Raw genomic sequence first — 57671 nt, 5'->3', positions numbered from 1 at the left:
GCTGGATGAGCAGCGGCGTGCCGCGGTCGTAGGAGTTGTCGAAGACCTTCGCGGTGTCCCAGATCTGGCCGAGGTAGTGGGCCTGCACGAAGTCGTTCTCCGCGACCGTGCGGCCGCTGCCGGCGATGACCGTGCGGACCGCGAGGTTCTTGGAGGGGTCGCCGCTGCCCTTTGCCACGGTGGGCTTCTCGCCGAACTTCTTGCCCGCGGTGATGGCCGGGAGCGGTCCGTCCACGATCTTCGGCGGCGGCGCGGCGGAGGTGGCCGACGCGGAGGGCGAGGGACTGTCACCGGTCTTGCTGCCGGACGAGTCGTCGCCGCAGCCGGCGAGCGTGACCAGCCCCGCGGGCAGGGTGGCGAGAAGGAGGGAGCGTCGGCGCACTGTGGGTGCCTCAATCGATCGGTCTTGCGACGGCTTCACCGGCGGTGGGGCCGGGTGCCACGGACGGAAGTGCGCGCAACTCTACGGCGTGAGAAGGGCGCCGCACGGTTAACGTGCGACGCCCGTGTGGCGTTCCGGGACCGGGGTCCCGGAGTGCCCTTTCTCACCCGGCCGAACTCGCCGGGCCTCGCCGGAACTCGTCGGCTCTCACATGCCGGCGATCAGTTTCTCCACCCGGTCGTCCACCGAACGGAACGGGTCCTTGCACAACACCGTGCGCTGTGCCTGGTCGTTGAGCTTGAGATGCACCCAGTCGACGGTGAAGTCGCGGCGCTGTTCCTGGGCCCGCCGGATGAAGTCGCCGCGCAGCCGCGCCCGAGTGGTCTGCGGGGGGACCGACTTGCCTTCGAAGATCTTCAAGTCGTTGGCGATCCGGGTGGCTTGGCCCTTCTTCTCCAGCAGGTAGTACAGACCACGACGACGGTGGATGTCGTGGTAGGCGAGGTCTATCTGGGCGACCCGCGGGTGCGACATCGTCATGTTGTGCTTGGCCCGGTACCGCTCGATGAGCTTGTACTTCATGACCCAGTCGATCTCGGTGCCGATGCGGTCCAGGTCCTCGGACTCGATGGCGTCCAGGGTGCGGCCCCAGAGCTCCAGCACCTGTTCGACGGTGCCGGTGCGGATGCCGCGGCGCTCGCAGAAGTCGAGCGCCTTCTCGTAGTACTCGCGCTGCACCTCCAGGGCGGAGGCCTCGCGGCCGCTGGCCAGGCGCACCTTGCGGCGGCCCGTGATGTCGTGGCTGACCTCGCGGATCGCCCGGATGGGGTTCTCCAGGGTGAGGTCGCGCATCACCGTGCCCGCCTCGATCATGCGCAGGACGAGGTCGGTGGCGCCGACCTTGAGCAGCATCGTCGTCTCGGACATGTTCGAGTCGCCCACGATGACGTGCAGCCGGCGGTAGCGCTCCGCGTCCGCGTGCGGTTCGTCACGCGTGTTGATGATGGGCCGGGACCGCGTCGTCGCGGAGGAGACGCCCTCCCAGATGTGCTCGGCACGCTGGCTGACGCAGTACACCGCGCCCCTGGGGGTTTGCAGCACCTTGCCGGCGCCGCACAGCAGCTGCCGTGTGACGAGGAACGGAATGAGGATGTCCGCGAGCCGCGAGAACTCCCCGTGCCGGGCCACCAGGTAGTTCTCGTGGCAGCCGTAGGAGTTTCCGGCGGAGTCGGTGTTGTTCTTGAAGAGATAGACGTCGCCCGCGATTCCCTCCTCGTGCAGGCGGCGTTCGGCGTCGACCAGCAGCCCTTCGAGAATGCGCTCGCCGGCCTTGTCGTGAGTGACCAGTTCGGTCACGTTGTCACATTCGGGTGTCGCGTATTCCGGGTGGGAACCGACGTCCAGGTACAGACGGGCTCCGTTCCGCAGAAACACATTGCTGCTGCGGCCCCATGACACGACACGGCGGAAGAGGTACCGCGCCACCTCGTCAGGCGACAGACGGCGCTGTCCCCTGAACGTGCACGTGACGCCGTACTCGTTCTCCAGCCCGAAAATGCGGCGGTCCATGACTGAACATTACGCCCGATCACCCGAACTGAAACGGGGTTCGGCAGCACGGTTTGGATCATTTTCCGGTGAACACGCAACCACCGCTCCCGGCGCGGGAGCGGCGAGGACCCGTGTGGTGGCGAGGAGCACCAGCAGGGAGACGGCCCCCGCCGCCCCCGGCACCGCGAAACCGGCCGCCGCGCCGCCCGACTGGACGACGGGTCCGGCGAGGCCGGTGCCGACGGAGGAGCCCACGGTGAACGTCGTCACGAGCCAGGAGAACGCCTCGGTGACCGTACCGGCCGGCGCGTGCCGGTCGACGAGGACGAACGCGCAGGCGATGCAGGGCGCCAGGAACACGCCGGAGACCGCGCTGAGCGCCACCATGCCCGGCGCGCCCGGCATCAGCATCAGGGGGAGGTAACAGACCGCCAGCAGGGCCACCAGGATCCGCAGTCGCCGCTCCGGCGCGCCGCTCCACTGCCGCGCCCCGTAGACCGCGCCGCCCATGAGGGCGCCGAGGCCCAGGGCGGCCATCAGCCACCCGTAGACGGCGTCACCGCCGTGGTCGTCGGCGTAGGACACCGCGGCCACGGTGATGGAGCCGAGGGCGACGCCGACGAACAGGAAGGCGCCGAGCAGGGCGAGCAGCCCGGGCGAGCGCAGGGCGCCGAGCCAGTGCGCCTCCCGGGGCGCCGAGCGCCACGCGCGCGAGGGCGGCGAGGCGACCACCCAGAGGGCGCCGAGGACGCCCACGGCGTTCAGCACGAGCAGCGCGGCCCGCTCCGACCACAGCGACACGCACAGGGTCACCAGGAGCGGTCCGACGGTGAACATGACCTCCTGGGCGACGGCGTCCATGGCGTACGCCGTGGGGACCTGCTCCTCGCGGCGCAGGACGGAGGACCACAGGGCACGCAGGCCGCCCTCCAGGGGCGGGGTGAACAGTCCGGCGGCCGCGACGGCGGCGTAGGCGAGCGGCAGCGGTTCGGTGCCGGAGAGCGCCAGGACGGTCATGGCGAGGGCGGAGGCGAGCGCGGCGGGGAGCTGGACGCGCGGCTGTCCGCGCAGGTCGACGAGGCGGCCGAGCAGCGGCTGTCCCACGGCGTTGGCGACGCCGTACACGGCGGCCAGCGCGCCGGCGAGGCCGTAGCCGCCGCCCTGGGCGCGGACGAACAGCACGAGGGCGATGGCGGCGGTCGCGTTGGGCAGCCGCCCGGTCAGGGTGCCGGCCAGCAGCCGCGCCGCGTGCTTCGTACGGAGGATCTCCAGGTACCCCGCGGCCATGCCCGCCCCTCTCTCGCTGCGTGCCAGTGTCACGTAGGCCCACGTAGACCAGTGTTACGTATAATGTTCCCCCGCATACGTACCATGTGCGCTGTTCACTGGTCCAGACGAAGGAGCGGCCCCGCGGTGGCAGCCAACAGCACGCGCCCGACCAGCCGGGACGTGGCCCGGGCCGCCGGGGTGTCGCAGGCGGCGGTCTCCCTGGTGTTCGGCGACAAGTGGCGCGGCCGGGTCTCCGAGCCCACCGCCGAGCGGGTCCGCGCCGCCGCCCGCCGGCTCGGTTACCGGCCCAACCTCGCCGCCCGCAACCTCCGCCTCGGCCGCACCCGCACGGTGCTGCTCGTGGTGCCGGCGCTGACCACCGAGTTCTTCGGCGGTGTCTACACCGGCGCCGCCCGCGTCGCCGCCGACCACGGCTTCGGCCTGGTCCTCTACCCCTCCCCCGAGGGCGTCGGCCCCGCCCGCGACCCGTTCCCCTCCGCCCGGGCGGCCCTGGACGGCGTCATCGCCTCCTCCATGGCCGCCGACGCCCTCACCGCACTGCGCGGCGACGAGCTGCCGCTGGTCATGCTGGACAGCGACCCCGACGGCAGCCCGGGCGCCGCCACGGTCAACCTGGACATCGCCGACGGCATGCGCCGGGTCGCCGACCACCTGCTGGGCCTCGGCCACCGGCGGTTCCTGCATCTGGCGGCGGACGTGCCGTCCTGGACCTTCGAGGTGCGCGCACGGGAGCTGGCCGCACGCCTCGACGGGATCCCGGGCACCGAACTGCGCACCGCGCGCGCCCCCATCTCGATCGAGGGCGCGGTGGCCGCCGCCCGGGCCGCCCTGGCCAGGCCGGGACCCCGGCCGACCGCACTGGTGTGCGACGACGACATGCTCGCCGCGGGCGCCTACAAGGCCGCCCGCCGGCTCGGCCTGCGGGTCCCCGACGACCTCTCGGTCACCGGGGTGGACGACCTCGGACTCGCCGCGGCCCTCGATCCCGAGCTGACGACCGTGCGCCTGGACGCCGAGCGCTTCGGCGAGCGCGGTATGCACGCCCTCCTGGCCGTCCTGGAGGGCCGCCCGGCGGAGGTGGGCGACATCCCGGTGGAGCTGGTCGTCCGCGGCTCCACGGCGCCCCCTGGCCCGCCGCAGGACGGGGCCGGCGCCGCCCGGCGCGCCGACGCGTCGCTCTGAGACGCGCCGGTGCCCCGGCCGCGTGACCGCGGGCCGGGGCACCGGAAGGCGGGGCGTCGGGCGGTCAGTCCGCCTCGGGGTCGGTCTTCTCGATGCCGTCCGCGGCGTCGTCGTCGGTGTCGGCGCTCCCGGCCGGCCCGGCGTCGCCCGCCAGCAGCCGCGACAGCCGGTTGCCGACGATCCGCTTGAACTTGCGCTGCTGCGGCCGCGTACGGTCCAGGACGGCCACCTCCAGGCGCTCGGCGGGGATCTCCCGCTCGCTGCCGTTGGTGTCCCGTGAGAGCGCCTGCACGGCCAGCTTCAGCGCCTCCGCCAGCGTCATGCCGTCGCGGTGCCGCTGGTCCAGGAAGGAGCTGATCTGCTCCGCGTTGCCGCCGACCGCGACCGAGCCGTGCTCGTCCACGATCGAACCGTCGTGCGGCAGCCGGTAGATCTGGTCGCCCTCGGGGGTCTCCCCCACCTCAGCGACGACCAGCTCCACCTCGTAGGGCTTCTCGGCCGCGCTGGAGAAGATCGTGCCCAGCGTCTGCGCGTAGACGTTGGCCAGGCCCCGGGCGGTGACGTCGTCCCGGTCGTAGGTGTAGCCCCGCAGGTCGGCGTAGCGCACGCCGCCGATCCGCAGGTTCTCGTACTCGTTGTACTTGCCGGCCGCGGCGAAGCCGATCCGGTCGTAGATCTCGCTGAACTTGTGCAGCGCGCGGGACGGGTTCTCACCGACGAAGACGATGCCGTCGGCGTATTGCAGCACCACCAGGCTACGGCCGCGGGCGATGCCCTTGCGGGCGTACTCCGCCCGGTCCGCCATCGCCTGCTGAGGAGAAACATAGAACGGCGTCGACACCGGTTATCCGTCCCTTTCTGTGGAAGTCACTCGAACACCTCGAACAAGACCGGGCGCCGTCAGAGCAGCGAGGCCCGGGGGCCGTCGGGCTGCTCCAGCCGCCGCTGGAGGATCGAGCGGGCGATCTCGGAGGACTCCTCCTCCGTCAGCCGGCGGAAGCCGTCCTCGGTGATCACGGTGACGATCGGATAGATCCGGCGTGCGACATCGGGACCGCCGGTCGCCGAGTCGTCGTCCGCCGCGTCGTACAGGGCCTGGACCACGAGCGTCGTGGCCTGCTCCTCGGTCAGGTCCTCGCGGTAGAGCTTCTTCATGGCGCCCCGGGCGAAGACCGAGCCGGAGCCCGTGGCCGCGTAGTTGGTCTCCTCGGAGCGGCCGCCCGTGACGTCGTAGGAGAAGATCCGGCCCTTGTCGCGGTTCACGTCGTACCCCGCGAAGAGCGGGACCACGGCCAGGCCCTGCATCGCCATGCCGAGGTTGGAGCGGATCATCGTGGACAGGCGGTTGGCCTTGCCCTCCAGGGAGAGCTGGGCGCCCTCCACCTTCTCGAAGTGCTCCAGTTCCAGTTGGAACAGCTTCACCATCTCCACGGCCAGGCCCGCCGTGCCGGCGATGCCCACCGCGGAGTACTCGTCGGCGGGGAACACCTTTTCGATATCCCGCTGCGCGATGACATTGCCCATGGTGGCTCGCCGGTCACCGGCGAGCACCACGCCGCCGGGGAAGGTGACGGCCACGATCGTCGTGCCGTGCGGGGCCTCGAGGACTCCCTGGGTGGGGGGCAACTGCCGCTTGCCGGGCAGCATCTCCGGCTGGTGCGCGGAGAGGAAGTCCATGAAGGACGAGGACCCTGGCGTCAGGAAGGCAGCCGGCAGACGCCCGGTGCTACGAGTGTTGGCTTCCACGCGTTTCCTTCCACGTAAGGCTGCGGCCCCGCCGGGAACAGCCGAGCCGATCATCAAATCCGTGCACGGACCCTACCCGCACCGGGGCCGGTCATCCGTCCCGGTACCGGGACGGTGCCGGCGTGCCCGCCGGGGGCCGGCACCGGGCGTGCGCCCTGGCACCGGCCCCCGGCCTCGCACGGGGCCGGGGGCTACTCGCCGCCCTTTTGCACGAAGGACCGCACGAAGTCCTCGGCGTTGGACTCCAGGACGTCGTCGATCTCGTCCAGGACGTCGTCCACATCGTCGCTCAGCTTCTCGTGGCGCTCCTTGAGGTCCTCCGAGCCCTGCGCGTCCTGCGCCTGCTCCTCGACCTCCTCCGTGGAGCGCGTCGCCTTCTGCTGGCCGCCGCCGGTGTCCTTGGTCGCCATTACCCTCACCCCGCTCAGTTCGGTTCGCCCGACATGGTCGGCATTCCTGCCGATCGGTGATGATCAGACCCTACTCGCCGGGTCCGACATCGGCCCCGTGATCGGATCATTCCCCCGCACCGCGGTTTCCACCCCGCCCGGCCGGATCGGCCGGGCGGGCCGCTCAGCCGCCCGACAACACCCTGACCAGGTCCTCGGCGGTGCGGCAGCGGTCGAGCAGCTCCTTGACGTGATTACGCGTTCCGCGAAGCGGCTCCAGCGTGGGTACCCGCTGGAGGGAGTCCCGACCCGGCAGATCGAAGATCACCGAGTCCCATGAGGCCGCGGCCACGTCGTCGGCGTACTGCTCCAGACACCGGCCGCGGAAGTAGGCGCGGGTGTCCTCCGGGGGCTGCGTACGGGCCCGCTCGACCTCGTCCTCGTCCAGCAGCCGTTTGATCCGCCCGCGGGCCGCCAGGCGGTTGTACAGGCCCTTCTCGGCGCGCACGTCGGCGTACTGGAGGTCGACGAGGTGCAGCCGGGCGGCGTCCCAGTCCAGGCCGTCACGGCGCCGGTAGCCCTCCATGAGCTCCCGCTTGGCGACCCAGTCGAGTTCGCCGGCCAGGCTCATCGGGTCGTTCTCCAGCCGGTTGAGCGTGTCCTCCCAGCGGGTGAGGACGTCCTTGGTCTGCTCGTCCGCGTCGGCGCCGTAGCGCTCCTCGACGTACTTGCGGGCGAGCTCGAAGTACTCCATCTGGAGCTGCACGGCGGTGAGCGTGCGGCCGCTGCGGAGGGTGACCAGATGCTGGAGCGTGGGGTCGTGGGAGACCTGGTGGAGGGTGCGTACGGGCTGGTCGACGGCGAGGTCGACGGCGATGAAGCCGTCCTCGATCATGGAGAGCACCAGGGCCGTGGTGCCCAGCTTGAGGTACGTCGAGATCTCCGACAGGTTCGCGTCGCCGATGATCACGTGCAGCCGGCGGTACTTCTCGGCGTCGGCGTGGGGCTCGTCGCGGGTGTTGATGAGGGGGCGCTTGAGCGTCGTCTCCAGGCCCACCTCCACCTCGAAGTAGTCCGCGCGCTGGCTGAGCTGGAAGCCGTGCTCGTGGCCGTCCTGGCCGATGCCGACGCGGCCGGCGCCGGTGACGACCTGGCGGGAGACGAAGAAGGGCGTCAGATGGCGCACGATGTCCGAGAAGGGGGTCTCCCGCTTCATCAGGTAGTTCTCGTGCGTGCCGTAGGAGGCGCCCTTGTTGTCGGTGTTGTTCTTGTAGAGGTGGATCGGCTGGGCGCCGGGGAGCTGGGCGGCCCGCTCGGCCGCCTCGGCCATGATCCGTTCGCCGGCCTTGTCCCACAGCACGGCGTCCCGCGGGTTGGTGACCTCGGGGGCGCTGTACTCGGGGTGGGCGTGGTCGACGTAGAGGCGCGCCCCGTTGGTGAGGATCACATTGGCCAGGCCGATGTCCTCGTCGGTGAGCTGGGTGGAGTCGGCGGCCTCACGGGCGAGGTCGAAGCCCCGCGCGTCCCGCAGCGGGTTCTCCTCCTCGAAGTCCCAGCGGGCCCGGCGGGCCCGGTGCATCGCCGCCGCGTAGGCGTTGACGATCTGGGACGAGGTGAGCATGGCATTGGCGTTGGGGTGGCCGGGGACGGAGATCCCGTACTCCGTCTCGATGCCCATTACTCGCCGTACGGTCATGCGGCCCTCCTTGCCCGGCGGCGTCCCCGGTCGGGGGCGGCGCTCAGATACCGCTGGTGCTCCGGTGCGCGTGCGGTGCCCGTCCCCGCACGGCGCGACGCGGCGGTATGAAAGAGCCTAGAACGCCTCTGCGCTGGTGGGGAGATCATTTGCGTCATTGGTGGTCCGGCGGTGGCCGGTAAAGCAGTCGGCTGCGGGTACCCGTCGTGGGCACCCGCAGCCTCCCTTTGCGCTACAGGTACTGCCCGGTGTTGGCCACGGTGTCGATGGAGCGCCCGGTGTCCGAACCCTGCTTTCCGGTGATGAGCGTACGGATGTAGACGATCCGCTCGCCCTTCTTTCCGGAGATGCGGGCCCAGTCGTCCGGGTTGGTGGTGTTGGGCAGGTCCTCGTTCTCCTTGAACTCGTCCACGCATGCCTGGAGCAGGTGGGAGACGCGGAGACCCTTCTGGTTCTTCTCCAGGAAGTCCTTGATCGCCATTTTCTTGGCGCGCCCGACGATGTTCTCGATCATGGCGCCGGAGTTGAAGTCCTTGAAGTACAGGACTTCCTTGTCGCCATTGGCGTAGGTGACTTCCAGGAAGCGGTTTTCCTCGGATTCGGCGTACATGTGCTCGACCGCGGTCTGGATCATTCCCTGGACCGTGGACGCCTTGTCGCCACTGTGTTCGGTGAGGTCGTCGGCGTGCAGCGGGAGGCGCTCGGTGAGGTACTTGCCGAAGATGTCCTTGGCCGCCTCGGCGTCCGGACGTTCGATCTTGATCTTCACGTCGAGCCGGCCGGGGCGCAGGATCGCGGGGTCGATCATGTCCTCACGGTTGGAGGCGCCGATCACCACCACGTTCTGAAGGCCCTCCACACCGTCGATCTCGGCGAGCAGCTGCGGGACGATGGTGTTCTCCACGTCCGAGCTGACGCCGGAGCCGCGGGTGCGGAAGAGGGACTCCATCTCGTCGAAGAAGACGATGACGGGCGTGCCCTCGGACGCCTTCTCACGGGCCCGCTGGAAGACCAGGCGGATCTGCCGCTCGGTCTCGCCGACGTACTTGTTGAGGAGCTCGGGGCCCTTGATGTTGAGGAAGAAGCTCTTGCCGGCGGCCTGGCCGGTGACCTCGGCGACCTTCTTGGCCAGCGAGTTGGCGACGGCCTTGGCGATGAGCGTCTTACCGCATCCGGGGGGCCCGTAGAGCAGCACGCCCTTGGGCGGCCGCAGTTCGTGCTCCTTGAAGAGGTCGGGGTAGAGGTACGGCAGTTCGACCGCGTCCCGGATGGCCTCGATCTGGCCGCCGAGACCGCCGATCTGCTCGTAACCGATGTCGGGGACCTCTTCGAGGACGAGTTCCTCGACCTCGCTCTTGGGGACCACCTCGTAGACGTAGCCGGAGCGGGGCTCCATCAGCAGGGCGTCGCCGGGGCGGATGGTGATGTCGAGCAGCGGCTCGGCGAGCCGCACCACCCGCTCCTCGTCGGTGTGCCCGATGACCAGGGCGCGTTCGCCGTCCTCGAGGATCTCCTTGAGGGTGACGATGTCCCCGACGCTCTCGAACTCCATGGCGTCGACCACGTTGAGAGCTTCGTTGAGCATCACTTCCTGGCCGCGCCTGAGTTCGTCGAGCTCCACGGAGGGGCTGACGTTGACGCGGAGTTTGCGGCCGCCGGTGAAGATGTCGGCGGTGCCGTCCTCATTGGCCTGTAGGAAGACTCCGAAGCCGGCCGGCGGCTGGGCCAGCCGGTCGACCTCCTCCTTGAGGGCGACGATCTGGTCGCGGGCCTCGCGGAGCGTGCCGGCGAGTCGTTCGTTCTGGGCGGACACGCCGGCCAGGTTGGTCTGAAGCTCGACGATCCGCTCTTCGAGAATCCTCGTGTGTCGCGGAGAGTCGGCGAGCTTGCGTCGCAGGACGGCGATCTCCTGCTCAAGATAGGCGATCTGCCCGGCCGGGTCGTCGGACCCGCGTCCCGGGCGGATGCCGCGGTTCATGTCGTCGTCGTGGGCTGCCACGGTCCTCACCTCCTCCAAGGGGAGCTGGACGCTTCCAGACCCTACCTGGGTGGGTGTCGATTGAAACCCCTAGATCACAAAGACGGTCGGGGTGTGTCCGATCTTCACCCTTGCGCTCTCCCTCACGCCAGGGGAATACCCACCGAACGCGATTGAAAAGCCGCCCCGGGTAGGGTCGAACTGTTCAACACCCGCCGGAGCTGGCCGGATTCCCGTCCGGCCCGGCACAGAAAGGGCAGGAGAGATGACCGTGCAGCAGGAGCCGACCGGCGCGGGCGAGGCGCTGGAGGTGTGGATCGACCAGGATCTGTGCACCGGCGACGGGATCTGCGCCCAGTACGCCCCGGAGGTCTTCGAGCTGGACATCGACGGCCTGGCCTACGTCAAGGGCGGCGACGACGAGCTGTTGCAGGCCAGGGGCGCGACGACGCCCGTGCCGCTGCCGTTGCTGACGGACGTGGTGGACTCGGCGCGGGAGTGCCCGGGCGAGTGCATCCATGTGCGGCGGGTCTCGGACAGCGTGGAGGTGTACGGCCCGGACGCCGTGGAGGCCGCGGACGCCGGGTGACCCGCCGGATGCGGTACGTCACTTCTGTCTGTTTTCTCACATTCGCCCGGCCGTGAAGCGGACCTTCAGGCGCGGCCGTGCCTTCAGACGCGCCGGGCCGGGGCCGGAGTGGAACGCTCGAACACGCCGTTCTTCCACTGCCACTTGGCGTGCTCGGTGACGTCGGGGCAGCAACTGGGCACGTCGGCCGTGGAGTAGCCGAGCAGAGTGGCGGTGACGGTGCCGTCGGCGACCGTGAACTCCGTGACGGTGTCGCGGTCCTTGGGGGCGACCAGGGTGGCGACCACGCGCGGCTTCTTGTCGCCGGCGGCCTGGGTGAGGACGTAGACGCCGTCGGGCGGGGTACCCATGCCCGACTCGCAGTGGACGACGGCGGCCGTCTCGGGGCGGCCGTCGCCGTCGAGATCGCCCTCGGCCTTCTTCTGGACGACGAGCTTGCTGCGGCCGCAGTCGAGAGGGAAGGCGGCCTTGGCGGGGTCGGGCGCCGGGGCGGTGACGGGGGCGGCCTTCGCGGCGGTGTGCGCGGGCTGGGCGGCCGTCGCGTGGCCGGGCTGCATCACGGCGGAGAGGGCGATCACGCCGGCGAGGGCCGTGGCCGTGGCGACCCAGTGGATCGGGCGGGTGGTGGCGTGGGCCAGTTCCGGGACGGCGGATTGCTGCACGAGGACGGCGTCTCCTGTGAGGGCTGAGCCGGCGGGGGTGCTCGGCATCGTGCCACACGTCACAGTCCCGGGGAACGGCGGGGTCCGGATTTCCTGCGCACCGCCGGGCAGGACGCCGTCAACGGCGAAGGGCCGTGGCCGAGTTCCCCGGTGTGTCGGGGAACTCGGCCACGGCCCTTGAGCGTTGTACGCGGCACCGGGCCGCCGCGCGGGGGCCCGGTGGGGTCAGCGGCCTGCGGTGCCTCCGTCGGCGTTGGGGCCGGCGTAGTCCTCGCCGTAGGCGCCCTTCGCGGGGCGACGGCGGCGCATGGGCGGTTCGACGCCGTCGGCGAGGCGGCGGGCGGTGAGCAGGAACCCGGTGTGGCCGATCATGCGGTGGTCCGGGCGGACGGCGAGGCCCTCGATGTGCCAGTTGCGGATCATCGTCTCCCAGGCGGTCGGCTCGTTGAAGCAGCCGATCTCGCGGATGGACTCCACGGTCCGCGCGAGCTGGGTGGTGGTGGCGACGTAGGCGCACAGGATGCCGCCGGGCACGAGCGCCTTGGAGACGGCCTCCAGGCACTCCCAGGGGGCGAGCATGTCGAGGATGACGCGGTCGACGTCGGTGTCGGAGAGGTTGTCCTGGAGGTCGCCGACGGTGAGCTGCCAGGCGGGGTGCGGGCCGCCGAAGTAGCGCTCGACGTTGCCCTGGGCGATCTCGGCGAAGTCCGCGCGGCGCTCGTAGCTGTGCAGCATGCCCTGGTCGCCGATGGCGCGCAGCAGGAAACTGCTGAGCGAGCCGGAGCCGACGCCGGCCTCCACGACGCGGGCGCCGGGGAAGATGTCGGCGAAGGCCAGGATCTGCCCCGCGTCCTTGGGGTAGACGACGGCGGCCCCGCGGGGCATGGACAGGACGTAGTCGGGGAGCAGGGGGCGCAGCGCGAGGTAGGCGACGTTCCCGGTGGTACGGACGACGCTCCCCTCGGGGGCGCCGATCAGTTCGTCGTGCGGGAAGGAACCCTTGTGGGTGTGGAAGTTCTTCCCGGCTTCGAGCGTGAACGTGTAGTGGCGACCCTTGGGGTCGGTCAGCTGTACCTGGTCCCCGACCTTGAAGGGCCCGCGACGGCGGGCGGCACCGGTCGGTTCGGACATGTGCCCAGCGTAGCCCCTGCCGGGGGCTGGTCGTGACGGGGCCGCCGTCGGGCCGGGTGCGCGGTCAGGCCGGCCGGGCCATCGCCCGGACGAAGGCGCGTTCCACGTCGGCCGCCGACAGGACGCCGTAGATTTCGCCGGTCTCCTCCACGACGAGGTATTCCGTGGCGGGGGTGGCGCGCAGGACGTCGAGGAGTTCCTCGCCGGAGAGTTCCGCGGAGACGCGCATGCCCTCGGTGAGGTCCTGGGCGAGCCCGCTGACCGCGACCCAGGGGCGACGGTGCTCGGGCACCCCGACGATGGCCGCCTCGCGGACCAGGGAGAGCGGCTCCCCCTGGGGGTCGACGACGACCAGGGCGCGGGCGCCGACCTCGTTGGCGCGGCGCAGCGCCTCGGAGAGCGGGGTGTCGGTCTCCACGGGGACGGCACGCCGGGTGAGCGCACGGGCGCGCAGTTCGGGCAGGTGTTCCCGCAGCCGGGCCATGCGCAGGCTGTTGCCGGCGCCGGTCCAGATGATCGCGGCGAGGATGGCGGCGAGCAGCGCGTCGGTGACGGTGTCCATGCCGCTGATGTCCTCGGGGTCGCCGCCCAGGGCGCCGGTCTGGGTGAGCAGCGGCAGCCCGATCAGGACGGCGACGGCGAGCGCGCGGCCGACCCAGGCGGCGGCGACGGTGCCGCTCATCGGAGTGCCGGTGATCTTCCAGACGACGGCACGGAGCATGCGACCGCCGTCGAGCGGGAGGCCGGGCAGCAGGTTGAAGACGGCGACGATCAGGTTGGAGATCATCAGCCCGGCGAGCAGGACCCCGGGGACCGTGCCGGGGTCGACGGGGCCCATGGCGAGGTAGAAGACACCGGCCAGGACCAGGGAGAGCAGCGGGCCGACGAAGGCGAGGACGAACTCCCGGCCGGGGGTCTCGGCCTCCTTCTCGATCTCGGAGACGCCGCCGAAGAACTGGAGCTGGATGCGGCGGACCGGCAGCTTGAAGCGGAGGGCGGCCACGGTGTGCGCGAGTTCGTGGACGAGGACGGAGGCGTAGAAGGCGACCGCGAAGAAGAGGGAGACGAGATAGCGGGCGGCGCCGAGCTCGGGCAGGACGCGGTCGAGCTGGCCGCCGAAGACCCAGGTGATCAGGGCGGCGACGAGGAACCAGCTCGGGGCGACGTAGACGGGGACGCCGAACGGGCGGCCCATGAGCAGTCCGCCTCCGGGGTCCTTGGGCCGCTGCGGCCCACGCGGACCGCCGGTGCCGCCCGTGCCGGTGGCGCCCGTGCCTGTTTTGCCTGTGCCTGTGTTGCCCGTGCCTGTGTTGCCGGACGATGCCTCGGTCCGGCCCCGGTGTGCGGGCGCCGGGGGGTGCGGGGTGTCGGCCCGTGCGCCACCGGGGGTGTGGTCCGCCGGGGGGCCGGGGGCCGCGTCGGCCGGGGGGCCGGTGTGCGAACCGGGCGTCTCCTCGTGCGGGGCGCGCTCCTCGGGGGTCCGCCCGGTGTCGGTGGTGTCCGGGGTCGGCTCGGGGCGGGACGCGTCGGTGCGGGGCGGCTGCCCCTCGTGGCGATCGCTCGCCCGGTCGTTGCCGGAGCGCGGCTGTCCGCTCCCGCCGCTCTCGTCCACGGTGTCCCCTCGATCGAAGCGTCTCCCGGTCCCGGCGCTGACCGGGCGGAAGGGTCCGGTGTCGATGGTATGCGGCCGTGGCGCCGGGTTCCGCCCCGGCACCCCCTCAGCTTGTCAGTGGTGGGCCGTATGGTCTGTGGGCATGGAGACCAGCACGGAGGGCGGCGCGGCGGCGCCGGCCGACACGGAACCCCAGGCCGCCTCGGCCGGGGTGCCCACAGCCGCCGGCCGGGCCGACGGCACCCCGGCCGAGGCGGCACCGGCACCTGCGCCCGCGGCGACGGGAACGGCGCCCGCGGATACGACGGCGGCTACGGCCACGGAGACCACCACCGTGACCGAGGCCGCGCCGGCACCCCCCGCCATACCGGCCCAGGCCCCCGCCCCCGCCGCCCCCGCGCCCACCCCCGCCGCCCGGCGGCGGGCGCCCGCGCGCCCCACGTCGTTGTCGCCGTCCCGTGCCGGTGACTTCATGCAGTGCCCGCTCCTCTACCGCTTCCGGGTGATCGACCGGCTGCCGGAGAAGCCGAGCCCCGCGGCGACCCGCGGCACCCTGGTGCACGCGGTGCTCGAGCGGCTGTTCGACGCACCGGCCGCCGAGCGCACCGCCCCCCGCGCCCGGTCCCTGGTTCCCGGCCAGTGGGACCGGCTGCGCAAGAACCGCCCGGAGCTCGCCGAGCTGTTCGCCGACGACGCGGACGGCACCCAGCTGGCGCGCTGGCTGGCGGAGGCCGAACAGCTGGTCGAGCGCTGGTTCGCCCTGGAGGACCCCACGCGCCTGGAACCCGTCGAGCGGGAGCTCTTCGTCGAGACGCGGCTGGAGTCGGGGCTCACCCTGCGCGGCATCATCGACCGGGTGGACGTGGCCCCGACCGGCGAGGTCCGCATCGTCGACTACAAGACGGGCAAGGCCCCGCGCCCGGAGTACGCCGAGGGCGCCCTGTTCCAGATGAAGTTCTACGCCCTGGTGGTGTGGCGGCTGAAGAAGGTCGTGCCACGCCGGCTCCAGCTGGTCTACCTGGGCAGCGGCGACGTGGTGACGTACGACCCGGTCGTCGAGGATCTGCGGCGGGTCGAGCGGAAGCTGCTGGCGCTGTGGGAGGCGATCCGGTCGGCCACGGAGACGGGCGACTGGCGGCCCCGGCCGACCAAGCTGTGCGGCTGGTGCGACCACCAGCAGTTCTGCCCCGAGTTCGGCGGCACTCCCCCGCCCTACCCGCTGCCGCTCGCACTGCCCTTCGGGGCGCCCGATTCCGACGACGGCGAGCAGGGCAGAATAGGGCCTCAATAGGGGCTGTCGTCCGAATCAGACCCCGTGTCTGCGGGCTGAGGCAAACGGCAGCCCCTATGACCTACCGAGGGAGTTGCACGTGGCCGTCCGCGTCCTACTGGTCGACGACCAGCCGCTGTTGCGCACCGGGTTCCGGATGATCCTGGAGGCCGAGCAGGACATCGCGGTCGTCGGCGAGGCCGGGGACGGCCTCCAGGCGCTCGACCAGGTGCGGGCGCTCCAGCCCGACGTGGTGCTGATGGACATCCGCATGCCGCGGATGGACGGGGTGGAGGCGACCCGGCAGATCACCGGGCCGGGGCGGGACGGACCGGCCAAGGTGCTGGTGCTGACCACGTTCGACCTCGACGAGTACGTGGTGGAGGCGCTGCGCGCCGGTGCCAGCGGCTTCCTGCTCAAGGACGCGCCGGCCAACGAGCTGGTGCAGGCGATCCGCGTGGTCGCGGCCGGGGAGGCGATGCTGGCGCCCAGCATCACCCGCCGGCTCCTCGACAAGTACGCGACGCATCTGCCGTCGGGGGACGAGCCGGTGCCGGACACCCTGCACACACTGACGGACCGTGAGGTCGAGGTGCTGAAGCTGGTGGCGCGCGGGCTGTCGAACGCGGAGATCGCCGCGGACCTGTTCGTCAGCGAGACGACGGTGAAGACGCACGTCGGCCATGTGCTGACCAAGCTGGGGCTGCGCGACCGCGTGCAGGCCGCGGTCTACGCGTACGAGAGCGGTCTGGTCCGGCCGGGCGCGCAGTAACCGCCTCCGCCCCTCCCCCGCACGGACGCCGGCGACCGCGCGCGAAAGGGCGCCCCTCCCGGTTCAGGAGGGGCGCCCTTTCGCGTGTCCGGCCCGGCGGAGGCCTTCGGGTCAGCCCTTCACGCCTCGGCCCAGCTCCCAGAGCTGGAGGGTCGAGGAGGAGTTGATGGCCCATTCGGAGCCCGTGATGTCGTCGCGGGCGGCGATGTACTGCTTGCCCTGCCACAGCGGCAGCAGTGGCACCTCCTCGGCGACGATGTCCTGGATGTCCGTGAGGTCCTTGGCCGCGCTGAGCCGGTCGGCCTCACGCCGCGACTGCGGCAGCAGCTGGTTGCGGATCTTGTTGCTCACGTAGGGCGTGTTGAGGGTGTTGTCCTTGTCCAGGAACGGCGACAGGTAGTTGTCGGCGTCCGGGAAGTCGGGGAACCAGCCCATGCCGTAGACGTCGAACAGGCCCTTCTGTTCCTTCGTCTTGTAGTCGTCCTGCTGCCAGCGGTAGCCCTTGATGGACACGTCGAACAGGCCACTGGCGTTGAGCTGCTTCTGGAGGACCTCGAATTCCTTCTTGGTCGCCGCGCCGTAGTGGTCGGTCGTGTAGTGCATCGTCAGCTTCACCGGGGTGGTGATGCCGGCCCCGGTCAGCAGCGTCTTGGCCTTGCTGACGCTGGGGTCGCCGTACTTGTTGAGGAACGCGTTGGAGTGGCCGGTGACGGTGGCCGCGACCATCGAGTACAGCGGCTCGGCCTGGGTGCCGTAGACCTCGGAAACCAGCTGGCCGCGGTCGATTATCTGGGCTATCGCCTGGCGCACGGCCTTGTTCTTGACCGAGTCGGCCTCGGTGTTGAAGCCGAGGTAACGGATCTCGAGACCGGGCATCTCGACGAGGTTGATGTCACCGTTGGTCTTGGCGGACAGCTTGTCGATCTGGTCCGGCGTCATGGCGCGGGCCATGACGTCGATGTCGCCCTTGGACAGCGCGTCACCCATGGCGTCCGCGGAGGGGAAGGACTCCAGTTCGACCTTGTCGTTCTTCACCTTGAGCAGCCCCTTGTAGTTGGGGTTCTTGGTGAAGACGGCCTTGACCATCGACTTGTCCTTGACCTCGGCCTTCAGCGTGTACGGGCCGGAGGCGTCGATCGAGAAGCCCTCGCGCAGCTTGTCCTTCTGGTAGTCCTTGGGGTTGAGGATGCCCGCGACCGGAGTGGACAGCTTGAACGGGAAGGTGGCGTCGGCCGTCTTGAGGTGGAAGATCACCTGACGGTCGCCCTTGGTCTCGATGGTGTCGATCGTGGACAGCAGCGCGAAGACGCCCTCGGGGTCCTTGATCGTCAGCGCCCGCTCCATGGAGAACTTGACGTCGTCGGCCGTGACCGGGGTGCCGTCGGAGAACTTGAGGTCCTTGCGCAGCGTGCAGGCGTAGCGCTCGTTCCCGGAGTCGGTGAAACCGCAGCTCTGGGCGGCGTCGGGCTGCGGGGCGCCGTCACCCTTGGGGTAGGCCATCAGCGTCTGCACGGTCTGCCGCAGGACGTTCCACGTGCCCACGTCGTACGCGTAGGCCGGGTCCAGCGGGGCGGGCCGCGTCTTCAGCTGGGAGAACGTGTCCGTGGTGCCGACGACGATCGCGTCGCCGCTGCTGCTCCCACTGTCGGAACCACCGCAGGCGGCGAGCACAGGAGCGAGCAGGCCGACGACGGCCGGCAGCACCAAAGTCTTGCGGTTCATGCTCGAGATTCTCCAGAGCGGTCGAGTCCGTGTACCCGGCATGCAGGGGTGTCGCGGCGGATCACGGGGGTAGTGACGGTGTTTACCGCGATGAGATTAGTAGGCGCCGACAGACGCGCCCGCAGCCCCCGGAGTTGAGTCCCCATCACGGAGCGAAACCGGGTGTGGACACACCGAAAACCCGACAGGGGGAGGATTCGCGCAGCGTCCCACCAAACGGGACACATGGGCGCGTCCCCGCGCGCCGAAATGGGGTGAACAGCACACGCGGAGTCCGCTGTCGACCCCCTCGCGCGTGGCGAACCTCACATCCCGAGCGGTGTGGGCGGGGACCGGAATCCGGTCATCCGGACGCCATCAGGCCGCGCAGGAACGGCAGATCGACCTCTTCCAGGGAGTCGACGACCGTGCGCCCGGGGGCGGCGGTGATGGGTGCCACGGAGGGGACGGCGAGAACCCGGCAGCCGGCGGCCTCGGCAGCCGCCACGCCGGTCGCGGTGTCCTCGACGACGGCGCAGCGCTCCGGCCGCGCGCCGAGCCCGGAGGCGGCCAGCAGATAGGGGTCGGGGAACGGCTTGGTCCGCTCGACCTCGTCGCCGGCGACGGTCAGGGCGAAGTACTGCGGTCCGACGGCGGCCAGGACCCGGTCGATGATGCGCCGGTGGGAGGCGGAAACCAGGGCGGTGGGGATGTCGTGGGCGGCCAGCTCGGCCAGCAGCCGGGCGGCGCCGGGCATCAGCGGCAGGGCGTGGTCGATGCAGTCCTTGAAGCCGTCGTTGAGCAGGACGGTGAGTTCGGCGAGGGTGATGTCGGCGCCGGTGGCCTCGATGAGGAAGCCCGCGCTGCGGGTCATGGGGCCGCCGACCACGACCTCGCGCCAGGAGTCCTGAAGGCTGTGGCCCAGGGTGGCGAAGACGTCCCTCTCGACGTCCCACCAGAAGCCTTCGGTGTCCACCAGGGTGCCGTCCATGTCGAGGAGCACGGCCTGAAGGGCCGAGCCCTCCGCCGAGCGGGTTCCGAGCGCGGGGACGGTTGTCGTCATCCGACGCACCTCCTTGAGGGACGAGCAGGCCGGTTCCCGAAGAGGAACCGGCCTGCGGTGGACCGACCAGTGTACGTCGTGGCCGTCCGGAGTGCGCGTCGGGCGGATCGCGGCGGTGCGGTGCGGGTCACCCCGCGTGAGCGCCGCGGCGGTGACGGGCGGTCACCGGGCGTTGAAGTACTTGGCCTCCGGGTGGTGGATGACGATGGCGTCGGTGGACTGCTCGGGGTGGAGCTGGAACTCCTCGGAGAGGTGCACGCCGATCCGCTCCGGCCGCAGCAGTTCGGCGATCTTGGCACGGTCCTCCAGGTCCGGGCAGGCGCCGTAGCCGAGCGAGAAGCGGGCGCCGCGGTACTTGAGGGCGAACATGTCCTCCATGGCGGCGGGGTCCTCCCCGGCGTAGCCGAGTTCGGAGCGGACACGGGCGTGCCAGTACTCGGCGAGCGCCTCGGCGAGCTGGACGGACAGTCCGTGCAGTTCGAGGTAGTCGCGGTAGGCGTTGGCCTCGAACAGCTTCGCGGTCTCCGCGCCGATCCGGGAGCCGATGGTGACGACCTGGAAGCCGACGACGTCGGTCTCCCCCGACTCCTCGGGCCGGAAGAAGTCCGCGAGGCAGAGCCGGCGGCCGCGGCGCTGGCGCGGGAAGGTGAAGCGGGTGCGCTCGTTGCCGTCGTCGTCCAGGACGATGAGGTCGTCGTCCTTGGAGACGCAGGGGAAATAGCCGTAGACGACGGCGGCTTCGAGCAGGTTGTCGGTCTGGAGCCGGTCGAGGAGGCCGCGCAGCCGGGGCCTGCCCTCGCGCTCCACGAGCTCCTCGTACGTCGGCCCGTCGCCGCTGCGGGCCTGCTTGAGGCCCCACTGGCCCTTGAAGAGGGCGCCCTCGTCGAGCCAGCCCGCGTACTCCTTGAGCTGGATGCCCTTGATGACGCGGGTGCCCCGGAAGGGCGGCTCGGGCACGGGGTTGTCGGTGGCGACGTCGGAGCGGACGGCACCCTCCTCGGGGCGGTCCTCGATCTCGACGGTGGCCGCGCGCACCCGGCGCTGCCTCAGTTCGGGGAGCTGCGCCCCGGGGACGCCGCGCTTGATGCCGATGAGGGCGTCCATCAGCCGCAGCCCCTCGAAGGCGTCGCGGGCGTAGCGGACCTCGCCCTGGTAGATCTCGTGCAGGTCCTGTTCGACGTAGGCCCGGGTCAGCGCGGCGCCGCCGAGGATGACCGGGTAGTCGGTGGCCAGTCCGCGCTGGTTGAGCTCCTCCAGGTTCTCCTTCATGATCACCGTGGACTTGACGAGCAGTCCGGACATGCCGATGACGTCGGCCTTGTGCTCGTCCGCGGCTTCCAGGATCGCGGAGACGGGCTGCTTGATGCCGAGGTTGACGACGTTGTAGCCGTTGTTGGACAGGATGATGTCGACGAGGTTCTTGCCGATGTCGTGGACGTCGCCGCGGACGGTGGCGAGCACGATGGTGCCCTTGCCGGCCTCGTCGGTCTTCTCCATGTGCGGTTCGAGGTGGGCGACGGCGGTCTTCATCACCTCGGCCGACTGCAACACGAACGGCAGCTGCATCTGGCCGGAGCCGAACAGTTCGCCGACGACCTTCATGCCGTCGAGCAGGGTCTCGTTGACGATGTCGAGGGCGGGGCGCTCCCGGAGGGCGTCGTCCAGATCCTGTTCGAGGCCGTTCTTCTCGCCGTCGATGATGCGGCGCTTGAGGCGCTCGTCCAGCGGGAGGGCGGCCAGTTCCTCGGCCTTGCCGGCCTTGAGGGACTTGGCGGTGGCACCCTCGAACAGCTGCATGAGCTTCTGCAACGGGTCGTAGCCCTCGCGGCGGCGGTCGTAGATGAGGTCGAGGGCGGTGGTGACCTCTTCCTCGCTGAAGCGGGCGATGGGCAGGATCTTGGAGGCGTGGACGATCGCGGAGTCCAGGCCGGCCTTGACGCACTCGTCGAGGAAGACGGAGTTCAGCAGCATGCGGGCGGCCGGGTTGAGGCCGAAGGAGATGTTGGACAGGCCGAGGGTGGTCTGCACCTCGGGGTGGCGTTCCTTGAGCTGCCGGATGCCCTCGATGGTGGCGAGGCCGTCCTTGCGGGACTCCTCCTGGCCGGTGCAGATGGTGAAGGTCAGACAGTCGACGAGGATGTCCTCCTCGTGGATGCCCCAGTTCCGCGTCAGGTCCTCGATCAGGCGTTCGGCGATCTCGACCTTCTTCTCGGCGGTGCGGGCCTGGCCCACCTCGTCGATGGTCAGGGCGATCAGCGCGGCCCCGTGCTCCTTGGCCAGGGCGGTGACCTTGGCGAAGCGGGAGTCGGGTCCGGCGCCGTCCTCGTAGTTGACGGAGTTGATGACCGCGCGGCCGCCGAGCTTCTCCAGGCCGGCCCGGAGGACGTCGACCTCGGTGGAGTCCAGGACGATCGGCAGCGTGGAGGCGGTGGCGAAGCGGCCGGCCAGCTCCTCCATGTCGGCGACGCCGTCGCGGCCCACGTAGTCGACGCAGAGGTCGAGCATGTGGGCGCCCTCGCGGATCTGGTCGCGGGCCATCTCCACGCAGTCGTCCCAGCGGCCCGCCAGCATGGCCTCGCGGAACTTCCTGGAGCCGTTGGCGTTGGTGCGCTCGCCGATGGCGAGGTAGGCGGTGTCCTGGCGGAACGGCACGGTCTGGTAGAGGGAAGCGGCGCCGGGCTCCGGCTGGGGGCTGCGCTCGGCCGGGACGGTCTCCCGGACCCGCTCGACGACCTTGCGCAGGTGTTCGGGGGTGGTGCCGCAGCAGCCGCCGACCAGCGAGAGGCCGTAGTCCTGGACGAAGGTCTCCTGCGCGTCGGCGAGGCCCTCGGCGTCCAGCGGGAAGTGCGCGCCGTCCTTGGTGAGCACCGGCAGACCCGCGTTCGGCATGCACAGCAGCGGGATGCGGGAGTGCCGGGTGAGGTAGCGCAGGTGCTCGCTCATCTCGGCGGGGCCGGTGGAGCAGTTCAGGCCGATCATGTCGATGCCGAGCGGCTCGAGCGCGGTGAGCGCGGCGCCGATCTCGGAGCCGAGCAGCATGGTGCCGGTGGTCTCGAACGCCATGGAGACCAGCAGCGGGACCTCGGTGCCGGTGGCCGCCATGGCACGGCGGGCGCCGAGGACGGAGGCCTTGGTCTGCAACAGGTCCTGGGTGGTCTCGACGATCAGGGCGTCGGCGCCGCCGGCCAGCAGCCCCTCGGCGTTGGCCTGGTAGCCGTCACGGATGGTGGTGTAGCCGACGTGGCCGAGGGTGGGCAGCTTGGTGCCGGGGCCCATGGAGCCGAGCACCCAGCGCTGGCGGCCGTCGCGCGCACCGTGCTCGTTGGCGACCTCGCGGGCGAGGCGGGCACCGGCCTCGGAGAGCTCGTGCACCCGGCCGGCGATCTCGTACTCGGAGGCCGCGGTGTGGTTGGCACCGAAGGTGTTGGTCTCGACGCAGTCGACGCCGACGGAGAAGTAGGCGTCGTGGACGGAGCGGACGATGTCCGGGCGGGTGACGTTGAGGACCTCGTTGCAACCCTCCAGCCCCTGGAAGTCCTCCAGCGTCGGGTCCTGGGCCTGAAGCATCGTGCCCATCGCGCCGTCGGCCACCACGACCCGGGTGGCGAGAGCCTCGCGGAGGGCGTCGGCGCGGGCCCGGGTTCCGGTGGCGGCGGGGCCCTCGGCGGGGGCGGGGGATGCGGACGGGTTCGGCGACGAGGCCATGGAAGATGCTCCCTGGAGTGCGACGGCTGTCGGCTTTGCGTCTTCCCGCAGAAGGCGCACCCGGTCAGGGTAGCCCCCAGTGCGCCGTACGGTCAGAGGCGTCCACGGGGCGGACGGGTCCGCGCCCGTGGTGCCGTACGTGGCATTCGGGCGGTTTCCGGCCGGAACTCGCCGTGACCGCCCATTGGCGGGAGGTCGACAACGACCGGTAGTGTTCGACATTGCCGAACGCGGTACTCGAGCCTCGGCCGGCGGTCCAGTGGTCGAAGGGGACGGAGGGCAGGACGGCGATGGCACGGAACATCCAGTCGCTCGAGCGGGCGGCCGCGATGCTGCGGTTGCTCGCGGGCGGCGAGCGACGGCTCGGCCTGTCGGACATCGCCTCCTCCCTCGGCCTGGCCAAGGGCACGGCCCACGGCATACTCCGCACGCTCCAGCAGGAGGGCTTCGTCGAACAGGACGACGCCTCGGGGCGCTATCAGCTGGGCGCCGAGCTGCTGCGCCTGGGCACCACCTATCTCGACGTGCACGAACTGCGGGCGCGGGCCCTGGTGTGGACGGACGATCTGGCGCGCTCCAGCGGGGAGAGCGTGTACCTGGGGGTGCTGCACCAGCAGGGCGTGCTGATCGTGCACCACGTGTTCCGGCCCGACGACAGCCGGCAGGTCCTGGAGATCGGGGCGATGCAGCCGCTGCACTCCACGGCGCTGGGGAAGGTGCTCTCCGCGTACGACCCGGTGGCGCACAGCGAGGCGCTGGAGGCGGACCGCAAGGCGTTCACGGACCGGACGATCAGCGAGCCCGCGCGGTTCGAGGAGGTCCTGGACCTGACGCGGGCGCGGGGGTACGCGGCGGACGTGGAGGAGACGTGGGAGGGGGTCGCGTCGATCGCCGCGCCCATTCATGACCGGCGGCGGATGCCGGTGGGGGCCGTGGGGATCACGGGGGCGGTCGAGCGGCTCTGCCGCGAGGGCGAGGTGCGGGCGGAGTTGATCGCGGCCGTGCGGGACTGTGCGCGGGCGGTCTCGCGCGACCTGGGCGCCAGCCGGTTCTGACGGCTGCTTTTCCCGCCCCCGCCGCCCCTTCCCGTCCCGAACCCGGGGGCTCCGCCCCCGGACCCCCAGAAGATGCGCAGTTCCCCGCGCCCCTGGATTCCCGCGCCCCTTGATTCCCGCGCCCCTGGTCGCCCCGCACCCGCCTCTGGTCGCCCGCGCCCCGGTAGCCCCGTGCCCCTTCCTCGGCCGCTCCCTGCCGCGATCCATAACCCGCCCCGATCAATAACGATCGCGTTTTCGATAACCGAACCCTTGACTGCCGCGCACCACGCGGCGAGACTCGCGTCCATCGGTCGGCATTGTCGAACACCTACCGGCAATACGCGTTAGAGTGTGACAACACCATCGGCCGGTTAACGCCCTCACCCCTGAGGGCGCGGACCACCGGAGGGACCCGGGGTTCGCCTTCCCCTGGACGAAGGACAAAGGAGTCGCGGGTGTCCAGCTCCGACATCTTCATCGGCGAGACCATCGGTACCGCCATACTCATCCTGCTCGGCGCCGGCGTCTGTGCCGCCGTCACCCTCAAGGCCTCCAAGGCGCGCAACGCCGGCTGGCTCGCCATCAGCTTCGGCTGGGGCTTCGCGGTGCTCACCGCGGTCTACATCTCCGGGCCGCTCTCCGGGGCCCACCTCAACCCGGCCGTCACCCTCGCCATCGCGATCAAGGACCACGACTTCAGCGACCTCCCGGTCTACTGGGGCGGGCAGATCCTGGGCGCCATGATCGGCGCCGCGCTGACCTGGATCGCGTACTACGGGCAGTTCCACGCGCACCTCACCGACCGTGAGGTCGTCGGCGGACCGGGGGCGCAGGACACCAGGGTCAAGGCCGTCGAGGCCCAGGAGACGAAGGCCGGACCGGTGCTCGGCGTCTTCTCCACCGGTCCCGAGATCCGCAACGCGGTACTGAACATCGCCACGGAGGTCATCGGCACCTTCGTCCTCTGCCTCGCCGTCCTCACCCAGGGCCTGAACGACAGCGGCAAGGGCCTGGGCGTCGTGGGCGGACTGATCACCGCCCTGGTGGTCGTCTCCATCGGTCTCTCGCTCGGCGGCCCCACGGGGTACGCGATCAACCCGGCCCGTGACCTCGGTCCCCGTATCGTGCACGCCCTGCTCCCCCTGCCCAACAAGGGCGGTTCCGACTGGGGCTACGCCTGGATCCCGGTGGCCGGTCCGCTGATCGGCGGCGCGATCGCTGCGGGCCTCTACAACGTCGCCTTTGCTTAGAGGAACCATTCCTTCACAAGCACCGCGCCGTACGGACAGCCCTCCGACCACGGATCTCACGGAATCCCCCGCTACTCCCAGGAGCACACAGTGACCGACGCACACACCGCCGGGCCGTTCATCGCCGCCATCGACCAGGGCACGACCTCCTCGCGCTGCATCGTCTTCGACCGGGACGGCCGTATCGTCTCCGTCGACCAGAAGGAGCACGAGCAGATCTTCCCCAAGCCGGGCTGGGTCGAACACGACGCCACCGAGATCTGGACCAACGTCCAGGAGGTCGTCGCCGGCGCCATCGAGAAGGCCGGCATCACCCGGGACGACATCAAGGCCATCGGCATCACCAACCAGCGCGAGACCACCGTGCTGTGGGACAAGAACACCGGTGAGCCGGTCCACAACGCGATCGTCTGGCAGGACACCCGTACCGACGGGCTGTGCCGGGAGCTCGGCCGCAACGTCGGCCAGGACCGCTTCCGCCGCGAGACCGGCCTCCCCCTCGCCTCCTACTTCGCCGGCCCCAAGGCCCGCTGGCTGCTCGACCACGTCGACGGCCTCAAGGAGCGCGCCGAACGCGGCGACATCCTCTTCGGCACCATGGACACCTGGGTCATCTGGAACCTGACCGGCGGCGCCGACGGCGGCCGGCACGTCACGGACGTCACCAACGCCTCCCGCACCCTGCTGATGAACCTGCACACCATGGCGTGGGACGAGAAGATCGCCGAGTCCATCGGCGTCCCCACGGCGATGCTGCCGGAGATCCGCTCCTCCGCCGAGGTCTACGGCGAGATCAAGGGCGGCCGGCTCGGCGAGCTGCTCGGCGGCATCCCCGTCGCCTCCGCGCTCGGCGACCAGCAGGCGGCCCTGTTCGGGCAGACCTGTTTCGCCGAGGGCGAGACGAAGTCGACGTACGGCACCGGCACCTTCATGGTGATGAACACCGGCGACAAGCTGATCAACTCCTACAGCGGGCTGCTGACCACCGTCGGCTACCAGATCGGCGACAACAAGCCGGTCTACGCCCTGGAGGGCTCGATCGCCGTCACCGGCTCCCTGGTGCAGTGGATGCGCGACCAGATGGGCCTGATCTCCACCGCCGCCGAGATCGAGACGCTCGCCCTGTCCGTCGAGGACAACGGCGGCGCCTACTTCGTACCGGCCTTCTCCGGCCTGTTCGCCCCGTACTGGCGCTCCGACGCCCGCGGTGTGATCGCCGGCCTGACCCGGTACGTCACCAAGGCGCACCTCGCGCGCGCCGTCCTGGAGGCCACCGCCTGGCAGACGCGGGAGATCGCCGACGCCATGACCAAGGACTCCGGCGTGGAGCTGACCGCCCTCAAGGTCGACGGCGGCATGACCTCCAACAACCTGCTGATGCAGACCCTCGCCGACGTGCTGGACGCGCCCGTGGTGCGCCCGATGGTCGCCGAGACCACCTGCCTCGGCGCCGCCTACGCCGCCGGCCTGGCCGTCGGCTTCTGGAACAGCACCGACGACCTGCGCGCCAACTGGCGGCGGGCCGCCGAGTGGACCCCGAACATGGCCGCGGAGACCCGCGACCGTGAGTACAAGAACTGGCTCAAGGCCGTCGAGCGGACCATGGGCTGGCTCGAGGACGAGGAGTAAGTAGTAGCGATGACCAGTCAGTCCACCCTCCAGTCCGTGCCTGCCCTCGGTACGCACCCGGCCACCGGCACGGGTCCGAGCCGGGCCCAGACCCGGGAGCAGCTCTCCAAGGCGACGTACGACCTCCTCGTGATCGGCGGCGGCATCCTGGGCATCTCCACCGCCTGGCACGCCGCGCAGTCCGGGCTCAGGGTGGCACTGGTCGACGCCGGCGACTTCGCCGGCGCCACCTCCTCCGCCTCCTCCAAGCTTCTCCACGGCGGTCTGCGCTATCTCCAGACCGGCGCGGTGAAGCTGGTGGCGGAGAACCACTTCGAGCGCCGCGCCGTCTCCCGCCAGGTGGCCCCCCACCTGGCCAACCCGCTCACGTTCTACCTCCCCGTGTACAAGGGCGGGCCGCACGGCGCGGCCAAGCTCGGGGCGGGCGTCTTCGCCTACTCCGCGCTCTCCGCGTTCGGCGACGGCGTGGGCCATCTGCTCAGCCCGGCCAAGGCCGCGCAGGACGTGCCCGAGCTGCGCACGGAGAACCTCAAGGCCGTCGCCGTCTACGGGGACGACCAGATGAACGACGCGCGGATGGCGCTGATGACGGTCCGCGCGGCCGTCGACTCCGGCGCCGTCGTCCTGAACCACGCCGAGGTGACGGGTCTGCGCTTCACCCGGGGCCGGGTCACCGGTGCCGAGCTGAAGGACCGGATCTCGGGCGAGGAGTTCGGCGTCGACGCGCGTCTGGTGCTCAACGCCACCGGCCCCTGGGTCGACCATCTGCGCCGGATGGAGGACGCCGGGGCCGCGCCGTCGATCCGCCTCTCCAAGGGCGCGCACCTGGTGCTCAAGCGCACCGCCCCCTGGAAGGCCGCGCTCGCGACCCCCATCGACAAGTACCGGATCACGTTCGCCCTCCCCTGGGAGGACATGCTGCTGCTCGGCACCACCGACGAGGAGTACGAGGGCGATCCGGGCGAGGTCGCCGTCAACGACAAGGACATCGCGCAGATCCTGGACGAGGCCGCGTTCTCCGTCCGCGACCAGCAGCTCGACCGGGACCTCATCACCTACGCCTTCGCCGGACTGCGGGTGCTGCCGGGCGGCCCCGGCGACACCGCCAAGGCCAAGCGGGAGACCGTGGTCACCGAGGGCCGGGGCGGCATGCTCTCCGTGGCGGGCGGCAAGTGGACGACGTTCCGGCACATCGGCCGTACGGTGATGAAGAAGCTGGAGGCCCTGCCCGGGCGTCCGCTGGGCGAGGACTTCGAGCCGATCGCCTCGCTGCCCAAGAAGCTGCCGCTGCCCGGCATAGCCAACCCGCGTGCGGTCGCCCACCGGCTGCTCGTGGACCGGCCGGAGCCCGCGTCGCGGATGGCCCCCGAGACGGCCCGGCACCTGGCCACCCACTACGGCTCGCTGGCCTTCGACATCGCGCGGCTGGCCAACGAGGACCCGGCGCTGGCCGAGCGGGTCCACCCGGACGCGCCCGAGATCTGGGCGCAGGTCGTGTGGGCCCGGGACCACGAGTGGGCCGAGACCGAGGACGACGTGCTGCGCCGCCGGACCACCCTGACGATCCGGGGGCTGGCCACGGACGAGATCCGGTCCCGGGTGCGGGAGCTGCTCGACGGGAAGTGAGCGGCGTCCCGGCCCGCCGCCGGATGCCGCGGGGGCGGCTCCCCAGTGGGGGGCCGCCCCCGCGGCATGGCGGTCCGGGGCGGGGGTAGAGGTCGACGATCAAGGTGTTCGAGCCGGTCGAACGGGGCAGTCATCCGTTCACCCAGCGGTGCACGGGGCTGCGGCGACGGCCTGCCGGGGCCGTAAGGTTGGGGCGTACGTCAGGCACGTCGGAAGGAGGCGCTGGGTGATCGAGCTCGAGGGGGTTCCCGAGCTGATCGACCCCGTCATGGTGGCCGCGTTCGAGGGCTGGAACGATGCCGGCGACGCCGCCTCCACCGCGGTCGCGCATCTGGACAGGGAATGGAAGGGCGAGGTGTTCGCGGCGCTCGACGCCGAGGACTACTACGACTTCCAGGTCAACCGCCCCACGGTGTTCATGGAGGCCGGGGTCCGCAAGGTCACCTGGCCCACGACCCGGCTCTCGGTGGTCCGTGTCGGCGGCGACAGACCGCGTGACCTGGTGCTGGTGCGCGGGATCGAGCCGTCGATGCGGTGGCGCTCGTTCTGCAACGAGCTGCTCGCCTTCGCGCACGAGCTGGGCGTGGAGCTGGTCGTCATCCTGGGCGCACTGCTCGGCGACACCCCGCACACACGTCCGGTTCCGGTCAGCGGGGTGACGTCCGACGCGGATCTCGCGCAGCGGATGGACCTGGAGGAGACGAAGTACGAGGGCCCGACGGGCATCGTCGGCATCCTTCAGGAGGCGTGCGCGCACGCCGGGGTGCCGGCGGTGTCGCTGTGGGCGGCGGTGCCGCACTACGTGTCGCAGCCGCCGAACCCGAAGGCCGCGCTGGCGCTGCTCAACCGGCTGGAGGACCTGATCGACGTCCGCATCCCGCAGGGTGAGCTGCCGGAGGACGCGCGGGCGTGGCAGACGGGGGTGGACCAGCTGGCGGCGGAGGACAGCGAGGTCGCGGAGTACGTGCAGACGCTGGAGGAGGCGCGGGACACGGCGGAGTTGCCGGAGGCGTCGGGAGAGGCGATCGCGCGGGAGTTCGAGCGGTACTTGCGGCGGCGGGACGGCGGCACGGCGGCCGGTCCCTTCAACGGCCCGCCCGGCGGTGGCCGGGGGCGCGCCCCCAAACCGCCCCGCCCGGACGACGAGGACGAGGACCCTCAGGAGGAGTGAGCCGGAGGGGCGGGGCAAGGCTTTTCTTCGCCCCCGCCGCCCCTGCCCTTCCCGTCCCCGGGGGCAAGCCCCCGGACCCCCGAAAAGATTGCGCAGTTCCCCGCGCCCCTGTCCAGGGGCGCGGGGAACTGCGCAGTTTCGTACGCCCCGCGCCCTACAGGGCCACGCCCAGCAGCGCGTCGACCGCTCGGGAGATGACGCCGGGGGCGGACTCGTCCGTCCCGCCCGTCTCCTCCTGGCGGGCGGCCCAGCGGTCGACCGCCGCCAACGCCTCCGGCGCGTTCAGATCGTCGGCGAGCGCCGCCCGGACCTCGTCCACGACCCCCTCCGCCGCCGGCCCGTCCGGCCGCGACACGGCCGCCCGCCACCGCTCCACCCGCGCCACCGCGTCCCGCAGCACCTGCTCGGTCCACTCCCAGTCGGCCCGGTAGTGGTGCGCGTGCAGCGCGAGCCGGATCGCCGCGGGATCGACACCGTCCCGCCGCAGTTGCGAGACGAAGACCAGGTTCCCCTTGGACTTCGACATCTTCTCGCCGTCGAGCGCCACCATGCCGGCGTGCACATACGCCTTGGCCATGGGGAACTCCCCGGTGAGCACCTGGGCGTGCGAGGCGCCCATCTCGTGGTGCGGGAAGGCCAGGTCGGAGCCGCCGCCCTGCACGTCGAAGCCCATTCCGAGGTGGTCCAGGGCGATGGCCACGCACTCGATGTGCCAGCCGGGCCGGCCCCGCCCGAGCGAGCCGCCGTCCCAGCTCGGCTCGCCGTCACGCGCGGCCATCCACAGCATGGGGTCGACGGGGTTCTTCTTGCCGGGCCGGTCGGGGTCACCGCCCCGCTCGGCGGAGAGCAGCCGCATCGCCGCGGCGTCCAGGTTCGAGACCTGGCCGAAGTGGGGGTCGGACTCGACGGAGAAGTACACGTCACCGTCGAGGTCGTACGCCGCGCCCAGTTCCCGCAGCCGCTCGACGAGCGGGACGATTCCGGGTATCGCCTCCACCGCGCCGATGTAGTGCCGCGGCGGCAGCATCCGCAGCGCGGTCATGTCCTCGCGGAAGAGCGCGGTCTCCTTCTCGGCGAGTGCGGTCCAGTCGACGCCGTCGCGCTCGGCCCGCTCCAGCAGCGGATCGTCGACGTCCGTCACGTTCTGGACATAGTGCACCTGGCGCTTGGTGTCGAGCCACACGCGCTGTACGAGGTCGAACGCGTTGTAGGTTGCCGCGTGCCCCATGTGCGTGGCGTCGTACGGCGTGATGCCGCAGACGTAGAGGCGGGCGACGGGACCGGGCTGGAGGGTGACCGGACCGCCGGTGGCGGTGTCGTGGATCACCAGGTCGCGGCCCTGACCAGGCAGGGCGGGGACCTCGGAAGCGGGCCAGGCATGCATGTCATGAGCCTAACCGGATGGATGTTCCCTGCACGAACCGGATGGGGCGAGATGGCCGGGAAGCCGTTCTTGCGCGCTGCGCCCCGATGTGCAGGGGCGGCCGGCCGGCCGGTTCGTCCTGGTGTGCGAAGCACGTCGGCCGGCGGTCCCGGACCGTCACACCGGCGGCCAGGGGATCGCCGGCCACTCCCCGCTCGGCTCCGGGTGCCGTCCCGACGTCAGGAGCGCCTCGACGCGGGCGCGGGTGGCCTCGACCTCGGCCTCCGTGAGCAGCTCGGCCAGGCGGACGGCCAGTGCTCCGCCCTCCCCCAGCCCCGCCCGCAGCCCCCGCAGCACGTCCAGGGCCTCGTCGGTCAGGGTTTCGCCGGCCCAGCCCCACAGCAGGGTGCGCAGCTTGTTCTCGACGTTGAAGGTGACCCCGTGGTCGATGCCGTACAGGCGCTGTCCGTCGGCGGGCAGCAGGTGGCCGCCCTTGCGGTCGGCGTTGTTGATCACGGCGTCGAGGACGGCGAGCCGCCGCAGCCGCGCGTCGTCGGCGTGCACGAGGAGCGCGGTGCGGCCCTCCTCGACCTCGGCGAAGCCGATCGCCTTCCAGCCGGGCTCCGGTTCCTCGGCGTCCACGAGGGCGAGCAGGTCGGCCTCCGGGCGGACCTCTATCCAGAGCTGGCACATGCCCTCGCCGTACGGCCCCTCGCGCAGCACGGTGGGCGGCACGAGGGCCCAGCCGGTCGCCTCGGAGACCTCGTAGGCGGCGACCTCGCGCTCGGCCAGGGTGCCGTCGGGGAAGTCCCACAGCGGCCGCTCCCCGGCGACGGGCTTGTAGACGCAGGCGGCCTCCTGCCCGTCGAGCGCGACCGTGCAGTACAGCGCCGCGTTGGAGGCGTCGCGGATCCGGCCGCGTACGGTCAGCTCGCCCTCGGTGAGCAGCCGTACGGCGTCGACGGCCGGCCCGGATCCGCTCGCGGCCGCGGGGCCCTTCGCGGTGGTGTCCGCGGCCGTCGCCCCGAGGCCGGTCTCGTCGCTCGTCGTCACCTCGTCACGCTCCGCGGCGGTATCCGTTCTGGCGCGGACATACATGTCCTTCCGGATCGAGCGGGAGGCTGCACAGCGGGCAGGGCGGCCGCCCGGCGTTGACGACGTCGAGGGCGCGCTTGGCGAACGCCCTGGCCTGCGCCCCGGTGAGCCGGACGCGGAGCATCGGCGGGCCGTTCTCCTCGTCCTGGAGCAGCCGCTCCTCGGCCTCGGCGAGGTCCTCCTCGGACTCCGCGTCGAGCTCCACCAGCGCCTGCGCCTCGACGATCATGCGCTCCTCGTCGCCGTCCCAGGCCAGCGCCATGGTGCCGACCCGGAACTCCTCCTCCACCGGCGTCTCCAGCGGCTCGGTGTCGGAGACTTCCGAGGGGGTCACGGCGGGCACCGCCGCGTTGCCCCCGCTGCGTCGCACGACCTCGTCGAGGAGTTCGTCCATCCGTTCGGCGAGCGCGGCGACCTGGGTCTTCTCCAGGGCCACGCTGGTCACCCGGGCCCCGGCGATGGCCTGGAGGAAGAAGGTACGGCGTCCGGGCAGCCCGACCGTGCCGGCCACGAAGCGGTCCGGTGGGTCGTAGAGGAACACCTGACGGGACACGTCCTGTCTCCATTGCTTGACAACTGCTGCGCTGTTTCGACCGCTTCACCCTACTGCGGCCGACGATCACGGTGCGCCAGCACCGCCCCCGACCGTGGCGTCGCTCCCGTCGCCGCCGCCGTCACCGGACGGGGCGGGCTCGGGGGGCACCAGGGACGCGAGGTCACCGGTGTCGCCGAGCCGTACGAGGAACGGCCGCAGCCTGGTGTAACGGATCGCGGTGATGGAACACGGTTCGACACTGATCCGCTGGAAGAGGTCCAGATGAAGCCCGAGCGCGTCGGCGACGAGCGACTTGATGATGTCGCCGTGCGAGCACATCAGATAGACCGCGTCGGGGCCGTGGTCGCGTTCCACGCGCGCGTTCCACTCGCGCACCGCCTCGGCGGCGCGGGTCTGCATGGCCCGCATGGACTCGCCGCCGGGGAACGCGGCCGCGGAGGGGTGCGCCTGGACGACCTCCATCAGCGGTTCGTCCTTCAGTTCGGCCAGTTTGCGGCCGGACCAGTCGCCGTAGTGGCACTCGCCGATACGGTCGTCGCTGTGCGGCTCGAGGCCGCGGGCGTCGAGGAGCGGCCGCATGGTCTCCTGGCAGCGTTGCAGCGGGCTGGTGACGATCTCGGCGATCGGGATGCCGTCCAGCCGCCCCGGCAGGGCGGCCGCCTGGGCGGTGCCGCGCTCGTCGAGGGCCACGCCTGGGGTCCACCCGGCGAGCAGTCCCGAGGTGTTGGCGGTGGAGCGTCCGTGCCGTACGAGGATCAACGTGGGCATGGCGCCCAGCCTAGGTCCTGCCGTCAATCGGCCCGGCGGACGGTGCCCACGCGCGCGTAGCGGCCGTTTTCGCGGTCATCCTCCTCAGGGGGCCCGTTTTCCGCTTCCGCGGTCACCGGTCCCGCCGCGGGTTCCGCGTTCCGTATCCGTTCCGAGAGGGGAGCACACCTTCCGTGATCGTCGACTGTGCCATCTACCGCGACGGGCGCCGCTCCGAGGGGCCCGAGGACCTCTCGGACGCGCTCGCGGACGCGCGTGCCGCGGGCGGCTTCGTGTGGATCGGGCTGCACGAACCGACGGAACGGGAGTTCGGGAAGGTCACCGAGGAGTTCGGACTGCACCCGCTGGCCGTGGAGGACGCGCTCAAGGCGCACCAGCGGCCGAAGCTGGAGGTGTACGACGACTCGCTGTTCATGGTGCTCAAGCCGGTGGTGTACGAGCCGGAGAGCGACGCCGTCTCCACCGGCGAGGTGATGATCTTCCTCGGGAACGGCTTCGTGGTGACGGTCCGGCACGGCGAGGGCGCACCGCTCGGCCTTGTGCGCAAGCGCCTGGAACAGCAGCCGGAGATGCTCGGCAAGGGGCCGACGGCGGTCCTGTACGCCCTGGCCGACGCCTCGGTCGACCACTATCTGGACGTGGCGACGGAGCTGGGGACCGACCTGGAGGAGCTGGAGGCGGAGGTGTTCTCGCCGGAGGGCGGGGGCTCCAGGAACACCGCTTCGCGGATCTACACCTTCAAGCGGCAGATCCTGGAGTTCCGCCGGGCCACCAACCCGCTGGCGCTGCCGCTGACCCGGCTGGCGAACACCGGCTCGTTCGGGGGCGCGCTGCCGTTCGTGGACGACTCCGCGCGCCCCTTCTTCCGTGACGTCAGCGACCACCTCACGCGCGTGAACGAGTCGGTGGAGGGCCTGGACCGGCTGGTGTCGGACATCCTCTCGGCGCACCTGGCGCAGATGAGCGTCCGGCAGAACGACGACATGCGGAAGATCTCCGCCTGGGCGGCGATGGCCGCGGTCCCCACGATGATCGCGGGGATCTACGGCATGAACTTCGACCACATGCCGGAGCTGCACTGGATCTGGTCGTATCCGGCGGTGATCGCGGTGATGGTGGTCCTGGAGATGCTGCTGTACCGGCAGTTCAAGCGACGGGGGTGGCTGTAGGTTCGCCCAGCGCGTCGCGGCGCCGGGGCATCCGCAGGGCGACCATGCGCCGCCGGCCGAGCAGCAGTTCGTACGCGTACGTGGCGTGGACGCCGGCGGCCAGGACGGCGCCCTTGGCCCGGGACCAGCCGAGGATGCGGCCCATGTGGCGCATGACGGCGAGGCTGACGTCGCGGTGGACCTCGATCTCGGCGCGGGCGCATTCGTGGAGCGTGCGCCGGATCGCGCGCTCGTGGCCCGCGCGGGCGAGGCGCAGCAGTTCCTCGTGGCAGTAGGCGAGGTGGTTGTCCTCGTCCTGGGAGATCATCCGGACCGCCCGGCCGAGGTCGGGGTGGTCGGCGAAGTGCCGGCGCAGCAGTTCCATCTGCTCGGAGGCGCGCTGTTCGGTGACGCGGCTGTGGGCGAGGTAGGTGACGATGTCCTGCACGGTCAACGGTCGGTCGGTCCTCAGCCTTTCGTGGGACAGCCCGATGCCGCGCCGTTCGAGGAGCATGGTGTAGTCCGTCTCGGCCGGGACCTCGACGGGTTCCAGGTGACGCTTCTTGAGCAGGGCGTGGAAGATCCGCCCGTGTTTGTCCTCGTCGGCGCCGTGCCGGGCGATCTTGGGGGCGAGTGCCTGTTCGGCCGGTGGGACGAGGGCGGCGATGCGGGCGTTCTCCCAGCCGCCCTGGGCCTCGCCGCCGGCGGCGATGGAGCAGAGGAGACGGAACGATTCGTCGTTGTCGACGATCTCCCGGAAGAGACTTCTTGTCGAAAGCACGTCTGCACACCTCTCTGTTTCCGGCGGGCCGCCGGAGCCGAGTCAAAGTGGGCCCGGCGGTGTGGGCAACAGACGTGTCGGTCGGCTCCGCCTAACGGAGGAGGGTGTCGGGGCCATCACGCGTAACCGGTGGAGGAGCGGGGCGTTGTTCTTCGTGACGGCCGTGGCGGGGATGATCCCCGAGCCCCCACCACGGCCGTGATGACGTTTCGGGGGGCGGTGGGGAGTTTTTCGCCCCCGCCGCCCCTACCTTCCCGTCCTCTGGGGGCCTCGCCCCCGGACCCCGCTGAAAGATCGCGCCCGCGCGGCGGAGCCGCAGATCGACACAGCCCCGCGCCCCTTACTCCAGCCCGGCGCGTTCCAGTGCTTCCGTGCCCGCGCGGAGTGCCGTCAGGCGCTCTTCGAGGGTGAAGCCGGCCGGGGAGAGGGTGAGGGTGGTGACGCCGACGGCGGCGTACTCCTTCATGCGGTCGGCGATGCGGTCGACGGATCCCAGGAGCGTCGTGCGGTCGATCAGTTCGTGCGGTACGGCGGCCGCGGCGCCCTGTTTGTCGCCGGACAGGTACTTGTCCTGGATCTCGGCGGCCTGCTGCTCGTAGCCCATGCGGCCGGCGAGCCGGTTGTAGAAGTTCTGCTTGCGGCTGCCCATGCCGCCGACGTACAGCGCGGTGTACGGGCGGAAGGTGTCGGCGAGCGCGGTGACGTCCTTGTCGTCGCCGACGGCCAGCGGCACGGTCGGGCAGACGTCGAAGCCGTCGAGGGTCCGCCCGGCCTTCTCCCGGCCGACCCGCAGGGGACGGATCGCGGTCTCCTCCAGGTGCTCGGCGGCGGCGAAGATGAGCAGCGCGCCGTCGGCGATCTCGCCGGTCTGTTCGAGGTTCTTCGGGCCGATGGCGGCGATGTAGAGCGGGATGTGGGCGCGCTCGGGGTGGACGGTGAGCTTGATCGGCTTGCCGGGGCCGTCGGGCAGCGGCAGCGTCCAGTGCTCGCCCTCGTACGTCAGCCGCTCTCGGCTCATGGCCCTGCGGACGATCTCGACGTACTCGCGGGTGCGGGCGAGCGGCTTGTCGAACTTGACGCCGTACCAGCCCTCGGAGACCTGCGGGCCGGAGACGCCGAGGCCGAGCCGGAAGCGGCCGCCGGAGAGCGAGTCGAGGGTGGCGGCGGTCATCGCCGTCATCGCCGGCTGACGGGCCGGGATCTGGAAGATGGCCGAGCCGACGTCGATGCGCTCGGTCTGGGCGGCGACCCAGGAGAGCACGGTGGCCGCGTCGGAGCCGTACGCCTCGGCGGCCCAGCAGACCGCGTAGCCGAGCCGGTCGGCCTCCCGGGCGACGGCGAGGTTGTCCGCGTCCATTCCGGCGCCCCAGTAACCGAGGTTGATGCCGAGCCGCATACGATTCCCCTTACTGATCAGTAACGTCCCTTGTGCGAACACTAGCGCGCACCCGTCGTTCCCGGTTGTCCACAGGCCACCCACGTGCGGGCCTCGGCCAGTAATGTCGGCGTTCATGGAGCAGAGGCATCTCGGTCGCACCGGCCTGCGTGTGTCCCGCATCGGGCTCGGCACCCTGACCTGGGGACGCGACACCGACGAGCACGACGCCGCGGACCTGTTGAAGGTGTTCTGGGAGGCGGGCGGCACCCTCGTGGACACCGCCGACGTGTACGGCGACGGCGAGGCCGAGTATCTGCTCGGGCGGCTCATGGAGGGGCTGGTGCCCCGGCGCGACCTGATCGTCTCCACGAAGGCCGGCAGCATCCCCGACCCCGAACGCCGGTTCGACGGCTCCCGCGGCCATCTGCTCTCCGCCCTGGACGCCTCGCTCGCCCGTCTGGGCACGGACTACATCGACGTGTGGCACCTGCACGCCTTCGATCCGTGCACGCCGCTGGAGGAGACGCTCGGGGCGCTCGACCTGGCGGTCAGCAGCGGGCGGGCGCGGTACGCGGGCGTGTCCAACTTCTGCGGCTGGCAGCTGGCCAGGGCGGCGACATGGCAGCTGGCCGCGCCGGGCGGGCGGACCCGGATCGCCAGTACGCAGATGGAGTACTCGCTGCTCCAGCGCGGGGTGGAACGTGAGGTGCTGCCGGCGGCGCTGGACCTCGGGGTGGGGCTGCTGCCGTCCTCGCCGCTGGGCCGGGGCGTGCTGACCGGCAAGTACCGGGACGGCACCCCGCCCGGCTCGCGGGGCGCCTCGGAGCATCTGGCCCCGTTCGTCGCGCCGTACCTGGACGACACGGCGAGCCGCATCGTCGACGCCGTGCAGACGGCGGCGGACGGCCTCTCGGCGACGCCGCTCCAGGTGGCGCTCGCCTGGGTCAGGGACCGCCCGGGAGTGGTCGCCCCGATCGTCGGCGCTCGCACGGCGCAGCAGCTCACGGCGGCGTTGTCAGTGGAGACGCTTAGTCTTCCTGACGAGATCTGCCGGGCGCTGGACGACGTGTCGGCCCCGGTGCACCGTTATCCCGATCACGACTGGAGCACGCTGTGAGCACGGACCCCGAGACCACGGAGACGGCCGCGGAGCCGGCGGAGCCGCCCGCGCCCGCCGAGTCCGAGCCGGCCGACGCGTCCGGGGCCGCGGGGACGGCCGAGGATGCGGCGGAGGAAGCGGCGGAGGCCGGTACGAAGCCTTCAGACGACGCTTCCGAGGGCGCGTCCGCACAGTTGTCCGAGGCCGAGGCGGAGCTGGCGGCGCAGCGGCTGGAGCGGGAGCGGATCGCGCAGCGGAAGGCCGCCAGGCAGGGCCCGGTCGAGAGCGGGGGCAAGCTCAGCGGCACGGCCGCGGACCTGCTGGCCGCCGTGCGGGCGGTGGAGAGCGGGGCGAAGCCGGTGGCCAGCGCGTTCAGCGAGCCGCCGCCGGCCCCGCGCAGGACCGCCCCGGAGCCCGTACGACCGCCGCAGCCGGTGGCGCCGACGGCTCCCCCGGCCACGGCGCCGGTGCCGGACGAGGAGGCCGTCGCGGCGGTCCGGGCGGTGCTCGCCGAGGGCGGTGCCCCGGCCGCGCTGGCGCCGGGAACCGCCGCCGCGCTCGGGGCCGGCGCCGACGGTCTGCTGCGCGAGGACCCCTGGCAACTGCTGCGGGTCCCGGGCGTGCGCCCGGAGCAGGCCGACGGGTTCGCCCGCGCGCTGCTGGGCGCGGAGGCCGGGCCGAGCGACGAGCGGCGCGGCCGCGCGGTCACCGTGTGGCTGCTGGAGCAGGCGGCGCTCGCCGGGCACACGGCGCTGGAACTGCCCGCGCTGCTCACCGCGCTCGGGCGGTACGCGGTGCCGGACCCGGACGCGGCGGTGCGGGACACGCTCGCGGAGGGCGAGGCGCTGGTCTTCCAGGACGCCCTGGACCAGACCGGCGGAGCCGCGCCGAAGCCCGCGGAGGGCGGGGGGTCCGGGAGCGACGGCGGTGACGGGGAGGACGCGCAGGGCGAGGAGCGCCCGGTACGGGTCCTGGTCGGGCTCGAGCGGCACGCGCTGGCCGAGGAGAGCCTCGCCGACGGGCTCGGCCGGCTCGTCAACTCCGTGCCGAAGCAGGAAGGGGCGGTCGGGGCCGCCGAGGACTGGGAGCGGGCGGCCGAGGCGGCCGGGCGGTCCGCGGCGGAGCTGATCCGGGCCGTCGCCGGGCACGGGCTGGTGCTGCACACCGGCGGGGAGGCCGCGCGGCAGGAGCCGGCGGCCCTGCTGCGGGCGGCGGCGGAGCTGGGGCTGCGGGCGTGGGGGGCGACGCACGGTGCGGGTGGGCGCGAGCGCCTCGCCGCGCAGGTGGCCGGGGGCGGCCCGGGAGACGGTTCCGCCGGGGGCGTGGGCCGGGGCGCGGGCGGTGGTGTGGTCACCGTGGCGGATCTGCTGTCCGGGGCCGAGGGCGGGCCGGGGCGGGATGGCGAGGGGGCGTTCGCTCTGGACCTGCTCGTCGTGCTGGACGCGCCGCAACTGGACGTCGAGACGGCGGCGCTGCTGGTGGAGTCGATGCCCGACGGGGCGCGGCTGCTGCTCTCCGGTGACCCCGGGGTGCTGTGGTCGGCGGGGCCCGGGCGGGTTTTCGCGGATCTGCTGGCGGCGCGGATCTGTCCGCAGATCGCCTCGCGGACCCCGGATCCCGGTCCGCTCGGCGAGCTGGTCTCCGGCATCGGCATCGGAGAGCTCAACCCGGCCGCGGCACCGGGCAAGGAAGTGGTGATCGTGCCGGTGCGGGACGCGGGCGAGGCCGTGCACCGCACGGTGCAGTTGGTCGCGGACTCCGTGCCGCGGGCGATCGGGGTGCCGGCGGAGGAGACGGTGGTCGTCACGCCGGGGCACGGTGGGGCGGCGGGGACGCGGGCGCTGAACACCGCGCTGAAGGAGCGGCTCAATCCCGGGCCCGGGCGGTTCGGGGGGTTCGATCCCGGTGACCGGGTGGTGTACGCGGCGGGGCCGGCGGGGCGGACCGTGCCGGGGCGTGTCGTCGGGGCGGACGCGGAGGGGTTGCGGCTGGAGTGTGCGGGAGCGTCCGTGGTGGTGCCGCGGGAGCGGGTGGAGGGGCTGGTGCGGCCGGGGTGGGCGTTGACAGCGCACCAGGCGGTGGGAGGCCGGTGGGCGGCAGTGGTCGTCGTGCTGCCGGGGGATGCGGTGTCTTCGCTGTCGCGGTCGTGGGTGTATACGGCGTTCGGGCGGGCGGAACGGCATCTGTCGGTGGTGCAGGGCGTGGAGCAGGCGTTGCCGCGGGTGGTGGCGGAGGGTGCGGTCAAGCCGCGTACGACGCGGCTGGGGGCTTTGTTGGGGGTGGGGGGTGTGCGGTGAGAGGTGTGCGGTGACGGGGGTGCGGTGAGGGGTTTTCGCCCCCGCCGCCCCTGCCCTTCCCACCCCTTCGAGGGGCTCCACCCCTTGGACCCCGGGGCGGGTGGGAAGGGCGCGTGAGCGCTCGGGGAGTGGGCCGCGTCGGCGGGTGCGGGTGCGTCGTGGCTTGTCCCGCGGTTCCCCGCGCCCCTTCAGGGCGCGGGGCCGGCCCCGGGACTCACGGCGTGGGGGCCGGGGTGGGGTCTTCTTCGGGGTCGTCGTCGAAGACCGCGCTGATGTCGAAGCGGCAGACGACCTGGGTGGCGTCGGGTTGGTCGAAGGGGGAATCGAGCCATTCGCCGGGGTCGGGTGGGTCGTCCGTGGCGGTGACCCAGAGCGTGGAGTCGCCCTCCTCGAGGCCGAACTCCTTGTGGCGGGAGGCGATCTCGTCCGGTTCGTACTCGCCGAAGAGGACGCCGAGCGCGCCGTGGATTGTGCCCGAGACCTCCTCGGCGGGCTCCTCCGCGGCCTCGATCCGCTGTGCCTGCGCGAGCAGTCGCCGCGGTTCGGCCACGGCGTAGTCGCGGCGGATCAGCACGCTCAGTGCGCTGGGCTCCTCCGGGCCCGTGTACGGCGGCATGTCCTCGGTGCCGGGGATCTCGAAGGGCGTGACCTCGTCGTAGCGGTCGTAGAGCAGTTCGTCGTACTGCTCGGCCGCGGCGGCCAGTTCGTTGAACGCCTCGTAGACGGCCGGGTCGTCCTCACCCGACCTGCGTTCGACCGCGGCCAGATGGCGGTCGAGCGCGGTCTTGACCGCCTCGGCGGCGGCGCGTACCTCGGCAGCGGTGGGCTGCACTGCATCAGACATAGTGCAGACGCTATCCGTACCGGGCCCGTGCCCGCACAATAGATGCGATGCCGGAATACGAATTTGTCGACGTGTACGTCCCGCGCGGGGTCTCCCGCAAGGAGGCGACGCGTCTGCTGACGGACCATGCCGAGTACGGACACTGGGAGTTGCACCGTCTGAGCCTCATGCGGGACGGCAGCCGCAGGGTGCGGTTGCGCCGGCGGATCATCCGCCAGGCGCGGGCCACGTGGTGAGCGGGGACGGACGACCTCGGTACGGAGAACGGGCGGGAGACGGAGCGGACGGAGCGGGCGCCGCCGGTGCGGGGCCCGCTCCGGTGTCCGTGCCGCGCCGATGTCAGCGCGCGCCCGCGCGGGACCGGCGGTAGAGCAGGGTGCCGCCCAGCAGCGCGGCCGCGCCCGCCGGGACCAGCAGACCCAGCGGGGTCTCGCTGCCGGTGTGGGCGAGCTGCGCGTCGGCCACCGGCTGGGTGAGGGCGGACCGGGCACCCGGATGGTTGGCCTGCACCGCGCTGCCGCCGCCGGGCCCGGCCGGGGTGCCGGGCGGGGTGGAGGCATCGCCGCCGCCGGGGGTCGTGGGGTGGCCGGGCGGGGTGTGGCGGTCCGGCGGGGCCGGGGTGTCGTCACCGGGGGTGTTGGCACAGTCGTTGCCGGTGACCGGGTTGCCGAGGCCGCCGACGGTGATGTTGTTGCCGCAGACGTTCACGGGAACGTCGACGGGCACCTCGACGTGGTTGCCGGAGCCGACGCCGGGCGAGCCGCCGGTGTGCCCGTGGGCGCCCGAGCCACCGCCCGAGCCGTCGCCGCCGGAGCGGCCCTCGTCGCCGTGGCCGCCGCGGTGGCGGCCGTGACCGTCCCCGTAGCCGCCGCCGTGACGGTCGCCCGTGTGGCTGCCGCCGCCCCGGTTGGCGCAGGCGTTGCCGGCCGCCGGGTTGAGCAGTCCGACGACGTTCACGGTGTTGCCGCAGACGTTCACCGGCACGTGCACCGGCGCCTGCACCGAGTTGCCCGACAGCACGCCGGGAGAGTCCGACGCGGTGCCGTTCGCCGCCGAGTCGGCGTGCGCGTAGCCACCGGTGACGGCGAGTACGCCGGTCGCCGCGGCCACGGTCATCAGGCCCTTGCGGGTGACCTGTCGCATGGTTGGTTCCTGCCTTCGAGATACGGACGGAGAGGTGCCGCGGGCGGCACGGGAGAACCGGCCGGCCCCGGAGCGCGGGGCGCGCGCTCCGGGGCCGGTGGACTCAGCCCCTCGCGGGACGGGGCCGTGACGTCACTTGTTGATGCAGACGTTCCCGAACGCCGGGTTCAGCAGCCCGATCACGGAGATGGTGTTGCCGCAGACGTTCACCGGAACGTGCACGGGCACCTGGATGACGTTGCCGGAGGCGACGCCCGGGGAGTGCACGGCGGCACCCTGCGCCCCGGAGTCGGCGGCGGCCAGACCGGCACCCGCGAGAACCAGGCCGCTCGTGGCGACGGCAGCGGCGACAACCTTCTTGATCATTAGTTCCTCCTCGTTCACAAACCCGTTGGCAAAAGCGATCCAGACCTCGGATCGCATCACCTGTAACGAGGAGGAACTAATGAGGCTACGAGCTTATGGTCGCATTCACCCGTCCCGGTGATCTCCGTACACACGCTCGAATCCGCACGAAGGGCGGTGCGGGAAAGGACAGTTCAGGACGCGTCGAGGAAACGGTCGAGCACGCGTACGCCGAACTGGAGCGCGTCCACCGGCACCCGCTCGTCGACGCCGTGGAACATGCCCGCGAAGTCCAGCTCCGGCGGCAGCTTCAGCGGTGCGAAGCCGAAGCAGCGGATGCCGAGGTCGTCGAAGGACTTGGCGTCGGTGCCGCCGGAGAGCATGTACGGCACGGCGCGGGCGATCGGGTCCTCGGCGACCAGCGCGGTCTGCATCGCCTCGACCAGCGCGCCGTCGAACGTGGTCTCCACGGCCTTGTCGGCGTGCACGTCCTCGCGCCGCACGCGCGGGCCGAGGATCCGGTCGAGGTCGGCGAGGAACTCCTCCTCGTGGCCCGGCAGGAAGCGGCCGTCGACGTACGCGGTGGCCTGGCCGGGGATGACGTTGACCTTGTAGCCGGCACCGAGCTGGGTGGGGTTGGCGGTGTTGCGCAGGGTGGCGCCGATCAGCTTGGCGATGCCGCCGAGCCGGTTGATCGTCGTCTCCATGTCCTCGGGGTCGAGTTCGAGGCCGAGGGCGTCGCCGAGTTCGTCGAGGAAGTGCCGGGTGGTCTTGGTGACGCGCACCGGGAACTCGTGCCGGCCGAGCCGGGCGACCGCCTCGGACAGCTCGGTGATGGCGTTGTCCTTGTGGATCATCGAGCCGTGACCGGCGGTGCCGTCCACGGTCAGCTTCATCCAGTGCATGCCCTTCTCGGCGGTCTCCACCAGATACAGCCGCAGCTGCTCGTTGACCGAGAAGGAGAAGCCGCCGACCTCGCCGATCGCCTCGGTGACGCCCTCGAAGAGGTCCGGGTGGTTGTCGACGAGGTGCCGGGCGCCGAAGGTGCCGCCGGCCTCCTCGTCGGCGAGGAAGGCCAGCACGATGTCGCGCGGCGGCCGGCGCCCGCTGCGCAGCCGGTCGCGGACGACCGCGAGGGTCATCGCGTCCATGTCCTTCATGTCGACCGCGCCCCGGCCCCACACGCACCCGTCGGCGATCTCCCCGGAGAACGGGTCGTGGGTCCAGTCCGCCGCGTTGGCGGGGACGACGTCGGTGTGGCCGTGGATCAGCAGCGCGGGGCGGGAGGGGTCCTCGCCCTGGATGCGGGCCACGGTGGAGGCGCGGCCCTTGTGCGACTCGATGATCCGCGGCTCCAGCCCGACCTCGGCGAGCTTCTCGGCGACGTATTCGGCCGCCTTCCGCTCGCCGGGGCCGGAGTGGTCGCCGTAGTTGCTGGTGTCGATCCGGATCAGGTCGCGGCAGAGGTCGACGACCTCGTCCTCGCCCCTGACGGTTCCGGCCGTGCCCGTGTCGCTCACGCTGCTTCCTCTCGCTGTCCCTGCCACGGTCCCCGCCGCCGGTCGCGCCGCCGGGTGCCTGGTGGTGGTCCCTGCCATCCTGCCTCCGACCCGGCCCGGGCCCCAAGGCCCCGCCCGGTCCGTCACACGCCGTTCACCGGGAGCGACGGCGTACGGGGGGCCGCGCGCAGGGGGCCGCGGGGCGGGGGCGGGAGGTGATCGGGGGCCCCGGAAAGCCTGGTAATGTTTCCTCTGTCGCCGCGGGGGGAAACCCGCGCGACAGACACCTTGTCCGGGTGGCGGAATGGCAGACGCGCTAGCTTGAGGTGCTAGTGCCCTTTATCGGGCGTGGGGGTTCAAGTCCCCCCTCGGACACGTCGCTTGAGAATACGCATACGAGGGCCTCGACCGTACGGTCGGGGCCCTCGTGGCGTTCACGTAACGGACAGTGATGCCGAGCGCTGCGCGGAGCGGAGCTCTGCCGACGGCCGTCCGCCCCAGGCACGCGGGGAGGGGGAGCCGGACCGTGCGGGCGTCACGAAGGGGGGTGCCTCGCCCACGGTGTCGTCAGCCGACCATGTCGTAGCAGGCCCGGGCCTGTGCGAAGCGGCGGTCGGCCAGGTCGTCCCGGCGGATCACCCAGTAGAGGTGACCGAGGTCGCCTTCGACCAGGTCCTCGCCCGCGATCTCCGCAAGCAGCACCCAGTCCCCCGGGCCGAAGCCGGGCTCCGTGACGGGATCGTTGTTCCACACCCAGGGGTAGCCGCCGATCTGCACGGGTCCGCCGCTCTGCATCTCGTCGCCGATGTCCCACCACACCTCGCCCAGCGCCTCGCCGTGCGGGAACTCCTCGGTGTCGTCCGCCCTGTTGGGCAGTGAGGGATCGATGCCCAGATACAGGTCCAGGGCCGGGTGGACCTGCGGCGGCCGCGCGCCGCCCGGCCCACGTTCGCGGACGGGCACGCCGGCCGGGACGTACAGGAGCCGGGACCAGGCGGTGTCGTCGCCCCACGGGCCCTGCGTGTCCGCGAAGAAGAGCAGTGTGCCGTCCTTCGGGAGCGGGAGGTTCGTCGCGCCCGCCGGGATGGCCGCGAAGTCGACCAACGCGAGGAACGGCATATTCGGGACGGTCTCGTCCTCGGGCATCGGCGGCAGCCCGCCGACCCGTCCGGCCACAGGCCCGTCGGGGGGTGTCGGACCGGAGCGGCCCAGCGCCGCGCAGGTGCGGACGGTGGCGGTGAGCCACCGCTCAACCTCGTCGTCCGGTATGCCACGGCTGCGGGCTTCGTCGCGGAAAGGGTCCATCGATCTCATCGTCGATCTCGTCTCGCAGAATGTTTCCACCACTCGGTACACGCCGCAGCACATGAGGCTGCCCGGATCGGCTTGGCGCTTGTGGCGTGGGGAAAGACTAGATGCGCCCACCGACAGTCCCCTACCGAACTCCCGCTCGTGGCACGGGAGATGCGGCCGGCTGCCCTTCCCTGAGCACAAAGCCGAAGCACGTGCCCTTCACGTCGCCTGACGCGGCACTACATGCCGTCGAAGTAGTGGCCCTCCTCGATGTCCGCGATCAGCGGGACCCGCGTGGGCCGCCAGCCCAGGCGTCGCTGTGTCAGCGCGCTCGATGCCGGAGTGTCGAGGGACACCAGCGGACCGAGAAAACCGAAGTGTTCGCCCGCGTCCACGGCGGCGATACCGGCGACCGGCAGATTCAGCCGGCGGCCGATCGCCTCGGCGATCTCCCTGAAGGGCACCCCCTCGTCGCCGACCGCGTGCACCCGGGAGCCGGCCGGAGCGCCCTCCAGGGCGAGCCGGTACAGGTGTGCCGCGTCCAGGCGGTGGACCGCGGGCCACCGGTTCGATCCGTCACCGACGTAGGCGGACACGCCTTTCGCCTGGGCGACGCCGATGAGAGCGGGGACGAAGCCCCTGTGGTCTCCCTTGCCGTGCACCAGCGGCGCGAGCCGTAGTGCGGCCGAGCGCACGCCCCGCTCCCCCATCGCGATCGCGGCTTGCTCGGTCGGCACCCTCAGGGCCCCGGCCCCGAGCTTTGCCACGTCGGGCACATCCGCTTCCGTGCCCGTGCGGCCGAGGGTCAGGCCCATGGTTCCCGAGGTCACCACGAACGGTTTGCCGGTGCCTTCGAGTGCTGCCCCGATCGCCTGGACGGCGTCGAGTTCGATCCGGGCGCGAGCGGCCGGATCCGTGGTCTCGCTGATGTGCTTGTTGGCGGCGTGAACGACTCCGTCCGCCACGGTGGCGCCCGCGCGCAAGCTGTCGTGGTCCTCCAGATCGCCGCGGTGCACCTGCGCCCCGACCGCCGACAACGCCGCGGCGGACGAGTCCGAGCGTGCCAGGCCGATCACCTGATGGCCTGCTTCGAGGAGTTCACGGACAACGGCGGAGCCGATGTACCCGGTGGCACCCGTGACAAAAACGCGCACGACGACGATCCCCTTGCGGTGGTGAGTGAGTGAGTGAGTGAGTGGCCGGGCCGCGGAGAGCGACGGGCCTGTGCCTCGACGGTAGGAAAGGGAGATGCCGCGCGTCCAAGTCCTGTTCCACGTCACGTGATACGAAACGGCTATCACACGTAGCCTGCTGGGATGCCCCACGAGTCCTCTCCCCCGGCAGACCTCGACCTGCGTCTGGTGCGCTACTTCACGGTGCTCGCCGAGCACGGCACCTTCCACCGGGCGGCCGACGCACTGCACCTCGCCCAACCGTCACTGAGCCGGCAGATCCAGCGTCTTGAGAAGCGCATGGGCGTCCGTCTCCTCGACCGCTCGAAGCAGGGCAGCCGGCTCACCGAGGCGGGCCGGACGTTCCTGCCGCAGGCGCAGGCGCTCCTGCGCTCCGCACAGCAGGCCCTGGCCACGACCCGCGCCGCCGTGGGCCCGGACGCGTTCACCCTGGGACACGTCGGCGGCCTCAACGTGACCGCCATGGTGCGTGACCTGCGCACATCCCGCCCCGACGCACAGGTCCACACGCTGCATCTGAGCTTCGACCAGGTGAACGCGGCCCTCCGGGATCACCGGGTCGACGCCGTCCTCGCCCGGGAGCCGTTCCCGACCGACCAGGTGGACGTCACGGTCCTGTACGAGGAGCCACGTGTCCTCATGGTGCCCACGTCCCATCGCCTCGCCTCCCGCGAGTCGGTCACCCTGGACGACTTCGCCGACGAAGCCCTGATCCGGTACGCCGACGCCGCGTACGACGCCTTCTGGCGGCTCCACCCGCGCCCGGACGGGCGCCCGGCACCCGAGGGCCCGCTCGCCCCGACCACAGCGGACAAGCTCGAACTCATCGCCGGGGGCCAGGCCCTGGCCCTCGCGCCGGCCGGTGGCGAGCACGCCCCGCTTCGGCCCGACCTCACCACGATCCCCGTCGAAGGGATCGAACCGTGCCGCGTGGTGCTCGCCACCAGGGCCGAGGACCGTCGCCCCCTCGTCAGGGACTTTCTCGCACTGCTGCGAGCCGGCTCATCGCGGCAGGAGACATGACGCGCCCGGCGTCAGGCTCCGGCTCGCGGTGCAGGCGCTGTTCGAGGATGTGGTGGGGGGCACGAGGACCGACTGCGCGACCCACTGTCCGCGCACCGCGAAAGCGCCGGAGATCTGGCTGCGAACCTCGATGAGGTCGAGCACCTCCGACGAATGATCGATGGCCACCGTCGAACTCTCGCGAAGGAAATCCATACTCTCCAGCATTCTCAGTTCAACCCGACGACCGCAGACTGAGACCATGACCAGCACCTAGGAAATCAGCGGCCGCTCGACTCGTGCGGCACTGCGTTCACCACCGTCGATGTCTTCGCCGACATCGGCCTGACCGGCGAGTGCGTCAGCGTCTCCGGCGGTCCCCTCAACTCGGCCCGGCGAGCACCGAGGCGCTCGGCAAGGCCGGGGCCGTCCGCACAGTGGCGGCCGACGACGGCGTCCAAGCCAGACGGCGGGGCGTCCTCGCCTCGCCCCCTACGTCGGCGTGAGCACGCGGTCGAGGCCGTCTCGAACGTGTCGTTGCGACCGCTCCCGTATCGCGCCGCCGTGAAGAGGCCATTCATCCGAACGTTGCAGAACAACCAAGAAGGAGCACTCCGTGGAACGCACCCGCTCTGCGAAAGACCCGTCGACGTATGCTGCCGGGTTCCCCACCACGAGCCCTACGCCCGTCTCTTCCTACCATCCCGTCCTGATCGACGTTACGGGGCGCCCGACTCCGCTGGCGGTTCGCGTGTCGGCCCCGGCCATCGGCAACGATCTACCGGTCCTCATTCTCTCCCACGGGCACGGACCGTCGACCTTCGTCTCCTCGTTCTACGGATATGGCCCGATGGTGAACTTCTGGGCCGCGCACGGGTTCGTCGTGATACAGCCCACGCACCTTGACGCCACGTTCCTCGGCCTACGAGAGGCCGATGACCCCGAGGCGCCGTTGTACCTGAAGTCACGAGCTGAAGACCTTCGCCGGATCGTGGACCACCTCGGCGACATCGAGCGCACCGTTCCGGGACTGGCGGGGCGCCTGGACGTCGGCCGGATCGCCGCCGTCGGTCACTCGGCCGGCGGTCACACGGTTGGCCTGATCTCGGGCCAGACCATCACCGACACCAGCGACGGATCCACGGTGGGCATCGTCGACGGGCGCTTCGGCGCCCGCGTCATGATTGCCGCGCCTGGCCGCGGGGAGGACCTGAACGGCCCGGCGGCCCAGCCCTACGCGGCGCTCACCAGCACCAGTTTCGACGGCATGACGCCGAAGGTTCTCGTCGTCGTCGGAGAGAAGGACTGGCACCCCTACTTCTCCGACCGGCAGGACTGGCGAAGCGATCCCTACACCGCGGCTCCCGCGCCGAAGACCCGGCTGGAGATTTTTGACGCGGAACACGGGCTAGGCGGTATTTCGACCTTCGACGCGGCCGAGACCACCGACGAGAACCCCGACCGTGTCGCTGCCGTACGAGCGCTCATCTGGGCCTATCTCCGCAGCGAGCTCTACCCCGAGGATCCGGCCTGGTCGCAGGCCACCGCAGCGCTCGCCGGAAGCACGGCACCGATCGGACGCGTCGAGTCGAAGTAGGCCCTCAGGGCATGTGCCAACAGGTCCACGTTGACAGGCTACTGATGCGGCAGATCTGTGCCGACCCGAAGTGGGGAGGATCTCCCGACGGCGTTGACCGACCTGGTCGAGCACGCCGTGACGGTGTCGAACGGCTCCCGGCCGAGTGCGGCATGGGAGAAGAAGGGGCGGGCACTGCTCGCCCGGGTCGAGGGGCCGGAGTTCCGCGACCGGGTGCTGCGCCGACTGGCTCTGGTGGGCGGTCCGCCGACGTCACCGCAGGATCCGCCCACGTCACGGCAGCAGGGAACCACCACTTCGACGAGTACAACTACGCGGCGTCCCACGGCCTTCTGTGGCTGCTGTCCTTCCTGCCGGGACATCCGCGCACGGTATGCGCGGTCGGCATCGTCCTAGGGCTGTCCGGCGGATCAAGTCGCAGGAGGGGAACGGTGCCTTGTCGGTGCACGTGTCGGGCCGGGCGTGCCAAGCCGGCCAACGCCTGCGCGTACGTGCTCTGCGACATGAGGGAGGAGGCGGCCTTGGCCGAACTCACCCGGCTCACCACCCTGGTGACCTACAAGTCGACCCTCGCCATCCTCGAGGCCGGGCTGAAGGCGCGCGCCGAGGCCCTGGCATCGGCCGTGACGAGATCGAGGAGCCAACCCGCTGCGCGTTCACGCCATCAACCTCACCGAGTTCCAGGCATGAACCGACCGAGCGGTCAATCACCACAAAACAGCTGGTGGTTGAACAGCAGAGCCTGCCGACGAGCGCTGCATTGGGGGCAATGACCCGCTCGGTGAGGGATCTAATCTTCGCGTGGGACCGGTTGCCGGCCTCTTGGTCGGCGGGAATCGTCTCCTCCCTGTCACGGGAGAGGCTCTTCAGGGCTGCTGAGGCCGTTCCCGAGCAACGACGAGCGTATCGTGGGCGGGCGACTCGGACCTCGGGCACCGGGCGGGCCCCTGGTCGGCCTCCGGCCGCCGGGGGTCCTCTTCGTTTTCCCTGAAGGCCCCCTCCCCAGGGGCCCTCTCCCCCAGGAGGTTCTCCATGACGGACCGGTCCGGACGCCACTGCCCCTGCGGGAGCGGTGAGGCGTACGAGGCGTGCTGCGGGCGGTACGTCGCCGGGCAGGCCGCGGCGCCGACCGCCGAGGCGTTGATGCGCTCCCGCTACTCCGCCTTCGTGGTGCGCGACGAGGGGTATCTGCTGCGCACCTGGCATCCGCGGACCCGGCCGCCACGCCTCGAACTGGACCCGGGGACGCGGTGGACCGGCCTGGAGGTGACGGGGACGACGGGCGGCTCCGCCTTCCACACCACCGGAACGGTGACCTTCCGCGCCTCCTACCGGGGCGGCTCGCTGCACGAGCGGAGCCGGTTCGAGCGGGTCGACGGGGCGTGGGTGTACGTCGACGGGGACTTTCTCGACTGACGCCCCGCCGACGGGCGCCTGACGGCCGACGGACACTTCACGACGGGGGCTTCCTCGGCCGGGTCCCGCGCCCCTACGGTGCCAGGATGTCCAGTTCCTGGAGGGCGCCGACGGTGATCTCGCGGGTGAGTTCCTCGGCCGCCCGGGCGTCGCGTGCGCGGACCGCCTCGGCGAGGCGGACGTGCAGGGTGACGGCGGCCGGGTCGGGGTCCTCGAACATCACGTCGTGGTGGGTCCGCCCCGAGAGCACCTCCGCGACGACGTCGCCGAGGCGGGCGAACATCTCGTTGCCCGAAGCGGTCAGGATGACGCGGTGGAAGGCCACGTCGTGGAAGAGGTAGCCCTCCAGCTGGTGGCCGCGCGAGGTGGCGACCATGCCCAGGGCGCAGTCGGTGAGTTCGGCGCACTGCTCGGAGGTGGCGTTGCGGGCGGCGAGGCCCGCGGCGACCGGTTCGATCGCGGAGCGCAGCACGGTGAGCGAGCGCAGCTGGTGCGGACGGTCGGCGCCGGCCAGCCGCCAGCGGATGACCTGGGGGTCGTAGACGTTCCACTCGTGCCTGGGGCGGACGGTGACGCCGACCCGGCGGCGGGACTCGACGAGGTGCATCGACTCCAGCACCCGCACGGCCTCGCGCATCACCGAGCGGGACACCTCGAAGCGCTGGGCCAGCTCGTCCGTGCGCAGCACACTGCCCGGCGGGTACTCGCCCGCGGTGATCGACGGCCCGAGGGTGTCCAGTACGTGTCCGTGCAGCCCTCGGCCCCCAGTGGTCATGGGCACAGCGTACGGGGATGTTCACAGCGGGCAAAAGTCAGACTTATTTGTCACAAGCTCTTGAAAAAGTCGTACCTAATAGGTTTCAGTGGCGTCGACATCAGGTGTCGACGAAGACAGCGAGGCAGCGATGCACACCCCCCACGTCGTCGTGGTGATGGGCGTCGCGGGCACGGGAAAGACCACGATCGGTCCCCTGCTCGCGGCCCGGCTCGGCGTTCCGTACGCCGAAGGCGACGACTTCCATCCCCAGGCCAACATCGCCAAGATGTCGGCGGGTGTCCCCCTGGAGGACGCGGACCGATGGCCGTGGCTGGATGCCATCGGCTCCTGGGCGCACGGCCGGGCGGGGCTGGGCGGAGTGGTGAGCTGTTCGGCGCTGAAGCGGTCGTACCGCGACCGGCTGCGGGCCGCCGCGCCGGGAGTCGTGTTCGTGCACCTGTCGGGCGACCGGGCGCTCATCGAGGACCGGATGTCCCACCGCCAGGGGCACTTCATGCCGACGGCGCTGCTGGACTCCCAGTTCGCCACCCTGCAACCGCTGGGTGCGGACGAGGCGGGGGTCACGGTGAGCGTCGCCGGCACGCCGGAGGAGATCACGGAGCGGGCGTCGGCCGCGCTTGCCGAGGTCGAGACGCCTTCCCGCTGAGGCACTGTTTCGAGGGGCCACCCACTCCTCCCCCGTGAGTCCCACTCCCCGGGTTCAGCCCCTTCGGTCCCATTCCCCTTTGGCTCCACGCCCCTTTGGCTCCACGCCCCTTTGACTCCACCCCCCACCCCCTGTTTCCCCACTCCCCAACGCAAGGGATCACCGTGACCAGTCTCAGAGTCGAGATGCTGGCAGCGGACACCGTCGAACCGATCACGTCGGCGGGCCACGCTCAACTCGGCATCGCCGTCCTGGCGGGCATCGCCGTCATTGTTCTGCTGATCACCAAGTTCAAACTGCACGCCTTCCTTTCCCTGACGATCGGTTCGCTCGCGCTCGGCGCGTTCGCCGGTGCCCCGCTCGACAAGGCGATCACCAGCTTCACCAGCGGTCTCGGCTCGACGGTCGCGGGCGTCGGCGTGCTGATCGCGCTGGGCGCGATCCTCGGCAAGCTGCTCGCCGACTCCGGCGGCGCCGACCAGGTCGTGGACACGATCCTCGCCAAGGCGAGCGGACGGGCCATGCCGTGGGCGATGGTGCTGATCGCCTCCGTGATCGGTCTGCCGCTGTTCTTCGAGGTCGGCATCGTGCTGCTGATCCCGGTGGTGCTGATGGTCGCCCGGCGCGGCAACTTCAAGCTGATGCGGATCGGCATCCCGGCGCTGGCCGGTCTGTCCGTGATGCACGGTCTGGTGCCGCCGCACCCCGGGCCGCTGGTCGCGATCGACGCGGTCAAGGCCAACCTCGGTGTCACGCTCGCGCTCGGCGTCCTCGTCGCCATCCCGACGGTGATCATCGCGGGTCCGGTGTTCTCGAAGTTCGCGGCCCGCTGGGCGGACGTGCCGGTGCCGGACCGGATGCTGCCGCCGCGCGCCTCGGAGGAACTGGAGAAGCGTCCCGGGTTCGGCGCGACCATGTTCACCGTGCTGCTGCCGGTGGTGCTGATGCTGGCCAAGGCGCTGGTGGACATCGTCATCGACGACACCGACAACACGGTGCAGCGGGTCTTCGACGTCATCGGGTCGCCGCTGGTCGCGCTGCTCGCGGCGGTGATCGTCGGGATCTTCACACTGGGGCGGCCGGCCGGGTTCACGCGGTCCCGGATATCCGAGACCGTCGAGAAGGGGCTCATGCCCATCGCGGGCATCCTGCTGATCGTCGGCGCGGGCGGTGGCTTCAAGCAGACGCTGATCGACTGCGGTGTCGGGCAGATGATCCTGGAGATCTCCAAGGACTGGTCGATTCCGGCGCTGTTGCTGGCGTGGCTGATCGCGGTGGCGATCCGGTTGGCGACGGGGTCCGCGACGGTGGCGACGGTTTCGGCCGCGGGGCTGGTGGCGCCGCTGGCGGCGGACATGTCGACCACGCATGCCGCGTTGCTGGTGCTGGCGATCGGGGCCGGGTCGTTGTTCTTCAGCCATGTCAATGACGCGGGGTTCTGGCTGGTGAAGGAGTACTTCGGGCTGAGCGTGGGGCAGACCATCAAGACCTGGTCCGTGATGGAGACGATCATCTCCGTGGTCGCGGGCGGGCTGGTGTTGTTGCTGTCGCTTGTGATTTAGGGGAGCCGTCCGGGGGGTGGGGGTGCGGGTGCGTTTTCTCGCCCCCGCCGCCCCTTCCCCTTCCCGTCCCCCGGGGGCTGCGCCCCCGGACCCCGCTGAAAGATTGCGCAGTTCCCCGCGCCCCTGATCAGGGGCGCGGGGAACTGCGCAACGGGCTCCACGGGGCGGCGGAGGCGGGAACTCTCGCGGCGGAGACGCGCGGAAGACACGGCTCCGCCCCCGTGAGTCAGGGGTGCCAGAGGTCGTGGTGTCGCGATGCCCAGTCGCGGTCGACCGTTCCCGTGCGCAGGCCTGTTCTGGACTCCGGGTCTGCCAGGGCCATGCCCACGTGGCCCGCGATCACCACCCCGAGTGTCAGGGCGAGCCAGTCGTGGACGAATGTCGCCGACGTGCGCCACATCAGGGGGGTGAGGTGGGTGAACCACATCAGCAGGCCCGTGCCGAGCATGACCAGCGTGGCGCCGGCCAGCCAGGACGCGTAGATCTTCTGGCCGGCGTTGAACTTGCCCGCCGGGCCCTTCCGGCGGCGCATCGCCTCGCGCAGCCACGTTCCGTCGTGCGGGCCGAAGCGGTTGAGGCGGCCGAGGTCGGCGCGGAGGGCGCGGGAGGCCAGGCCGGCCAGGACCGGGACGGGCAGGAGCAGGCCCGCCCATTCGTGGACACGGACCACCAGCTCGCGCCGGCCGACCAGTTCGGCGAACTCGGGCAGGTAGAGGCAGGCGGCCGTGGCCACGCAGACGCCCATCAGCGCGGCCGTCGCCCGGTGCACCCAGCGTTCGGCGCGGGTGAAGCGTCGTACCCGGGTCGACGGCGGGGCGGGGACCGCCGTGTCAGGTGGTGGGGGCATCGTCACGTCCGTTCGAGCGGCCGACCCAGCCGTCCACGTCGTAGCCCCGTTCCTCCCAGTAACCGGGGTGCACCCGGTCGGTGACCTCGATCCCGGAGAGCCACTTCGCGGACTTGTAGAAGTACATGGGGGCGACGTAGAGGCGGACCGGGCCGCCGTGGTTGTGGCCGATCGGCTTGTCGCGCATGCGGTGGGCGACGAGGACGTCGGCGCGGCGGGCCTGGTCGAGGGTCAGGCTCTCGGTGTACGCGCCGTCGAAGCACGTGAAGCGGACCGCCTTGGCGGCGGAGCGGACGCCCGCGGCGTCGAGCAGGTCGGAGAGCCGGACGCCCTCGAAGGGGGTGTCCGGCACCCGCCAGCCGGTGACGCACTGCACGTCCCGCACGAGCCGTGTCTGCGGCAGGGCGCGCAGTTGGGGCAGCGTGTACGACGCCGGGTGGTCGACCAGACCGCCGACGGTGAGGCGGTAGTCGCCGGCGTCCTTGTGCGGGACGGAGGAGGTCACCGAGTAGTAGCGGAAGCCGCCCCCGTTGGGGAGGAGACCGGTCAGACCCGTGGGGTCCTTGCCGGAGACACCCCCGAGGAAGGCTTCCAGGCCGCGTTGGAGCGGGGGCGCGGCGACGACGCCGAGGGCGCCCAGGCCGAGGGTGCCGAGCAGCACACGCCGCCCGATGGGGGTGCCGCCGCCCTCCTCGGATTCCGGGGTGTCCGGCGGGTCGGAGGGTTCGGGACGTAGAGGACTCACCCCTTGATTCGAGCACCGGTCCCCCCTCGGGGGCCAGTGCTTGCCCGGGTCCGTAAGAAATCGGTAGCTACTTCGGTCGCTCGTCGTCCGGCGTGTGCGCCGCCGCCTCCTCCAGACGGAACGCCTCGTTGCCCAGGCCGATGCGGGCGTGGGCCCCGGGGTTCCGGGCGCGGATGAGCAGGCCCTGGACGACGCCGGCGAGCGCGGCGACGGCGATGACCGCGGGGAGCGCCCAGCTCAGCGCCGAGCCGGGTCCGGAGCCGACGAGGACGTCGAAGTCCTTGACGGTGTAGCCGACGATCACCAGGAGCGCGGCGCCGGAGAGTGCGGAGGTCGCCAGCCGCCAGGCCTGGGCGCGGGCGGCGCCGCGGCGGGCGAAGAAGACGATCACCGAGAGGGAGGCGGCGACCATCAGTACCGTCACGCCGAGCGCGCCGACGCTGCCGCCCCAGGTGAACAGGTGCAGCACGGGCGCGGTGGGGTCGCCGTGCGGTTTGTCGTCGGCGACCGCGAAGCCCGCCACGACCAGCAGCGACACCGCGGTCTGGAGCAGCGAGCCGGTGCCGGGCGCACCGCTGGAGCCGGTGGTGCGGCCGAACGCGGCGGGCAGCAGCCCTTCGCGGCCCATGGCGAAGGCGTAGCGGGCGACGACGTTGTGGAAGCTGAGCATGGCCGCGAACATGCCGGTGACGAACAGGACGTGCAGGACGTCGGTGAAGGTGGAGCCGAGGACGTCCTCGGTGAGGAAGAACAGCAGTCCCGCGCTCTGCTTCTGCGCCGTGGGCACGATCGCGGAGGGCCCGGCGGCGACCGTGAGCGCCCAGCAGCTGAGCGCGAAGAAGACGGCGACGAAACCGACGGCCAGGAACATCACGCGCGGCACGAGAAGGTGCGGGCGGCTGGTCTCCTCGGCGTAGACGGGCGCCTGTTCGAAGCCGAGGAAGGCGGCGATGCAGAAGCACAGCGCGGTGCCGACGCCCGCGCCGGTGAGCGTGTCGGGGTTGAAGGCGTGCAGCGACAGGCCTTCCTTGGCGGGGTCGCCGACGGCGGCCACGTCGAAGATGACGACGAGGGCGACCTCGATGACCAGCAGGACGCCGAGCACCCGCGCGTTGAGGTCGATCTTCAGCCAGCCGAGCGTGCCGACCAGGAGGACGGCGAACAGTGAGGGGATCCACCAGACGAGGTCGGTGTCGAGGTAGGTGGCGAACAGGCCGGACACCTCGAAGCCGAAGATGCCGTAGATCCCGACCTGCAACGCGCTGTACGCGACGAGGGCGACGAGGGCCGCGGCGGCGCCGGCCGTGCCGCCGAGGCCGCGGGAGATGTACGCGTAGAAGGCGCCGGCGTTGTGGACGTGGCGGCTCATCTCGGCGTAGCCGAGGGAGAACAGGGCCAGGACGAGGCCGAGTGCGACGAAGAGGAGGGGCTGGCCCTCGATGCCCATCACGCCGAACGTGGTGGGCATGACGCCGGCGACCACCATGAGGGGTGCGGTGGCGGCGAGGACCGACAGCAGCAGGCCCGTCGTGCCGAGGCGGTCGGCGCGGAGTGCGCGTGCCTCGCCCTTGAAGGTGCTGATGCCGCGGCCGGTGCGGGTGCGGCCGTCGGTGCGGGTGCGGCCGCCGGTGCCGGTGCGGCCGTCGGTGCCGCCCGGTGAGCGGGAGCCGGGGCCCGGTCTGCTGCCGCTCTCGCTGGGGCTCGAACTGCCCGTCGTCATCGGGGGATCCTCTCCTCGGGGCCGGGGTGCGGGGTGCGGTGCGGGGTGCGGGGGAACGTGCCGTGCGGGTTTTTGCGGACTTGCGGTTCCTGCGGGACTTGCGGGACTTGCGGGACTTGCGGGTTCTTTCAGGTCGCGCCGAGTGCGCTGTCGCGAGCGGCGCGGAAGGCCTGGTACGGGTCGCGGTCGGGGTACGACCAGGGGGCGGGCGTGGCGTGTTCGCCGATGCGGTGGAACAGCGCGGCGGCCTCGGCGCCGCGTCCCTCGCAGACCTTGGCGTGGGCGAGGAAGTTGAGGTCGACGAGGCGGCGCGGGTGGTCGTCGCGCTCCCACTCCAGCCACCAGTCGAACGCGGCCTTCATCACCTGGCGGGCCCGGCGGCCTACCCAGTGCCCGGAGGCGACGGGGTCGGCAGGCTCCTGTCCCGCGGCGGCCAGCACGCGGTACCGCTCGGCGTGTGCGACGACCGGGAGGATCGCCAGCGGGGAGTCGGCGGGGGCCTGTTCGGCGGCCCAGTTGGCGAAGTCGTACACCTCGTGCAGCGGGTCCTGGCCGGCCTCGGCGCGGCGCTCGGCGAGGCGGGCGACCATCAGGTGGTGGGCGTGGTGGTGGTCGCGGTGGCGCAGCCGGACCTCGTCGAAGAGGCGGACGACGTCCTCCTCGGTGCCGAGGGTGCGCTCCAGGAGGAGCAGTCCGAACCAGGGGGTGGGGTCCTCGGGGACGGTCGCGGCGACGGAGCGGCAGGCCTCGCGGGCCGTCTCGGGGCGTTCCTTGCCGGTGAGGGCGCGGTGGACGAGGGCGAGGGCGAGGAGGAGGGCGGCGGTGGGTGACTCGGGGTCGGCGACCTGCCAGTCGCGGGCCCAGTGGACGGCGGCGCGGGCCTGGGCGAGGACGGTGACGCGGTGGGACCGGCGGTCCCAGTCGTCGCCGGTGGCGGCGAGGAGGGCGCGGGCGGCGGACCAACGGCCCTGGGTGAGGGCGGTGCGGGTGGTGACGAGGGCGGTGTCGTCGAGGGCGGGGTCGTAGGAGTGGGGGCGTTTGCGGGGGTGGCCGAAGGGGGGTGGAGGTGGAGGGGGGGGCACCGCGGGGGTTCCTCACGGGTGCGGGTGGGTGCGGGCTGTCAG

At 71.5% G+C, this 57671-nt stretch carries 50 protein-coding genes and 1 tRNA gene (1 of these 51 running past the window's edge); 19 read left to right on the top strand and 32 right to left on the bottom strand.

What is annotated here, in order from left to right; genetic code table 11:
- From IO29_RS16235 to IO29_RS16225, 3 genes are all read right to left on the bottom strand, one after another.
- A protein-coding gene (locus IO29_RS16235; RefSeq protein WP_030381942.1) for an FKBP-type peptidyl-prolyl cis-trans isomerase crosses the window boundary here: on the bottom strand, positions 1-382 show its start. The gene continues 629 nt to the left of window position 1, outside the view; the window shows 382 of its 1011 coding nt (coding positions 1-382); the start codon lies at positions 380-382; the stop codon falls past the left edge of the window.
- A 207-nt stretch (positions 383-589) separates the two neighbouring features.
- Positions 590-1951 (bottom strand): Pup--protein ligase, encoded by a 1362-nt coding sequence (pafA, locus tag IO29_RS16230; protein WP_030381943.1) that lies wholly within the window; start codon positions 1949-1951, stop codon positions 590-592.
- A gap of 9 nt (positions 1952-1960) precedes the next feature.
- A complete protein-coding gene (locus IO29_RS16225; protein WP_030381944.1) occupies positions 1961-3220 on the bottom strand; it encodes an MFS transporter in 1260 nt (419 codons plus the stop codon).
- Positions 3221-3346: 126 nt separating this feature from the next.
- Here IO29_RS16225 and IO29_RS16220 point away from each other — a divergent pair, with 126 nt between their 5' ends.
- On the top strand, positions 3347-4405 hold the full coding sequence (locus IO29_RS16220) for a LacI family DNA-binding transcriptional regulator (RefSeq protein ID WP_051707647.1): 1059 nt from the start codon (positions 3347-3349) through the stop codon (positions 4403-4405).
- A gap of 64 nt (positions 4406-4469) precedes the next feature.
- Here IO29_RS16220 and prcA read toward each other — a convergent pair whose 3' ends face one another.
- The 5 genes from prcA to arc all read right to left on the bottom strand — a co-directional run bounded on the left by prcA (position 4470) and on the right by arc (position 10235).
- A complete protein-coding gene (prcA, locus tag IO29_RS16215; protein ID WP_030381946.1) occupies positions 4470-5246 on the bottom strand; it encodes a proteasome subunit alpha in 777 nt (258 codons plus the stop codon).
- Between the two features lie 59 nt (positions 5247-5305).
- On the bottom strand, positions 5306-6151 hold the full coding sequence (gene prcB, locus IO29_RS16210; protein WP_033225689.1) for a proteasome subunit beta: 846 nt from the start codon (positions 6149-6151) through the stop codon (positions 5306-5308).
- A 191-nt stretch (positions 6152-6342) separates the two neighbouring features.
- Positions 6343-6561 carry a ubiquitin-like protein Pup gene (locus IO29_RS16205; protein WP_030381948.1) on the bottom strand — a complete coding sequence of 73 codons (219 nt, stop codon included), beginning with the start codon at positions 6559-6561 and terminating at the stop codon, positions 6343-6345.
- A gap of 163 nt (positions 6562-6724) precedes the next feature.
- The gene (dop, locus tag IO29_RS16200) at positions 6725-8236 is read right to left on the bottom strand and encodes a depupylase/deamidase Dop (protein ID WP_420705376.1); all 1512 of its coding nucleotides are present in this window, start codon (positions 8234-8236) and stop codon (positions 6725-6727) included.
- Positions 8237-8468: 232 nt separating this feature from the next.
- Positions 8469-10235 (bottom strand): proteasome ATPase, encoded by a 1767-nt coding sequence (arc, locus tag IO29_RS16195; RefSeq protein ID WP_030381950.1) that lies wholly within the window; start codon positions 10233-10235, stop codon positions 8469-8471.
- A 244-nt stretch (positions 10236-10479) separates the two neighbouring features.
- On the opposite strand from arc, the gene IO29_RS16190 reads away from it, so the two are divergent.
- Positions 10480-10803, top strand: a complete 324-nt coding sequence (locus IO29_RS16190; protein ID WP_030381951.1) for a ferredoxin — start codon at positions 10480-10482, stop codon at positions 10801-10803.
- Between the two features lie 83 nt (positions 10804-10886).
- On the opposite strand, the gene IO29_RS16185 is transcribed toward IO29_RS16190, so the two are convergent.
- From IO29_RS16185 to IO29_RS16175, 3 genes are all read right to left on the bottom strand, one after another.
- Complete coding sequence (locus IO29_RS16185) at positions 10887-11465, bottom strand: hypothetical protein (RefSeq protein ID WP_030381952.1); 579 nt, start codon at positions 11463-11465, stop codon at positions 10887-10889.
- A 225-nt stretch (positions 11466-11690) separates the two neighbouring features.
- Positions 11691-12596 (bottom strand): tRNA (adenine-N1)-methyltransferase, encoded by a 906-nt coding sequence (locus tag IO29_RS16180; RefSeq protein WP_006141749.1) that lies wholly within the window; start codon positions 12594-12596, stop codon positions 11691-11693.
- A gap of 64 nt (positions 12597-12660) precedes the next feature.
- A complete protein-coding gene (locus IO29_RS16175) occupies positions 12661-14208 on the bottom strand; it encodes a site-2 protease family protein (protein WP_030381953.1) in 1548 nt (515 codons plus the stop codon).
- A gap of 142 nt (positions 14209-14350) precedes the next feature.
- On the opposite strand from IO29_RS16175, the gene IO29_RS16170 reads away from it, so the two are divergent.
- Positions 14351-15499 (top strand): RecB family exonuclease, encoded by a 1149-nt coding sequence (locus IO29_RS16170; protein WP_107065948.1) that lies wholly within the window; start codon positions 14351-14353, stop codon positions 15497-15499.
- 79 nt (positions 15500-15578) lie between these two features.
- Positions 15579-16250: a response regulator gene (locus tag IO29_RS16165; RefSeq protein ID WP_030381534.1), complete on the top strand. Its 672-nt coding sequence runs from the start codon at positions 15579-15581 to the stop codon at positions 16248-16250.
- 111 nt (positions 16251-16361) lie between these two features.
- Here the strand turns inward: IO29_RS16165 and IO29_RS16160 are convergent, their stop codons facing one another.
- From IO29_RS16160 to metH, 3 genes are all read right to left on the bottom strand, one after another.
- Entirely contained in the window at positions 16362-17972 is a 1611-nt protein-coding gene (locus IO29_RS16160; protein ID WP_030381533.1) for an ABC transporter substrate-binding protein, read from the bottom strand.
- A gap of 343 nt (positions 17973-18315) precedes the next feature.
- Entirely contained in the window at positions 18316-19014 is a 699-nt protein-coding gene (locus IO29_RS16155; protein ID WP_030381532.1) for an HAD family hydrolase, read from the bottom strand.
- 162 nt (positions 19015-19176) lie between these two features.
- The gene (gene metH, locus IO29_RS16150) at positions 19177-22719 is read right to left on the bottom strand and encodes a methionine synthase (RefSeq protein WP_030381531.1); all 3543 of its coding nucleotides are present in this window, start codon (positions 22717-22719) and stop codon (positions 19177-19179) included.
- A 290-nt stretch (positions 22720-23009) separates the two neighbouring features.
- Between metH and IO29_RS16145 the strand changes: the two genes are divergently transcribed.
- From IO29_RS16145 to IO29_RS16125, 5 genes are all read left to right on the top strand, one after another.
- Entirely contained in the window at positions 23010-23774 is a 765-nt protein-coding gene (locus IO29_RS16145; RefSeq protein WP_030381530.1) for an IclR family transcriptional regulator, read from the top strand.
- 437 nt (positions 23775-24211) lie between these two features.
- Positions 24212-25006, top strand: a complete 795-nt coding sequence (locus IO29_RS16140; RefSeq protein ID WP_030381529.1) for an MIP/aquaporin family protein — start codon at positions 24212-24214, stop codon at positions 25004-25006.
- Positions 25007-25096: 90 nt separating this feature from the next.
- A complete protein-coding gene (gene glpK / locus IO29_RS16135) occupies positions 25097-26635 on the top strand; it encodes a glycerol kinase GlpK (protein WP_030381528.1) in 1539 nt (512 codons plus the stop codon).
- 9 nt (positions 26636-26644) lie between these two features.
- Complete coding sequence (locus IO29_RS16130) at positions 26645-28261, top strand: glycerol-3-phosphate dehydrogenase/oxidase (protein ID WP_030381527.1); 1617 nt, start codon at positions 26645-26647, stop codon at positions 28259-28261.
- 226 nt (positions 28262-28487) lie between these two features.
- The gene (locus tag IO29_RS16125; protein WP_030381526.1) at positions 28488-29432 is read left to right on the top strand and encodes a PAC2 family protein; all 945 of its coding nucleotides are present in this window, start codon (positions 28488-28490) and stop codon (positions 29430-29432) included.
- A 154-nt stretch (positions 29433-29586) separates the two neighbouring features.
- Here IO29_RS16125 and mshC read toward each other — a convergent pair whose 3' ends face one another.
- The 4 genes from mshC to IO29_RS16105 all read right to left on the bottom strand — a co-directional run bounded on the left by mshC (position 29587) and on the right by IO29_RS16105 (position 33214).
- Complete coding sequence (gene mshC / locus IO29_RS16120) at positions 29587-30816, bottom strand: cysteine--1-D-myo-inosityl 2-amino-2-deoxy-alpha-D-glucopyranoside ligase (protein ID WP_030381525.1); 1230 nt, start codon at positions 30814-30816, stop codon at positions 29587-29589.
- A gap of 156 nt (positions 30817-30972) precedes the next feature.
- Positions 30973-31848 (bottom strand): SCO1664 family protein, encoded by an 876-nt coding sequence (locus tag IO29_RS16115; RefSeq protein WP_234307606.1) that lies wholly within the window; start codon positions 31846-31848, stop codon positions 30973-30975.
- Between the two features lie 4 nt (positions 31849-31852).
- Positions 31853-32443: a DUF3090 domain-containing protein gene (locus tag IO29_RS16110; RefSeq protein WP_030381523.1), complete on the bottom strand. Its 591-nt coding sequence runs from the start codon at positions 32441-32443 to the stop codon at positions 31853-31855.
- A 66-nt stretch (positions 32444-32509) separates the two neighbouring features.
- Entirely contained in the window at positions 32510-33214 is a 705-nt protein-coding gene (locus IO29_RS16105) for a histidine phosphatase family protein (RefSeq protein WP_030381522.1), read from the bottom strand.
- Between the two features lie 173 nt (positions 33215-33387).
- Here IO29_RS16105 and corA point away from each other — a divergent pair, with 173 nt between their 5' ends.
- A complete protein-coding gene (corA, locus tag IO29_RS16100) occupies positions 33388-34383 on the top strand; it encodes a magnesium/cobalt transporter CorA (protein ID WP_030381521.1) in 996 nt (331 codons plus the stop codon).
- Here corA and IO29_RS16095 read toward each other — a convergent pair.
- Both IO29_RS16095 and IO29_RS16090 read right to left on the bottom strand, forming a co-directional pair.
- Complete coding sequence (locus tag IO29_RS16095; protein ID WP_030381520.1) at positions 34361-35143, bottom strand: hypothetical protein; 783 nt, start codon at positions 35141-35143, stop codon at positions 34361-34363. The two genes, corA and IO29_RS16095, sit on opposite strands and share 23 nt — an antisense overlap.
- 340 nt (positions 35144-35483) lie before the next feature.
- Positions 35484-36539: an LLM class F420-dependent oxidoreductase gene (locus IO29_RS16090; protein ID WP_030381519.1), complete on the bottom strand. Its 1056-nt coding sequence runs from the start codon at positions 36537-36539 to the stop codon at positions 35484-35486.
- A gap of 115 nt (positions 36540-36654) precedes the next feature.
- Between IO29_RS16090 and IO29_RS16085 the strand changes: the two genes are divergently transcribed.
- Positions 36655-37638, top strand: a complete 984-nt coding sequence (locus IO29_RS16085; protein ID WP_030381518.1) for an aldo/keto reductase — start codon at positions 36655-36657, stop codon at positions 37636-37638.
- Entirely contained in the window at positions 37635-39917 is a 2283-nt protein-coding gene (locus IO29_RS16080) for a helix-hairpin-helix domain-containing protein (protein ID WP_030381517.1), read from the top strand. Before IO29_RS16085 ends, IO29_RS16080 begins: the two co-directional genes overlap by 4 nt.
- A gap of 214 nt (positions 39918-40131) precedes the next feature.
- On the opposite strand, the gene IO29_RS16075 is transcribed toward IO29_RS16080, so the two are convergent.
- Positions 40132-40761: a hypothetical protein gene (locus IO29_RS16075; RefSeq protein ID WP_033225681.1), complete on the bottom strand. Its 630-nt coding sequence runs from the start codon at positions 40759-40761 to the stop codon at positions 40132-40134.
- 47 nt (positions 40762-40808) lie between these two features.
- Between IO29_RS16075 and IO29_RS16070 the strand changes: the two genes are divergently transcribed.
- A complete protein-coding gene (locus tag IO29_RS16070; protein ID WP_030381515.1) occupies positions 40809-40997 on the top strand; it encodes a DUF5703 family protein in 189 nt (62 codons plus the stop codon).
- A 103-nt stretch (positions 40998-41100) separates the two neighbouring features.
- On the opposite strand, the gene IO29_RS40225 is transcribed toward IO29_RS16070, so the two are convergent.
- The 3 genes from IO29_RS40225 to IO29_RS16055 form a co-directional block, all read right to left on the bottom strand.
- Positions 41101-41904, bottom strand: a complete 804-nt coding sequence (locus tag IO29_RS40225) for a chaplin (RefSeq protein WP_030381514.1) — start codon at positions 41902-41904, stop codon at positions 41101-41103.
- A 132-nt stretch (positions 41905-42036) separates the two neighbouring features.
- The gene (gene chpH, locus IO29_RS16060) at positions 42037-42270 is read right to left on the bottom strand and encodes a chaplin ChpH (RefSeq protein ID WP_030381513.1); all 234 of its coding nucleotides are present in this window, start codon (positions 42268-42270) and stop codon (positions 42037-42039) included.
- Between the two features lie 173 nt (positions 42271-42443).
- Positions 42444-43769 carry a M20/M25/M40 family metallo-hydrolase gene (locus IO29_RS16055; RefSeq protein ID WP_030381512.1) on the bottom strand — a complete coding sequence of 442 codons (1326 nt, stop codon included), beginning with the start codon at positions 43767-43769 and terminating at the stop codon, positions 42444-42446.
- A 269-nt stretch (positions 43770-44038) separates the two neighbouring features.
- On the opposite strand from IO29_RS16055, the gene IO29_RS16050 reads away from it, so the two are divergent.
- Positions 44039-44123, top strand: a tRNA-Leu gene (locus tag IO29_RS16050).
- A gap of 192 nt (positions 44124-44315) precedes the next feature.
- Here IO29_RS16050 and IO29_RS16045 read toward each other — a convergent pair.
- Together IO29_RS16045 and IO29_RS16040 are read right to left on the bottom strand one after the other, a co-directional pair.
- On the bottom strand, positions 44316-45053 hold the full coding sequence (locus IO29_RS16045; RefSeq protein ID WP_030381511.1) for a DUF1963 domain-containing protein: 738 nt from the start codon (positions 45051-45053) through the stop codon (positions 44316-44318).
- Between the two features lie 227 nt (positions 45054-45280).
- Entirely contained in the window at positions 45281-46195 is a 915-nt protein-coding gene (locus IO29_RS16040; RefSeq protein WP_033225679.1) for an SDR family oxidoreductase, read from the bottom strand.
- A 162-nt stretch (positions 46196-46357) separates the two neighbouring features.
- On the opposite strand from IO29_RS16040, the gene IO29_RS16035 reads away from it, so the two are divergent.
- Positions 46358-47257 (top strand): LysR family transcriptional regulator, encoded by a 900-nt coding sequence (locus tag IO29_RS16035; RefSeq protein ID WP_030381509.1) that lies wholly within the window; start codon positions 46358-46360, stop codon positions 47255-47257.
- Here the strand turns inward: IO29_RS16035 and IO29_RS16030 are convergent.
- On the bottom strand, positions 47237-47425 hold the full coding sequence (locus IO29_RS16030) for a hypothetical protein (RefSeq protein ID WP_158709335.1): 189 nt from the start codon (positions 47423-47425) through the stop codon (positions 47237-47239). The genes IO29_RS16035 and IO29_RS16030 overlap by 21 nt on opposite strands.
- Before the next feature lie 427 nt (positions 47426-47852).
- Here IO29_RS16030 and IO29_RS16025 point away from each other — a divergent pair, with 427 nt between their 5' ends.
- Both IO29_RS16025 and IO29_RS16020 read left to right on the top strand, forming a co-directional pair.
- Positions 47853-48833, top strand: coding sequence for an alpha/beta hydrolase family protein (locus IO29_RS16025; protein ID WP_030381507.1), 981 nt, complete (start codon positions 47853-47855; stop codon positions 48831-48833).
- A 1032-nt stretch (positions 48834-49865) separates the two neighbouring features.
- Positions 49866-50249 carry a YchJ family protein gene (locus tag IO29_RS16020; protein WP_030381506.1) on the top strand — a complete coding sequence of 128 codons (384 nt, stop codon included), beginning with the start codon at positions 49866-49868 and terminating at the stop codon, positions 50247-50249.
- Positions 50250-50322: 73 nt separating this feature from the next.
- On the opposite strand, the gene IO29_RS16015 is transcribed toward IO29_RS16020, so the two are convergent.
- A complete protein-coding gene (locus IO29_RS16015; RefSeq protein WP_030381505.1) occupies positions 50323-51024 on the bottom strand; it encodes a FadR/GntR family transcriptional regulator in 702 nt (233 codons plus the stop codon).
- 130 nt (positions 51025-51154) lie between these two features.
- On the opposite strand from IO29_RS16015, the gene IO29_RS16010 reads away from it, so the two are divergent.
- Both IO29_RS16010 and IO29_RS16005 read left to right on the top strand, forming a co-directional pair.
- The gene (locus tag IO29_RS16010; RefSeq protein ID WP_030381504.1) at positions 51155-51673 is read left to right on the top strand and encodes a gluconokinase; all 519 of its coding nucleotides are present in this window, start codon (positions 51155-51157) and stop codon (positions 51671-51673) included.
- Between the two features lie 164 nt (positions 51674-51837).
- Positions 51838-53235, top strand: a complete 1398-nt coding sequence (locus tag IO29_RS16005; RefSeq protein WP_030381503.1) for a GntP family permease — start codon at positions 51838-51840, stop codon at positions 53233-53235.
- A gap of 226 nt (positions 53236-53461) precedes the next feature.
- Here IO29_RS16005 and IO29_RS16000 read toward each other — a convergent pair whose 3' ends face one another.
- From IO29_RS16000 to IO29_RS15985, 4 genes are all read right to left on the bottom strand, one after another.
- A complete protein-coding gene (locus IO29_RS16000; RefSeq protein WP_030381502.1) occupies positions 53462-54082 on the bottom strand; it encodes a cytochrome b/b6 domain-containing protein in 621 nt (206 codons plus the stop codon).
- Entirely contained in the window at positions 54066-54827 is a 762-nt protein-coding gene (locus IO29_RS15995; protein WP_030381501.1) for a molybdopterin-dependent oxidoreductase, read from the bottom strand. The genes IO29_RS16000 and IO29_RS15995 overlap by 17 nt, the downstream gene beginning before the upstream one ends.
- A gap of 67 nt (positions 54828-54894) precedes the next feature.
- On the bottom strand, positions 54895-56547 hold the full coding sequence (locus tag IO29_RS15990) for an APC family permease (RefSeq protein ID WP_030381500.1): 1653 nt from the start codon (positions 56545-56547) through the stop codon (positions 54895-54897).
- Between the two features lie 128 nt (positions 56548-56675).
- Positions 56676-57629 (bottom strand): hypothetical protein, encoded by a 954-nt coding sequence (locus IO29_RS15985; protein WP_030381499.1) that lies wholly within the window; start codon positions 57627-57629, stop codon positions 56676-56678.
- Positions 57630-57671: the final 42 nt, after the last annotated feature.

It is taken from the genome of Streptomyces sp. NRRL F-6676, assembly GCF_000725625.1.
In the GTDB taxonomy this organism is placed as follows: domain Bacteria; phylum Actinomycetota; class Actinomycetes; order Streptomycetales; family Streptomycetaceae; genus Streptomyces.
The sequence above is the reverse complement of the archived record's forward strand: the minus strand, read 5'-3'. Positions and strand labels throughout refer to the sequence as shown.

Excerpts from the sequence above, each read along its gene's own strand:
- pafA (WP_030381943.1), bottom strand. The coding sequence starts at position 1,951 with ATGGACCGCCGCATTTTCGGGCTGGAGAACGAGTACGGCGTCACGTGC.
- IO29_RS16225 (WP_030381944.1), bottom strand. The coding sequence starts at position 3,220 with ATGGCCGCGGGGTACCTGGAGATCCTCCGTACGAAGCACGCGGCGCGG.
- IO29_RS16205 (WP_030381948.1), bottom strand. The coding sequence starts at position 6,561 with ATGGCGACCAAGGACACCGGCGGCGGCCAGCAGAAGGCGACGCGCTCC.
- dop (WP_420705376.1), bottom strand. The coding sequence starts at position 8,236 with ATGACCGTACGGCGAGTAATGGGCATCGAGACGGAGTACGGGATCTCC.
- IO29_RS16190 (WP_030381951.1), top strand. The coding sequence starts at position 10,480 with ATGACCGTGCAGCAGGAGCCGACCGGCGCGGGCGAGGCGCTGGAGGTG.
- IO29_RS16180 (WP_006141749.1), bottom strand. The coding sequence starts at position 12,596 with ATGTCCGAACCGACCGGTGCCGCCCGCCGTCGCGGGCCCTTCAAGGTC.
- IO29_RS16170 (WP_107065948.1), top strand. The coding sequence starts at position 14,351 with ATGGAGACCAGCACGGAGGGCGGCGCGGCGGCGCCGGCCGACACGGAA.
- IO29_RS16160 (WP_030381533.1), bottom strand. The coding sequence starts at position 17,972 with ATGAACCGCAAGACTTTGGTGCTGCCGGCCGTCGTCGGCCTGCTCGCT.
- IO29_RS16155 (WP_030381532.1), bottom strand. The coding sequence starts at position 19,014 with ATGACGACAACCGTCCCCGCGCTCGGAACCCGCTCGGCGGAGGGCTCG.
- metH (WP_030381531.1), bottom strand. The coding sequence starts at position 22,719 with ATGGCCTCGTCGCCGAACCCGTCCGCATCCCCCGCCCCCGCCGAGGGC.
- IO29_RS16145 (WP_030381530.1), top strand. The coding sequence starts at position 23,010 with ATGGCACGGAACATCCAGTCGCTCGAGCGGGCGGCCGCGATGCTGCGG.
- IO29_RS16130 (WP_030381527.1), top strand. The coding sequence starts at position 26,645 with ATGACCAGTCAGTCCACCCTCCAGTCCGTGCCTGCCCTCGGTACGCAC.
- mshC (WP_030381525.1), bottom strand. The coding sequence starts at position 30,816 with ATGCATGCCTGGCCCGCTTCCGAGGTCCCCGCCCTGCCTGGTCAGGGC.
- IO29_RS16105 (WP_030381522.1), bottom strand. The coding sequence starts at position 33,214 with ATGCCCACGTTGATCCTCGTACGGCACGGACGCTCCACCGCCAACACC.
- IO29_RS16090 (WP_030381519.1), bottom strand. The coding sequence starts at position 36,539 with ATGCGGCTCGGCATCAACCTCGGTTACTGGGGCGCCGGAATGGACGCG.
- IO29_RS16085 (WP_030381518.1), top strand. The coding sequence starts at position 36,655 with ATGGAGCAGAGGCATCTCGGTCGCACCGGCCTGCGTGTGTCCCGCATC.
- IO29_RS16075 (WP_033225681.1), bottom strand. The coding sequence starts at position 40,761 with ATGTCTGATGCAGTGCAGCCCACCGCTGCCGAGGTACGCGCCGCCGCC.
- IO29_RS16070 (WP_030381515.1), top strand. The coding sequence starts at position 40,809 with ATGCCGGAATACGAATTTGTCGACGTGTACGTCCCGCGCGGGGTCTCC.
- IO29_RS40225 (WP_030381514.1), bottom strand. The coding sequence starts at position 41,904 with ATGCGACAGGTCACCCGCAAGGGCCTGATGACCGTGGCCGCGGCGACC.
- chpH (WP_030381513.1), bottom strand. The coding sequence starts at position 42,270 with ATGATCAAGAAGGTTGTCGCCGCTGCCGTCGCCACGAGCGGCCTGGTT.
- IO29_RS16045 (WP_030381511.1), bottom strand. The coding sequence starts at position 45,053 with ATGGACCCTTTCCGCGACGAAGCCCGCAGCCGTGGCATACCGGACGAC.
- IO29_RS16035 (WP_030381509.1), top strand. The coding sequence starts at position 46,358 with ATGCCCCACGAGTCCTCTCCCCCGGCAGACCTCGACCTGCGTCTGGTG.
- IO29_RS16020 (WP_030381506.1), top strand. The coding sequence starts at position 49,866 with ATGACGGACCGGTCCGGACGCCACTGCCCCTGCGGGAGCGGTGAGGCG.
- IO29_RS16015 (WP_030381505.1), bottom strand. The coding sequence starts at position 51,024 with ATGACCACTGGGGGCCGAGGGCTGCACGGACACGTACTGGACACCCTC.
- IO29_RS16010 (WP_030381504.1), top strand. The coding sequence starts at position 51,155 with ATGCACACCCCCCACGTCGTCGTGGTGATGGGCGTCGCGGGCACGGGA.
- IO29_RS16000 (WP_030381502.1), bottom strand. The coding sequence starts at position 54,082 with ATGCCCCCACCACCTGACACGGCGGTCCCCGCCCCGCCGTCGACCCGG.
- IO29_RS15990 (WP_030381500.1), bottom strand. The coding sequence starts at position 56,547 with ATGACGACGGGCAGTTCGAGCCCCAGCGAGAGCGGCAGCAGACCGGGC.